Origin of the sequence: Micromonospora sp. WMMD723 (genome assembly GCF_049863385.1) — a bacterium.
GTDB lineage: Bacteria > Actinomycetota > Actinomycetes > Mycobacteriales > Micromonosporaceae > Micromonospora > Micromonospora wenchangensis.
This window is the reverse complement of sequence record NZ_JBMKNR010000001.1, coordinates 2352625-2409503: the sequence shown is the minus strand read 5'-3', so window position 1 is coordinate 2409503 and position 56879 is coordinate 2352625. Positions and strand designations below refer to the sequence as shown.

At 73.2% G+C, this 56879-nt stretch carries 52 protein-coding genes and 1 pseudogene (2 of these 53 only partly in view); 21 read left to right on the top strand and 32 right to left on the bottom strand.

Features of this window, described 5'->3' with window-relative positions:
- From ACN261_RS10955 to ACN261_RS10930, 6 genes are all read left to right on the top strand, one after another.
- On the top strand, nt 1-552 hold the end of the coding sequence (locus tag ACN261_RS10955) for a HelD family protein (protein ID WP_425849837.1). Its footprint begins 1596 nt before the window's first position; the window shows 552 of its 2148 coding nt (coding positions 1597-2148); its start codon lies off the left edge, out of view; it ends in the stop codon at nt 550-552.
- Between the two features lie 147 nt (nt 553-699).
- Entirely contained in the window at nt 700-1326 is a 627-nt protein-coding gene (locus tag ACN261_RS10950; protein ID WP_425849834.1) for a transporter, read from the top strand.
- A complete protein-coding gene (locus ACN261_RS10945; protein WP_088646174.1) occupies nt 1323-1634 on the top strand; it encodes a winged helix-turn-helix domain-containing protein in 312 nt (103 codons plus the stop codon). The genes ACN261_RS10950 and ACN261_RS10945 overlap by 4 nt, the downstream gene beginning before the upstream one ends.
- The gene (locus tag ACN261_RS10940) at nt 1631-2554 is read left to right on the top strand and encodes an ABC transporter ATP-binding protein (protein ID WP_425849832.1); all 924 of its coding nucleotides are present in this window, start codon (nt 1631-1633) and stop codon (nt 2552-2554) included. The genes ACN261_RS10945 and ACN261_RS10940 overlap by 4 nt, the downstream gene beginning before the upstream one ends.
- Before the next feature lie 12 nt (nt 2555-2566).
- Complete coding sequence (locus ACN261_RS10935; protein ID WP_421485081.1) at nt 2567-3304, top strand: ABC transporter permease; 738 nt, start codon at nt 2567-2569, stop codon at nt 3302-3304.
- A 92-nt stretch (nt 3305-3396) separates the two neighbouring features.
- On the top strand, nt 3397-4158 hold the full coding sequence (locus ACN261_RS10930; RefSeq protein ID WP_425849828.1) for a VOC family protein: 762 nt from the start codon (nt 3397-3399) through the stop codon (nt 4156-4158).
- Between the two features lie 18 nt (nt 4159-4176).
- Here the strand turns inward: ACN261_RS10930 and ACN261_RS10925 are convergent, their stop codons facing one another.
- The 4 genes and pseudogenes from ACN261_RS10925 to ACN261_RS10910 form a co-directional block, all read right to left on the bottom strand.
- The gene (locus ACN261_RS10925; RefSeq protein WP_425853586.1) at nt 4177-4968 is read right to left on the bottom strand and encodes an ABC transporter ATP-binding protein; all 792 of its coding nucleotides are present in this window, start codon (nt 4966-4968) and stop codon (nt 4177-4179) included.
- A gap of 244 nt (nt 4969-5212) precedes the next feature.
- Complete coding sequence (locus ACN261_RS10920; protein WP_421486978.1) at nt 5213-6247, bottom strand: FecCD family ABC transporter permease; 1035 nt, start codon at nt 6245-6247, stop codon at nt 5213-5215.
- Nucleotides 6248-6344: 97 nt separating this feature from the next.
- A complete protein-coding gene (locus tag ACN261_RS10915; protein ID WP_421485078.1) occupies nt 6345-7283 on the bottom strand; it encodes an ABC transporter substrate-binding protein in 939 nt (312 codons plus the stop codon).
- A gap of 359 nt (nt 7284-7642) precedes the next feature.
- Nucleotides 7643-8950: pseudogene (locus tag ACN261_RS10910) on the bottom strand (M14 family zinc carboxypeptidase); the annotation flags it as partial.
- A 204-nt stretch (nt 8951-9154) separates the two neighbouring features.
- Between ACN261_RS10910 and ACN261_RS10905 the strand changes: the two are divergent.
- Nucleotides 9155-10549: a C39 family peptidase gene (locus ACN261_RS10905; RefSeq protein WP_425849825.1), complete on the top strand. Its 1395-nt coding sequence runs from the start codon at nt 9155-9157 to the stop codon at nt 10547-10549.
- Nucleotides 10550-11302: 753 nt separating this feature from the next.
- Here ACN261_RS10905 and ACN261_RS10900 read toward each other — a convergent pair.
- From ACN261_RS10900 to mqnE, 3 genes are all read right to left on the bottom strand, one after another.
- Nucleotides 11303-11575: a DUF4229 domain-containing protein gene (locus ACN261_RS10900; protein WP_204925744.1), complete on the bottom strand. Its 273-nt coding sequence runs from the start codon at nt 11573-11575 to the stop codon at nt 11303-11305.
- 224 nt (nt 11576-11799) lie between these two features.
- Nucleotides 11800-12240 carry a hypothetical protein gene (locus ACN261_RS10895; protein WP_425849821.1) on the bottom strand — a complete coding sequence of 147 codons (441 nt, stop codon included), beginning with the start codon at nt 12238-12240 and terminating at the stop codon, nt 11800-11802.
- A 23-nt stretch (nt 12241-12263) separates the two neighbouring features.
- On the bottom strand, nt 12264-13433 hold the full coding sequence (gene mqnE / locus ACN261_RS10890; protein WP_421485076.1) for an aminofutalosine synthase MqnE: 1170 nt from the start codon (nt 13431-13433) through the stop codon (nt 12264-12266).
- Between the two features lie 247 nt (nt 13434-13680).
- Here mqnE and ACN261_RS10885 point away from each other — a divergent pair, with 247 nt between their 5' ends.
- From ACN261_RS10885 to ACN261_RS10870, 4 genes are all read left to right on the top strand, one after another.
- A complete protein-coding gene (locus tag ACN261_RS10885; RefSeq protein WP_425849818.1) occupies nt 13681-15252 on the top strand; it encodes an NlpC/P60 family protein in 1572 nt (523 codons plus the stop codon).
- 132 nt (nt 15253-15384) lie between these two features.
- Complete coding sequence (locus ACN261_RS10880) at nt 15385-17244, top strand: hypothetical protein (RefSeq protein ID WP_425849816.1); 1860 nt, start codon at nt 15385-15387, stop codon at nt 17242-17244.
- A 242-nt stretch (nt 17245-17486) separates the two neighbouring features.
- Complete coding sequence (locus ACN261_RS10875) at nt 17487-19514, top strand: DEAD/DEAH box helicase (RefSeq protein WP_425849814.1); 2028 nt, start codon at nt 17487-17489, stop codon at nt 19512-19514.
- Between the two features lie 130 nt (nt 19515-19644).
- Entirely contained in the window at nt 19645-20265 is a 621-nt protein-coding gene (locus ACN261_RS10870; RefSeq protein WP_425849812.1) for a putative glycolipid-binding domain-containing protein, read from the top strand.
- A 55-nt stretch (nt 20266-20320) separates the two neighbouring features.
- Here ACN261_RS10870 and ACN261_RS10865 read toward each other — a convergent pair whose 3' ends face one another.
- From ACN261_RS10865 to ACN261_RS10855, 3 genes are all read right to left on the bottom strand, one after another.
- A complete protein-coding gene (locus tag ACN261_RS10865) occupies nt 20321-21412 on the bottom strand; it encodes a PLP-dependent cysteine synthase family protein (RefSeq protein WP_302739960.1) in 1092 nt (363 codons plus the stop codon).
- A gap of 22 nt (nt 21413-21434) precedes the next feature.
- Entirely contained in the window at nt 21435-22253 is an 819-nt protein-coding gene (locus ACN261_RS10860) for an SDR family NAD(P)-dependent oxidoreductase (RefSeq protein ID WP_425849810.1), read from the bottom strand.
- Between the two features lie 65 nt (nt 22254-22318).
- Nucleotides 22319-22777: an Lrp/AsnC family transcriptional regulator gene (locus ACN261_RS10855; RefSeq protein WP_088642067.1), complete on the bottom strand. Its 459-nt coding sequence runs from the start codon at nt 22775-22777 to the stop codon at nt 22319-22321.
- Between the two features lie 268 nt (nt 22778-23045).
- Here ACN261_RS10855 and ACN261_RS10850 point away from each other — a divergent pair, with 268 nt between their 5' ends.
- Nucleotides 23046-23312: a BldC family transcriptional regulator gene (locus tag ACN261_RS10850; RefSeq protein ID WP_334452084.1), complete on the top strand. Its 267-nt coding sequence runs from the start codon at nt 23046-23048 to the stop codon at nt 23310-23312.
- Nucleotides 23313-23517: 205 nt separating this feature from the next.
- Here the strand turns inward: ACN261_RS10850 and ACN261_RS10845 are convergent, their stop codons facing one another.
- Nucleotides 23518-24144, bottom strand: coding sequence for a UbiX family flavin prenyltransferase (locus ACN261_RS10845; RefSeq protein ID WP_421485070.1), 627 nt, complete (start codon nt 24142-24144; stop codon nt 23518-23520).
- A 203-nt stretch (nt 24145-24347) separates the two neighbouring features.
- Between ACN261_RS10845 and ACN261_RS10840 the strand changes: the two genes are divergently transcribed.
- Nucleotides 24348-25313 carry a terpene synthase family protein gene (locus ACN261_RS10840; protein WP_421485069.1) on the top strand — a complete coding sequence of 322 codons (966 nt, stop codon included), beginning with the start codon at nt 24348-24350 and terminating at the stop codon, nt 25311-25313.
- 329 nt (nt 25314-25642) lie between these two features.
- On the opposite strand, the gene mqnP is transcribed toward ACN261_RS10840, so the two are convergent.
- Entirely contained in the window at nt 25643-26554 is a 912-nt protein-coding gene (gene mqnP, locus ACN261_RS10835; protein ID WP_425849806.1) for a menaquinone biosynthesis prenyltransferase MqnP, read from the bottom strand.
- On the bottom strand, nt 26554-28014 hold the full coding sequence (locus tag ACN261_RS10830) for a menaquinone biosynthesis decarboxylase (protein ID WP_363650080.1): 1461 nt from the start codon (nt 28012-28014) through the stop codon (nt 26554-26556). The genes mqnP and ACN261_RS10830 overlap by 1 nt, the downstream gene beginning before the upstream one ends.
- A 242-nt stretch (nt 28015-28256) precedes the next feature.
- Here ACN261_RS10830 and ACN261_RS10825 point away from each other — a divergent pair, with 242 nt between their 5' ends.
- Nucleotides 28257-28808, top strand: coding sequence for an alpha/beta fold hydrolase (locus tag ACN261_RS10825; RefSeq protein ID WP_363650078.1), 552 nt, complete (start codon nt 28257-28259; stop codon nt 28806-28808).
- 71 nt (nt 28809-28879) lie between these two features.
- On the opposite strand, the gene ACN261_RS10820 is transcribed toward ACN261_RS10825, so the two are convergent.
- Both ACN261_RS10820 and ACN261_RS10815 read right to left on the bottom strand, forming a co-directional pair.
- Nucleotides 28880-29236 carry a ribbon-helix-helix protein, CopG family gene (locus tag ACN261_RS10820; protein ID WP_363650076.1) on the bottom strand — a complete coding sequence of 119 codons (357 nt, stop codon included), beginning with the start codon at nt 29234-29236 and terminating at the stop codon, nt 28880-28882.
- A gap of 235 nt (nt 29237-29471) precedes the next feature.
- A complete protein-coding gene (locus tag ACN261_RS10815; RefSeq protein ID WP_363650074.1) occupies nt 29472-30047 on the bottom strand; it encodes a carboxymuconolactone decarboxylase family protein in 576 nt (191 codons plus the stop codon).
- A 48-nt stretch (nt 30048-30095) separates the two neighbouring features.
- Between ACN261_RS10815 and ACN261_RS10810 the strand changes: the two genes are divergently transcribed.
- The gene (locus ACN261_RS10810) at nt 30096-30572 is read left to right on the top strand and encodes a MarR family winged helix-turn-helix transcriptional regulator (RefSeq protein ID WP_363650072.1); all 477 of its coding nucleotides are present in this window, start codon (nt 30096-30098) and stop codon (nt 30570-30572) included.
- A 124-nt stretch (nt 30573-30696) separates the two neighbouring features.
- On the opposite strand, the gene ACN261_RS10805 is transcribed toward ACN261_RS10810, so the two are convergent.
- Both ACN261_RS10805 and ACN261_RS10800 read right to left on the bottom strand, forming a co-directional pair.
- Nucleotides 30697-30885: a DUF397 domain-containing protein gene (locus ACN261_RS10805; RefSeq protein WP_363650070.1), complete on the bottom strand. Its 189-nt coding sequence runs from the start codon at nt 30883-30885 to the stop codon at nt 30697-30699.
- Complete coding sequence (locus ACN261_RS10800; RefSeq protein ID WP_363650068.1) at nt 30876-31682, bottom strand: helix-turn-helix domain-containing protein; 807 nt, start codon at nt 31680-31682, stop codon at nt 30876-30878. Before ACN261_RS10800 ends, ACN261_RS10805 begins: the two co-directional genes overlap by 10 nt.
- 298 nt (nt 31683-31980) lie before the next feature.
- On the opposite strand from ACN261_RS10800, the gene ACN261_RS10795 reads away from it, so the two are divergent.
- The gene (locus ACN261_RS10795) at nt 31981-32202 is read left to right on the top strand and encodes a hypothetical protein (RefSeq protein WP_088642055.1); all 222 of its coding nucleotides are present in this window, start codon (nt 31981-31983) and stop codon (nt 32200-32202) included.
- On the opposite strand, the gene ccsB is transcribed toward ACN261_RS10795, so the two are convergent.
- The 6 genes from ccsB to hemL are packed head-to-tail and all read right to left on the bottom strand — an operon-like array spanning nt 32168 to nt 38214.
- Nucleotides 32168-33169 (bottom strand): c-type cytochrome biogenesis protein CcsB, encoded by a 1002-nt coding sequence (ccsB, locus tag ACN261_RS10790; protein WP_421485066.1) that lies wholly within the window; start codon nt 33167-33169, stop codon nt 32168-32170. The genes ACN261_RS10795 and ccsB overlap by 35 nt on opposite strands.
- Nucleotides 33169-34785, bottom strand: a complete 1617-nt coding sequence (resB, locus tag ACN261_RS10785; protein ID WP_425849802.1) for a cytochrome c biogenesis protein ResB — start codon at nt 34783-34785, stop codon at nt 33169-33171. The genes ccsB and resB overlap by 1 nt, the downstream gene beginning before the upstream one ends.
- Nucleotides 34785-35645: a cytochrome c biogenesis CcdA family protein gene (locus tag ACN261_RS10780; RefSeq protein ID WP_425849799.1), complete on the bottom strand. Its 861-nt coding sequence runs from the start codon at nt 35643-35645 to the stop codon at nt 34785-34787. The genes resB and ACN261_RS10780 overlap by 1 nt, the downstream gene beginning before the upstream one ends.
- On the bottom strand, nt 35645-36220 hold the full coding sequence (locus ACN261_RS10775) for a TlpA family protein disulfide reductase (RefSeq protein WP_357925353.1): 576 nt from the start codon (nt 36218-36220) through the stop codon (nt 35645-35647). Before ACN261_RS10775 ends, ACN261_RS10780 begins: the two co-directional genes overlap by 1 nt.
- Before the next feature lies 1 nt (nt 36221).
- Nucleotides 36222-36869: a histidine phosphatase family protein gene (locus ACN261_RS10770; protein ID WP_088642050.1), complete on the bottom strand. Its 648-nt coding sequence runs from the start codon at nt 36867-36869 to the stop codon at nt 36222-36224.
- 7 nt (nt 36870-36876) lie between these two features.
- Nucleotides 36877-38214: a glutamate-1-semialdehyde 2,1-aminomutase gene (gene hemL, locus ACN261_RS10765; RefSeq protein WP_421485063.1), complete on the bottom strand. Its 1338-nt coding sequence runs from the start codon at nt 38212-38214 to the stop codon at nt 36877-36879.
- Between the two features lie 170 nt (nt 38215-38384).
- Here hemL and ACN261_RS10760 point away from each other — a divergent pair, with 170 nt between their 5' ends.
- Nucleotides 38385-38720, top strand: coding sequence for an STAS domain-containing protein (locus ACN261_RS10760; RefSeq protein WP_421485062.1), 336 nt, complete (start codon nt 38385-38387; stop codon nt 38718-38720).
- Nucleotides 38721-38724: 4 nt separating this feature from the next.
- Here the strand turns inward: ACN261_RS10760 and ACN261_RS10755 are convergent, their stop codons facing one another.
- Together ACN261_RS10755 and ACN261_RS10750 are read right to left on the bottom strand one after the other, a co-directional pair.
- Nucleotides 38725-40317, bottom strand: a complete 1593-nt coding sequence (locus ACN261_RS10755; protein WP_421485061.1) for an ABC transporter permease — start codon at nt 40315-40317, stop codon at nt 38725-38727.
- Nucleotides 40314-41243, bottom strand: a complete 930-nt coding sequence (locus ACN261_RS10750; protein ID WP_425849795.1) for an ATP-binding cassette domain-containing protein — start codon at nt 41241-41243, stop codon at nt 40314-40316. The genes ACN261_RS10755 and ACN261_RS10750 overlap by 4 nt, the downstream gene beginning before the upstream one ends.
- A gap of 96 nt (nt 41244-41339) precedes the next feature.
- Between ACN261_RS10750 and ACN261_RS10745 the strand changes: the two genes are divergently transcribed.
- Nucleotides 41340-41846, top strand: coding sequence for a GbsR/MarR family transcriptional regulator (locus ACN261_RS10745; RefSeq protein ID WP_421485059.1), 507 nt, complete (start codon nt 41340-41342; stop codon nt 41844-41846).
- Nucleotides 41847-41849: 3 nt separating this feature from the next.
- On the opposite strand, the gene ACN261_RS10740 is transcribed toward ACN261_RS10745, so the two are convergent.
- Nucleotides 41850-42407, bottom strand: coding sequence for a response regulator (locus tag ACN261_RS10740; protein WP_421485058.1), 558 nt, complete (start codon nt 42405-42407; stop codon nt 41850-41852).
- The gene (locus ACN261_RS10735; protein WP_421485057.1) at nt 42404-46771 is read right to left on the bottom strand and encodes a HAMP domain-containing protein; all 4368 of its coding nucleotides are present in this window, start codon (nt 46769-46771) and stop codon (nt 42404-42406) included. The genes ACN261_RS10740 and ACN261_RS10735 overlap by 4 nt, the downstream gene beginning before the upstream one ends.
- 292 nt (nt 46772-47063) lie before the next feature.
- Between ACN261_RS10735 and ACN261_RS10730 the strand changes: the two genes are divergently transcribed.
- Nucleotides 47064-49127 (top strand): SpoIIE family protein phosphatase, encoded by a 2064-nt coding sequence (locus ACN261_RS10730; protein ID WP_421485056.1) that lies wholly within the window; start codon nt 47064-47066, stop codon nt 49125-49127.
- Between the two features lie 156 nt (nt 49128-49283).
- Here the strand turns inward: ACN261_RS10730 and ACN261_RS10725 are convergent, their stop codons facing one another.
- Nucleotides 49284-50720 (bottom strand): FAD-binding oxidoreductase, encoded by a 1437-nt coding sequence (locus ACN261_RS10725; protein WP_425849792.1) that lies wholly within the window; start codon nt 50718-50720, stop codon nt 49284-49286.
- Nucleotides 50721-50794: 74 nt separating this feature from the next.
- On the opposite strand from ACN261_RS10725, the gene ACN261_RS10720 reads away from it, so the two are divergent.
- Nucleotides 50795-52891, top strand: coding sequence for a S9 family peptidase (locus ACN261_RS10720; protein ID WP_425849790.1), 2097 nt, complete (start codon nt 50795-50797; stop codon nt 52889-52891).
- A gap of 110 nt (nt 52892-53001) precedes the next feature.
- Here ACN261_RS10720 and ACN261_RS10715 read toward each other — a convergent pair whose 3' ends face one another.
- From ACN261_RS10715 to ACN261_RS10700, 4 genes are all read right to left on the bottom strand, one after another.
- Nucleotides 53002-54513 carry an FtsX-like permease family protein gene (locus ACN261_RS10715; protein WP_425849787.1) on the bottom strand — a complete coding sequence of 504 codons (1512 nt, stop codon included), beginning with the start codon at nt 54511-54513 and terminating at the stop codon, nt 53002-53004.
- Nucleotides 54510-55229 carry an ABC transporter ATP-binding protein gene (locus tag ACN261_RS10710; protein WP_425849784.1) on the bottom strand — a complete coding sequence of 240 codons (720 nt, stop codon included), beginning with the start codon at nt 55227-55229 and terminating at the stop codon, nt 54510-54512. The genes ACN261_RS10715 and ACN261_RS10710 overlap by 4 nt, the downstream gene beginning before the upstream one ends.
- Nucleotides 55226-55762 carry a PadR family transcriptional regulator gene (locus ACN261_RS10705; protein WP_421485051.1) on the bottom strand — a complete coding sequence of 179 codons (537 nt, stop codon included), beginning with the start codon at nt 55760-55762 and terminating at the stop codon, nt 55226-55228. The genes ACN261_RS10710 and ACN261_RS10705 overlap by 4 nt, the downstream gene beginning before the upstream one ends.
- Before the next feature lie 136 nt (nt 55763-55898).
- Entirely contained in the window at nt 55899-56468 is a 570-nt protein-coding gene (locus ACN261_RS10700; RefSeq protein ID WP_421485050.1) for a TIGR03086 family metal-binding protein, read from the bottom strand.
- A 31-nt stretch (nt 56469-56499) separates the two neighbouring features.
- On the opposite strand from ACN261_RS10700, the gene ACN261_RS10695 reads away from it, so the two are divergent.
- Nucleotides 56500-56879 carry the beginning of a DUF6597 domain-containing transcriptional factor gene (locus tag ACN261_RS10695; protein ID WP_425849780.1) on the top strand. It continues 433 nt past the right edge of the window, so only the first 380 of its 813 coding nucleotides appear in the window; the start codon lies at nt 56500-56502; its stop codon lies off the right edge, out of view.

The window sequence follows — 56879 nt, the reverse complement described above, 5'->3', positions numbered from 1 at the left end:
CGGGAGTCCCTGGCCCACCTGGGCAAGCCGGACGCGGTGGTGGTGCCGCTGAGCGTCGGGTTCCGGGTGCCCGCCGTGGTGGTCGCGTTCGCCAACCGGCTGCTGCCGGCGCTGGCGGTCGACGTGCCACCGGCGGTGTCGCTGCGCCGCGACGGTGCGCTCGACGTGCGTACCGTGACCGACCTGGTGGCGGCGACGGTGGCCGAGGTGCGCGCGGCGCTCGGGCACGACGGTTCGGTCGGGGTGATCGCCGCCGACGACGCGGTGGACGGGCTGCGGGCGGCGCTCGCCGACGCCGGGGTGCCGACCGCGACCGCCGACGACGTGGCGGCCTCGGCCCGGGTCACCGTCGTCCCCGCGACCCTGGTCAAGGGCCTGGAGTACGACCAGGTGGTGGTGGTCGAGCCGGCCGCGATCGTGGCCGCCGAGCCGCGTGGCCTGCACCGCCTCTATGTGGCGTTGACCCGGGCGGTGTCCCGGTTGTCGGTGCTGCACACCGCACCGCTGCCCGGCCCGCTGGCCGATCCCCCGGACGGCCCGACGCCGGCCTGACCGCACCTGCACGTCGGCCTGACCGCATCTGCCCCGGACGGCCCACCGGACGCCGTCGGGTCGGGCCCTGCCGTCGGGTCGGGCCCTGCTGTCCGGTGGCCGACCCGGCCGGCCGACGACTCGACTTTGTGTTTTAAAGTAGTTTGCATGACCCCCGAAGACGACGCCCCCATCGACGCCGCCGCCGCGATGCGGCTGATCCGCGAGCAACGGGCCAGCACCGTCCGCCGGCTGGAACCCGACCCCCGGGTGCACTACTGGCCGTGGGGGTTCGCCTGGCTGATCGGCTTCGGGGTCTACTTCCTGCGGTTCTCCCCCGACGGCCGCACCATCGTCCCGATGCCCGCCTGGCTGCCGCTGAGCGTGCTCTTCGTGCTGCTCGTCGCCGCCGCAGTGGTCTTCGGGGTGGGCAGCGCCCGCGCCTACCGGCACGTCGCCGGCGAGTCGGCCCTGCGCGGCAGGTGGTACGGCACGGCCTGGGGCCTCGGGTTCTTCGGCCTGTCCGTGGTGATCGGCCGGGTCACCGACAGCCTGCCGTCCGACCTCGCCGGGCTGCTCTGGTCGGCGCTGTCGGTGGGGTTGACCGGTGCCCTGCACATGGCCGGCGGCGCGATCTGGCTCGACCGCACCCTGTACCGCCTCGGCGTCTGGCTCACCGCCGTCAACATCGTCGGTGTCGTCGCCGGCCCCGGCTGGCACGCCCTGGTCGTGTCGGTCGCCGGCGGCGGCGGACTGCTGGTGGCCGGCGCACTCGCCCGGCGGCGGCACGGATGAGCGAACTCGACCCGGTCATCCACGCCCAGGCCCGGCTGCGGGTGGTGGTCACCCTGGCCACCCTCGCCGACGGCGACCGGATCACCTTCCCCCGCCTGCAGGAACTGCTCGCGATGACCGCCGGCAACCTCTCCGTCCACCTGCGCAAGCTGGAGGACGCCGGCTACGTCGAGATCGACAAGACCCACCGCGGACGCACCCCGACCACCCTGGTCCGGCTCAGCCGGCGCGGACGGCGGGCGTTCGAGGAATACACCGAGAACATCCGCGCCCTGCTCGACCCCGCCGACCCCCGGGAGCCCCGATGATCCTCGCCCATGCCGACCAGGCCACCCGCCGGTACGGCGACGTCCTCGCCCTCGACCGGGCCGACCTGACCGTCTCCACCGGCGAACTCGTCGGCCTGCTCGGGCCGAACGGCGCCGGCAAGAGCACCCTGATCAACCTGCTGGTCGGGCTGCGCCGCCCCAGCGCCGGGCGGGTCGAACTCTTCGGCGGCGACCCACGCCGGCCGGCGTCCCGACAGCAACTCGGGGTCACCCCGCAGGAGACCGGCCTGCCCGGCACCCTCCGGGTCGGCGAGGTGGTCGACTTCGTCTCCGCGCACTACCCCGACCCGGTCCCCCGGGGTGAACTGCTCGACCGGTTCGGCCTCACCGACCAGGCACGACGACAGACCGGCGGGCTCTCCGGCGGGCAGCGGCGTCGGCTCGCCGTCGCGCTGGCGTTCGTCGGCCGGCCCCGGCTGGTCGTCCTCGACGAGCCGACCACCGGGCTGGACGTCGAGGCCCGGCACACCCTGTGGGAGGCCATCCGCTCGTTCCACGCCGACGGCGGGACGGTGCTGCTGAGCAGCCACTATCTCGAAGAGGTCGAAGCGTTGGCGCAGCGGGTCGTGGTGCTCGGGCAGGGCCGGGTGCTCGCCGACGACACCACCGACGCGATCAGGGGCATCGTCGGCGTCCGCCGGGTCAGCCTCGTCGCCGACGACCTGCCCGCGCTGCCCGGCGTGGTCGCCACCGAACGCACCGAGGGGCGAACCCACCTGCTCACCACCGACGCCGACCAACTGGTCCGCGACCTGGTCACCGCCGGGGTGACGTTCCGCGAGCTGGAGGTCCGCCCCACCTCGCTGGAGGAGGCGTTCCTCGCCATCACCGCCGACCCGACCACCGCCGACCCGGCCACCACCACGAGCGCCGCCGTCGGCGCCCGACCCACCGCCTGAGGAGTCGACGCCGTGCCGCTCACCCTGGTCCACGCCCGCTACCAGCTCCTGGAGACCATCCGCATCCCCGTCGCCGTGGTCGGCAGCGCGTTCTTCCCCGCCGCCGCGATGCTCTTCTTCGTCGTCCCGTTCGCCGGCGACGACCCGACCGGCGCGACCTACGCCACCGCCGCGATGGTCACCTTCGCGGTGATGAGCGCCAACATCTTCCAGTACGGCGTCGGCGTCGCCGAGGACCGCGACCAGCCGTGGAACCCGTACACCCGGACCCTGCCGGCCGGGCCGGGACCCCGGCTGGCCGGGCGGATCCTCGCCGGGCTGGTGCTGACCTACCTGTCGATGCTGCCCGTCGTGGTCATCGCGGCGGTCGCCACCGCCGCCCGGGTCACCCCGGTCGGGCTGCTGCTCGGCGCGGCCACCGTGGCCGTGGTGTCGGTGCCGTTCACCCTGCTGGGGCTCGCCATCGGCTACTCGCTGCCGAGCAAGGCGGCGATCGTCGTCGCGCAGGTCATCTTCTTCCCGCTGGCCTTCGGCGGCGGCCTGCTCTCCGCGCCGGGCGACGCGCCCGGCTTCATCCAGGCGGTCGCCCCCTTCCTGCCCACCCGGGGCGCGGTCGAGCTGATGTGGGCGGCGGTCGGCGACTGGCGGCCCGACCCGCTCGCCCTGGCCATGCTCGGGGTCTGGATCGTGCTGCTCGCCACGGTCTCCGGCTGGGCGTACCGCCGGGACGAGGGTCGCCGGTTCAGTTGACCTGTACGCCGGTTCGGCCCGGTGGCCGCCGCCCGGTGCCACGATGCCGGCAGGGCGGCCACCGGCCCGCCCCACAGCCGAGAGGGGTCGACGTGCGCACCGTCGCCGCGGGCACGCCCTGCTGGACCGACCTGGCGACCCCCGACCTGGACGCCGCCCGGCGGTTCTACCCGGAGCTGTTCGGCTGGACCGGCCGGATCGCACCCGAACCCGAGCGGGCCGGCTACACCACCTTCCACCGGGACGGCCGGGCGGTGGCGGGTGCCGGCCCACCGGCCGACCCGGGCCGGGAGCCGGTCTGGTCGACGTACGTGGCGACCGACGACGCCGACCTGGTCACCACCCGGGTCGAGGCGGCCGGCGGGCAGGTGCTGGTCGCCCCGTTCGACGTCCTGCACGCCGGCCGGATGGCGGTCTTCGCCGACCCGGCCGGCGCGGTGTTCAGCGTCTGGCAGCCGATGCGGACCCCCGGCGCCGAACTGCTCGACGCCCCCGGGGCGATGTGCTGGAACGAGCTGGTCAGCCCCGACCCGGAGGGCGCGAAGGTCTTCTACGAGCTGGTCTTCGGCTGGCACCCGGAGGAGCAGCCCGCCGGAGGACCCGGCTACACCGGCTGGCGGTGCGGGGCCCGGATCGTGGCCGGGATGCTGCCCACCCCCGGCCCCGCGCGGCCGGCGTACTGGTCGGTGTTCTTCGCGGTGGCCGACGTGGACGCGACCGCCGCCCGCGCCACCACCCTCGGCGGCACGATCCTCACCCCGCCTCGGGACACCCTGCTCGGCCGCCGGAGCACCCTACGCGACCCCACAGGTGCCCGGTTCTCGCTGCTCCGCCCCGCCGCCGACCCCACCTGACGACGGGGACGCCGCAGCTCAGGGGCGCGGCGGGCCGGGGCGGCTCGGCACCACCAGCGGACCGTGGTCGCCGGGGACGACCCGGACCCGGGCCCGGTAGTGGCGGGACAGCAACTCCTCGGTGAGCACCTCATCGGGCGGGCCCGCCGCGACGACCCGGCCGTCGGCGAGCAGCACCATCCGGTCGGCGTACTCGCCGGCGACGGAGAGGTCGTGCATGGTGGCGAGCACGGTGAGGCCGTGCGTCCGGCGGAGCTGGTCGACCAACTCCAGCACCTCCTGCTGGTGGCCGATGTCCAGCGCGCTGGTCGGCTCGTCCAGCAGCAGCAGGGTGGCCCCCTGGGCGAGGGCACGGGCCAGGAACACCCGCTGCCGTTCCCCGCCGGAGAGGGTGGCCAACTCCCGCCCGTGGAACCCGGTCAGGTCCAGCCGGTCGAGGACGTCGTGGACGACGGCCAGGTCGGCCGCCGACTCCCGGCCCAGCGGCGCGATGTACGGGGTACGCCCCAGCAGGACGTAGTCGAACACCGACATCCCCGCCGGCACCACCGGGGACTGCGCCACCGTCGCCACCACCCGGGCCCGCTCCCGGCGACGCAGCGCGCCGGACGGCGTACCGAAGAGGGAGACCGCGTCCGGGGCGGGCAGCAGGCCGCCGACGGCGCGCAGCAGGGTCGACTTGCCGGCGCCGTTCGGCCCGATCACGGTGACCCACTCGCCCGCGGCGACCGTCAGGTCGACGCCGGCCAGGATCACCTCCCCGCCGAGCCGCACGTGCAGCCCCCGCACCTGCACCGCCGGCACACTCACGGGACTGCTCACGGGGCTGTCTCTGTTCGCGACTGCGGGGCTCGCAACACCGGCTCACTCCTCGCGCTCACGGGGCTGTCTCTGTTCGCGACTGCGGGGCTCGCAACACCGGCTCACTCCTCGCGCTCACGGGGCTGTCTCTGTTCGCGACTGCGGGGCTCGCAACACCGGCTCACTCCTCGCGCTCACGGGGCTGTCTCTGTTCGCGACTGCGGGGCTCGCAACACCGGCTCACTCCTCGCGCTCACGGGAACACCCGGCGGGCGGTGCGCAGGACCAGGACGAAGAACGGGCCGCCGAGCAGGGCGGTGACCACGCCGATCGGGATCTCGGCGGGGGCGGCGGCGGTCCGGGCGACCACGTCGGTCAGCGCCAGGAACGCCGCCCCGAAGAGCAGCGACAGCGGCAGGATCACCCGGTGGCTCGACCCGGCCAGCAGCCGTACGGTGTGCGGCACGATGATCCCGACGAAGCCGATCAGCCCGGAGGCGGAAACCGCGGCGGCGGTGCCCAGCGAGGCGGCGGCGATCAGCAGGTAGCGGGAGCGTTGCGGGTGCAGCCCGAGGCCGCTCGCCTCGTCGTCGCCGACGGAGAGCACGTCGAGTTCGCGCCGGTGCAGCAGCACCACCACGGTGGTCAGCACGAAGTACGGCAGGATCAGCCGCACGTCACCCCAACCGGCGGTGCCCAGCCGGCCGAGCAGCCAGGAGTAGACCTGCTGGATGCTTTCGGAGTGCCGTTGCAGCAGGTACGTCTGCCCGGCGGCGAGGAACGCGGACACCGCGACCCCGGCCAGGATCAGGGTGGCCGGGGAGCGGTCCCGCCCACCGGCCGCCCCGAGCAGGTAGGTCAGGGCGACCGCGCCGAGCGAGCCGACGAACGCGGCGAGCGGAATGGTGACCGGCATCCCGGTCAGCGCCCCGCCGGCCCCGACGCCGCCCAGCGTGATCACCGCGGTCACCGCGAACCCCGCGCCGGCCGCCACCCCCAGCAGGTACGGGTCGGCCAGCGGGTTACGGAACACCCCCTGGTAGCAGCCGCCGGCCAGGGCGAGCAGACCGCCGACGAGCAGGCCGAGCACCACCCGGGGCAGCCGCAGCTCGGTGACGATCGCGATCTCGCGTTCGGTGAGCCCGCTGTCCAGGCGTACCCCGGGCAGCAGGTTGAGCAGCTCGGCGGCGACGCTGCCGGGCGGCAGGCTGACCGGGCCGAGGGACACCCCGGCGACCAGGGCCACCAGCACGGCGAGCACCCCGGCGGCGAGCCAGCGCTTGCGCAGGCCGGCCGGCCGGGGCGTACCGGTGACGCGGGCCGGCCGGGACGCGTCGCGCGTCCCGGCCGGTGCGGGTGTGGTGGACCGCACGGTCACCGGACCGTCACGCCGGTACCTTGGCGGTGGCGTCGACGATCGACCGGAGCAGGTCGACCACGCGCGGGCCCCAGCGCGAGGCGATGTCGTCGTCGAGCGCGACGACCTGGTTGTTCTTGACGGCGGTGACGCCGGCCCAGCCGCTGCGGGCCTTGACCGTGTCGGCGCTCTGCTGGCAGCACTTGACGTCGGCGAGGAAGACGAAGTCGGGGTTCGCCTTGACGATGACCTCCTGGGAGAGCTGCGGGTATCCGCCGTTCTTGCCGTCGGCGTCGGAGGCGTCGGCGATGTTCTCCAGGCCGGCCAGCGCGTAGATCGAGCCGATGAAGGTCTTGCTGGTCGCGCTGTACAGCTCCGGCCCCAGCTCGTGGTAGTAGGTCAGCTTCGTCGACCGCTGCGGCAGGTCCTTGGTGAGCTTGCCGATCTCGTCCTTCATCCGGGCGGTGACGTCCGCCGCCTCGGTCGGGTGGCCGGTGAGGGTGCCCAGGTCGGTGAGCTGCCGGTAGGTGTCGTCGAGGGTGGCGGCGGCCGGGGTGAGCAGCACCGGGACCTTCAGCGCGGTGAGCTGAGCGATGATCTTGTTGGTGTCGTTGGCGAGGACCACCAGGTCGGGGTTCTTGCCGGCGATCGCCTCGGCGTTCGGCTGGAAGCCGGACAGCTCGCTCTTGGGCGCGTCGGCCGGGTGGTTCGACTGGTCGTCGACGGCGGTGACCTGCGAGCCTGCCCCGATGGCGAAGAGCATCTCGGTCGCGGTCGGCGACAGCGAGACGATCTTCTCGGGCCGCTTGTCGAGGGTGAGGTTGCCCACCGTGGCCGGGAAGGCCGCCGCGCCGGAGCTGCCGCCGGCGGCGGGGGTGTCGTCGGAGGTCTTCTCGGCGCACGCGCCGAGGGCGAGGGCGGCCACCGCGAGGGTCGCGGCGAACAACCGGGGGGTACGTCGGGACATCTGGCCTCCTGTCGGTCGAGGAGCGTGGTGCTTCGCCGACAGGGAGCGTGGTGCGCGCCCGTCCGCGAGGCGCCCTTCCTCGAGAGCGCGTGTCGCGACCGACCGCAGGCGACCTGGCTCGTCCCCACACACGGCGAGGCCGGCCACTCGGGCCGGGCGTCGCGGCGGCTCCGGCGCGGGGCGGGGAGCCTGGTGGGTCATCACAGTTGCGGGACAGCGCCGGTTTCGCACCGGCTTCGCTGCGGTCGATCGGGTGCCACGGTAGCGCACCACCAGCGAAGATCGTCCGGACGGGAGGGGTGGGTGGGGCCCCGCCGGGGGCTTACGGGACCCCACCCGGAATCACGTCCGGTAACTCAGCAGTACGTGCTCTGCTTGTTGATCACGCGGTAGGGGCAGTCGGCGTACTCGGACAGGAGCAGCACCGCCTCCTTGTTGCGGGAGGTCTGCGCGGGGATCACCTCGTCGGGCGGGTAGAAGCCGCCGCCGGCCCCGGACGACCCGGGGTACATCTCGAAGGTGTACGCCCAGATCTTGTGGGTCGCCCACATCCAGTCGAGGCTGTCGCCGTCGGTGATGTAGAGGTCGCTGGACTGCTCGGGGGTGTAGCCGTTGGTGGCCGCCATCCGCTGCCCGAGCGTGGCGAAGGTGTTGTACTGGTCGGCGGTCATCCCGCTGGGGGTGTTCGCCGTGGTGTAGCCGAACGGCCAGAGCACCAGCTGCGAGTAGGTGTGCCAGTCGATGTTGGCCTTGATCTGCTGCACCCCGCCGACGACCCGGCTGTTGACGAAGTCCCGCAGCGCCTTGGTCTCCGGGGCGGAGAACGCGGACGGCCCCCGGTAGGTGCTCGACGACGGCGTGCCGGACGAGCCGCCGCAACAGCCCCAGTTGTAGCCCCAGTTGCGGTTCAGGTCGGTGCCGACCGCCGCCGCACCGCTGTTGGGCTGCCGGTTCTTGCGCCAGGACCGGTAGGAGCCGGTGGCGATGTCGTACTCGCTGCCGTCCGGGTTGACCGTGGGGACGATCCAGATCTCCCGGGAGTTGACGATGCTGGTGATCCGCGAGTCACTGCCGTAGCTGTCGGTGAACAGGTTCAGCAGGTAGATCGCCATCTCGACGGTCAGGTGCTCGCGGGCGTGCTGCTGGGAGTTGAACAGGATCTCCGGTTCGGCCTCGTCGGTGCCGACGTTGTCCGAGATCTTCACCGCCATCAGGTCGCGGCCCTCGTACGACCGACCGATGCTGATCTTGCGGGCGATCGCCGGGTGGTCGGCGACCACCTGGTTGACCACGGTGGTCAGCTCGGCGTAGTCGTGGTAGTTCGAGTCGGCCGGCGGGAAGGCGTTGGCGCGGGCACCCTCGGCGGGGGACGGCTCGACCTCCCGTTCCAGCCGGAAGCCGAGCCGGGTGATGGCGGCGGCCTCGGACCGGTTGGCCGAGACGTACAGCACGCCGTGCTCGGCGGAGTCGATGGCCGCGCCGGTGCGGGCGACCGCGTTGCGGTCGGCGAGGGTACGCGGACCCAGCACGCGGTAGCTGACGGCGGTGGGCTCGGGCTCCGGGGCCGGGCGGGCGGAGACCGGCCCGGTGGCGACGGCGGTGAGGCCGAGGCCGGCGACGACGGCGAGCGCCAGGCGACGCCGGAAGGGGGAGGTGCGGAAGGCCATGGACATCCTCCTCGGGGTACGGGGTATCCCGTTGTGCGCCCACTCCACCAGCAGTCACATGGTCATATCAATATCTGTGACTATCTCCAACCATCCCGACCGGATCGTCATGTCGGCAATGGTTTTCCTGATGCAACCCCCTGGCGAAACTTCCTGCCAGGCGGGACAGTGAACGGCAACGATTCCCCACCCTGCGGAGTTGCCATGTCCAGCAGAGTCCTGCGCACGGTCGCCCTCGTCGGCGTCGCCACCCTCACCCTGCTCGCCAGCACCGCACCCGTCCGGGCCGGCGGTCCGTCACCCACCGGAACGCACCCACCTGCCGGGGACCGTCCGCCCACCGGGGACCGTCCGCCCGCCGGTGGGCACGACGAGCAGATCACCTTCCAGGAGTGGTCCCGGTACCCCGACTGGCGGGCCGGCACCCACCGGGGCACCCACGCCGCACCCGGCCGCCACGCCGGTCTCACCATCGGCCGCCCCGCCGGCACCACCGAGTTCACCGACGAACACACCGGCACCACCCGCACCTGGGAATACGCCACCTGGACCTCGCCGCCCACCCCGATCGGCTTCGACGCCACCGAACTGGTCGCCTCCTGGAACGCCGACACCCCCGCCGGCACCTGGCTCCAGGTCGAACTCCAGGGCACCTACTCCACAGGCGACCACACCCCCTGGTACGTCATGGCCCGCTGGGCCTCCGGCGACCGCGACATCGCCCGGGCCACCCTGGACGGTCAGGGCGACCCCTGGTCCAGCGTGTGGACCGACACGTTCGCCATCGACGACGCGGACGCCGGGGTGCTGCTGCGGTCGTACCAGCTCCGGTTGACCCTCTACCGCGCACCCGGCCAGGCCGCCGCGCCCCGCGTGCGGATGCTCGGCGCGATGAGTTCACACGTGCCCGACCGGTTCACCGTCCCGCCGAGCCGGGGCGGCATCGCCTGGGGCACCGAACTGCCGGTGCCGGCCCGCTCCCAGATGATCCACCGGGGCAGCTACCCCGAGTGGGGCGGCGGTGGCCAGGTCTGGTGCAGCCCGACGTCCACCACGATGGTGCTGGAGTACTACGGCAAGCTCCCGTCGGCGGCCGACCTGTCCTGGATCGACCCCGACCACCCGGACCCGCAGGTCGTCCACGCCGCCCGGATGACCTGGGACAACGAGTACGAGGGCGCGGGCAACTGGCCGTTCAACACCGCGTACGCCGCCAGTTTCCCCGGCATCGAAGCCCGGGTCACCCGGCTGCACTCCCTCGACGAGGCGGAACGCTTCATCCGCGCCGGCATCCCCGTGGTCACCTCGCAGTCCTTCCTCGACACCGAGCTGGACGGGTCGAACTACGGCACCTCCGGGCACCTGTTCGTGATCGTCGGCTTCACCGCCGAGGGCGACGTGATCGTCAACGACCCGGCGTCCGCGTCCAACGCCGAGGTGCGCAACGTCTACCGACGCGACCAGTTCGAGCAGATCTGGCTACGGACCAAGCGGCACCGGGCCGACGGCACGGTGGCCGGCGGCTCGGGCGGCATCGCCTACCTGATCAAGCCGACCGACCGCCCCTGGCCGGTGGTCCCCGGCTCGACCAACTGGTGACCCCCATCCGCCCGCCCGAGATCCCCACGGCCGGGCGGACACGGTCGGCGGACACGGCCGGGCGGACACGGCCGGCGGGCCCGGTCGGGCGGACACGGTCGGCGGGCACGGCCGGGCGGACACGGCCGGGCGGACACGGCCGGGCGGACACGGCCGGGCGGACACGGCCGGGCGGACACGGCCGGGCGGACACGGCCGGGCGGACACGGCCGGGCGGACACGGCCGGGCGGACACGGCCGGGCGGGCCCGGTCGGGCGGGATGATCGACTCCCGTGGGCCGAAGTAGGGGCATAACCGCCCGACGACACCCCTGATTCGCCACCACAGGGTGAATCTTGGTCGCCAGAACCCCGATCCACCCAGGTCAGCCTGGAGGCGATCCGCCCAGGGGGCCGAAACAGCGGCATCGCCACTCGGCGATACCGCCACCGGCCCGCCCCTGAGTGGTTCTCTCGCCCGACCAGGCCCAGACCCCCCTCCACCTGGTCGGCCGAGAGATCCACTCAGGTGAGCCGAAGTAGCGGCATTACTGCTGAGTGATACCGCTACTTCGCCGCACTGGAGTAGATCTCAGGCTCGTCCGGCCGGGCAGCGGGGCGCGCGACCGATACGGGCGGGCAGGGCGCGAACGCGCAGGGTGCGAACGAGTGCGCGGGTCGGGCGGGGGTCAGGGGTCAGGGGCGGGGGTCAGGGGCGGGGGTCAGGGGCGGGGGTCAGGGGCGGGGGTCAGGGGCGGGGGTCAGGGGCGGGGGTCAGGGGCGGGGGTCACCCTCGACGGGGTGGTCGTCGCCCGCCAGGGCGGAGCGCAGCCGCTCCTTCTCCGCCCGACGTCGCTCGGCGGCGGCGGCCACCTCCTCGGCCATCTGGTCCCGCCAGCCCCGGAGCAGGAAGAACGACGCGGCGGCCGAGAAGATCAACGCCACCATAAGCTTGAGGAACAGGTTCATCCCGACCGGCCACAGTGCCACCACGACCAGCAGGAACAGCCCGATCCGGGCCAATGTGTACTTGACCGCCGCGCTCACCGGACCGCCTCGATCCGCGACTGCGGGGCTCGCACAACCCGCTCACTCCTCGCGCTCACCGGGCCACCTCGACTCGCGACTGCGGGGCTCGCACAACCCGCTCACTCCTCACGCTCACCAGAGCACCCCAGCTCGCGACTGCGGGGCTCGCACAACCCGCTCACTCCTCGCGCTCATGCCTTTCCCCATTCCTGCTTCTGCGTCGGGGCTCCGACACCGGTGGCTCAGCCCGTGCGTCGGGCCAGCCAGTGCACGCCCTGGAACCAGAGGACCGCGTACCCGACGGTGAACGCGAGTGCGGCCAGCCCGCCGGTGAGCAGCGGCGCGAGCCCGGACGCCAGGCCCGCCACCAGCAGCCCGGCGAGCACCGCGACCACCGCGGCGGACAGGGCCGCCATCACCCGGGCCGCCCCGAAGTCCCAGGCCCGGAAGTCGTCCCAGAACAGCCAGGCCGGCAGGATCACCGCCAGCCAGCCGTTGGTACGGCCGAAGTCACCCGCGCCGGCCACGGCGAACGCCCAGTCGAAGAGCACCAGTGCCAGCACGCCGATCACCCAACCGGCCAGGCTCACCCCGAGCAGGTCACCCAGGGTCAGGATGCGTCCCTCGGCGTCCCGGCGGGGAAACCCGCTGCGCTGCTGCGCGGTCGGCTGCTGTCCGGTCATGGTGTGACGAGCATACGGCCGGGTCAGGCCCAGACCTGCTGCGGCTCGGCACGCCGGGACGCCAGTGACGGCGCCCGGTCGTACTCGCGGACCACGTTGTAGCGGGTGTCCCGCTCCACCGGCTGGAAACCGGCGTCCCAGATCAGGTTGAGCAGGTCGTCGCGGTGCATGGTGTTCGGGGTGCCGTACGAGTCGGCGTCGTGCGTGATCTTGTATTCGACGACCGAGCCGTCCAGGTCGTCCACGCCGAAGTTGAGCGAGAGCTGGGCGACCGACAGGCCGTGCATCACCCAGAAGTTCTTCAGGTGCGGGACGTTGTCGAACAGCAGCCGGGAGACCGCGAACGTCTTGAGCGACTCGGCCGGCGACGCCATCGTGGTGCGCGCCTGGATCCGGTTACGGATCTTGCCGTCCGCCGAGTCGACGAAGTCGTGCTGGTAGCGCAGCGGGATGAAGACCGCGAACCCGCCGGTCTCGTCCTGCAACTCGCGCAGCCGCAGCACGTGGTCGACCCGGTGCCGGGGCTCCTCGATGTGGCCGTAGAGCATCGTCGCCGGCGTCTTCATGCCCTTGGCGTGGGCCAACGCGTGGATCCGCGACCAGTCCTCCCAGTGGCAGTTGTGGTCGACGATGTGCTGGCGGACCTCCCAGTCGAAGATCTCCGCGCCACCACCGGTCAACGACTCCAGGCCGGCGTCCATCAGCTCGTCGAGGATCTCGTCGGCCGACAGGCCGCTGATCTTCTCGAACCACTGCACCTCGGTCGCGGTGAAGCACTTGAGCTTGACGTTGGGCAGCGCCGCCTTCAGCTCGCGCAGCACCTTGGGGTAGTAGCGCCAGGGCAGGGTGGGGTGCAGGCCGTTGACGATGTGCAACTCGGTGAGCTGCTCGTCCTCCATCTCCTTGGCCTTGCGGACCGCTTCCTCGATCCGCATCGTGTACGCGTCCTTCTCGCCCGGCTTGCGCTGGAACGAGCAGTACGCACACGAGGCGGAACAGACGTTCGTCAGGTTGAGGTGCCGGTTGACGTTGAACATCACCCGTTCGCCGTTCAACTCGGTACGCCGGTGGTGGGCCAGCCGGCCCAGCCAGGTCAGGTCGTCGCTCTCGTAGAGGGCGATCCCGTCCGAGCGGGTCAGTCGCTCCCCCGCGTACACCTTCTCTTCGAGCTCACGCTTGAGTCCGGCGTCCATCGAAAAGCCACGTCCCTTCCACCTGCGGTCCCGATCGAGCCTACGTCGGACGACCGACAGGTCGGCAGGACGGGCACCGCCAGCGACCTACCTCACCCGTACTCCCAGGGTTCTCCAAGCCGCTACCGCATCGACATCGTTGTCCCGGTGCGGTAAGACAGGATGGGACGCGGCGCACACCGGCGGCGTTCCGGGTCGCCGCGCCCCACCTCACGCGGTGGCACCATCACGCGGCACAGGGAGCGGAATGGTCGACAGCGGGCACAGGCGACGGCAGCGACGACGGGTTCCGGTGATCTCCCCGGTGCTGCGTCCGGCGCTCTGGTCGGCCCTGCTCGGCGCGGTCGCCGCGATGGCCCTGGCCACCCCGGTCTACGCCGACCCGGCCCTGCCCGACACCGTCCCGGACACCGGTTCCCGGCCGGTGGCGACCGGCTCGCTGCAACTGCCCGGCGCGGCGGCCCCCGGCTACCCGACCGCCGGCCAGCCCGGCTACCCGACCACGCTGCCCGTCGGCGGCCTGCCGACCAGCCCGCTGCTGTCCCAGATCGACACGCTGACCGCGCAGAACGGCCAGCTCGCCGACCAGCTCCTCCAGCTCGAGAAGCAACGCGACGACGCCCGGGTGCAGCTCACCGGCGTGCAGAGCGAGCTGACCCGGGCCCGGGGCGCGCTGACCGTGGCCGAGCAGCAGGCCAACGCCGTCGCCGCGAACGCCTTCAAGGCCGCCGCCGCCCTGCCGCCCGGCGAGTTCGCCCGCGACCTGCACGGGCTGAGCGTCCTGCAACGGGTCTCCCGGGGTGAGCAGGCCGACGGCGAGACCACGGCGGCGTCCGGCGAACTCTCCCGCGCCCGTACGGCCGAGCAGGTCGCCGCCCAGGCGGTCACCGCGGCCACCGACCGGGTCCGGCGCGCCGAGGAACAGTTCGCCGCGGTGCAGAAGGCGCTGCGCGACAACGATGCCAAGATCGCCAAGCTGCGGGCCGACAACCAGGCCCAGCTCATCGCCCTGGAGAAGCAGCAGGAGGCCGCCGAGCAGAAGCTCGGGTCGGCGTACGTCGAGGGGCAGAGCAGCAGCGGCCTGAACGCCAGCCCGCAGGCGCTCGCCGCCGTGCGGTACGCGCTGGCGCAGCTCGGCGACCCGTACCTGTGGGCGGCCGAGGGCCCGGACCGGTTCGACTGCTCCGGTCTGATGTGGGCGGCCTACCGGTCGGCCGGCTACTACGACCTGCCCCGGGTCGCCCGCGACCAGTACTACGCCACCCGCGGCCGGACGGTCTCGCAGAGCGCCCTGCTCCCCGGCGACCTGCTCTTCTTCGCCTCGGGTAGCAGCTGGACGACCATCCACCACGTCGCGATGTACATCGGCAACGGGCGGATGGTGCAGGCACCCCGCAGCGGAGACGTGGTCAAGATCTCCCAGGTGCGGTGGTCCAGCCTCTACGCCTCCACCCGCGTCGTCGGCGCGGTGACCAGCCCCGGGGCCCCGGTCACCCCGCCGCCCACCCCGAAGCCCACCACGGCGTCGCCGAAGCCCACCACCCCCACGCCGAAGCCCACCACGGCGTCGCCGAAGCCGACCACACCCACGCCCCGGCCGACCGGAGGGTCGACCACCGGGCCGACGAAGCCGCCGACCACTCCGAGGCCGCCGGTCACCTCCGCGCCGCCGACCCCCACGCCGACCAGGACCGCCGACCCGACACCGAGCCTCACCGGTTCCGGCACCCCGAGCCCGGAGGACAGCGGCGCGGTGGAGAGCAGCCGGTCGGCGTCCGCCCCGGCGTCGGCGGGTGCCTCGGCGAGCACCGGGAGCTGACCGGCCGGCACCGTCGCGACCGTCCCGTCGGCACTCCGGCTGTGCCGACGGGACGAGATGTGGCACGGTGACACGAGGCACATCCGGTCACCGTTCGCGGGACGCGGGTGCGAGGGTGCGCGGAGGGCGAGCATGGGCGAGCAAGAGGTTCCGGTGGGGCACGTCGACCAGGGACCGGTGCCCGACCCGGCCGAACCCGCCGTCCGCACCGACGCCGGGCGGGCCACCCCGGAACCCGTCGACGCCCCGCCTGGCCCCGACCGGGTCACCAGCATCCCGGCCCGGCCCGGCCCGCCCGCCGACGGCACGGCCCGCGCCACGGCCAGCGTACGTACCGTGACCGCCCCGCTCGAGGGCGGCGACCTGCCGGCGGGGCCGGCGACCGCGACCACCTACCGGGCCGGCACCCCGGCCACCGAGCCGGCCGTTCCGGCCTCCCGAACACCCGAGCCGGACGGCTCCGCCAGCGGCGACCCGACCCCGGGCGGCTCCACCCCGGGCGGCTCCACCCCGGGCGACCCGACCCCGGGCAAGTCGACCCCGGGTGGCCCGATCACCGCCCCGACCTCCCGGGCATCCGACCCGGACGACCCCGCCGACGGCAGCCCGGCCCCGGTCGGGCCGGCGACCGTTCCCGGACAACGCGACAGCTCGGACGGCCGCCCGGCACGGGCCAGCGTCTCCGTCCCCGGGCTCAGCCGGGTCTCCGCCGCCGAGGCGGAGGGTGCGGCGGCCGACGCGGGCACCCGGCCCGGGGATGCCGCCCCCGGGGTGTACCGGTCGACGCCTGTCAACCCGGAGCCACCCGAGCCCGCGCGGCCCCCGGAGCCGGTCCAGCCCCCCACCCCGCCGACGCCGGAGCCGGAGCCCGCCCCCGAACCGCTGCCGGCCCCCACCCCCGAGCCGGCCCCGGGCCCGGTCACTCCCGAGCCGCCCGCCCCCGGCCCGTTCCCCTCGCCGGTCCCGCCGCTGCCCGGTCCCGTTCCGGTCCCGCCCGGCCCGGTCCCGCCCGTACCGGGGCCGCCGCTGCCGCCCCCGGGCCCGGCGGTGCCCCCACCCCCACCGCCGCCCGGCCCGATGCCGGCGCCCCCGTTCCCCCCGCCCCCGGCCGTGCCGGCCACCCCGACGACCTTCCGGGCCAGCGCGTCCGTCACCGTGCCCGCGGCCGGCGGCACCGTCGCCCCACCCGCCTCGGCACCCCCGGCCGGCAGCAGCCCGGCCTCGGCACCCCCGGCTTCCGCGCCCTCCCCCGTCTTCCGGCCGCCCACCTCCGCACCCCCGGCCGCGACGCCCTCCGCACCGGCCAGCCCCACCCCGTCGGCCTCCGCGCCCCCGGCACCCGCCAGCTTCACCCCGCCGGCCTTCGAGACGCCCTCCGCGTTCACCCCACCGGCCGCTGCATCCCCGGCACCTTCCGCCTTCGCCCCGCCGACGTCGGCGCCCCCGGCGCCCTCCGCCTCCACCCCGCCCCCCGCCCCGGTGGGTACCGGCCGAACGGATGCCGGCAACGTGGGGGCAGGCAGCACGGCAGCCGGTTCGGCGATGCCGACGTTCCGGGCCCCGGTCGTGCCCGACCCGGTGGGCGACGGCGCGACCTCGGCGCTGCCGGTGGTGCCGGCTCCCGCACTGCCCACCTGGCCGACGTCCGGGTCCGCACCACGTCGCACGGCCGGCGGCACGCCCCGCCCCTCCTCCGGCACGCCCTACCAGGGCGGCCCGGACCTGGCCAGCGTCGGCTACGGCGGCACCGACGGCCCTGCGCACGCCACGGTCGCCTTCCCGGCCGGCAACCCGGTGGAGAACTCCGGCTCGCTGACCGGGCACATCCTGGCCCAGGGCTGGTCCGACACGCCGGCCCCGAGGTCCAGGACCACCAGGGTGGTGATCGTGCTGGCCGCCTCGCTGGGGCTGCTGGTGGCGATCAGTGTGCTCGTCGTCCTGCTCGCCAACGACGTGATGGACGGGCTGGTCGGCGGCATGCTGTCCCAGTGAGGCCGGCCGTCGGCCACGCCGGTGCAGGGGACGGCCGGGCAGGTGGGGGATGCCCGGAACGGGTGAGTCCGCCCACTACCGGCTCGGGGCACACTGGCGACGTCGCCGGAGCGCCGTACACTTGTCGGGATCACTGACCCGGCACGCGTGGCGTGCCCCTGGGCGATCTTGCGGGCGATTCGGCGGCGTATCCATGCTGCGGCGGGCCATCGCGAAGATGCGCCCCGCTCGAAAGGCATTTCTTGACCACCTCCGTTGACCCCGGCACCAGTCCGTCCGTCCACGACCTCCCGACCGACGACGTCACCCCGGCCACCCCCGTCGGCTTCGCCGACCTGGGTCTGCCCCGGCAGCTCGTCGACGCTCTCGCCCGGCAGGGCATCACCACCCCGTTCGAGATCCAGCGGGCCACCCTGCCCGACGCGCTCGCCGGCCGGGACGTCCTCGGCCGGGGCCAGACCGGCTCCGGCAAGACCCTCGCCTTCGGCCTGCCGATCGTCGCCCGGCTGGCCGAGCTCAACCGGGCCCGGCCGCTGCACCCGCGCGCCCTGGTCCTCGTCCCCACCCGCGAACTGGCGATGCAGGTCAACGACGCGCTGCTGCCGCTGGGCAAGGCCGTCGGGATCTTCCTCAAGACCGCCGTCGGCGGCGTGCCGTACGACCGGCAGATCGACGCGCTGCGGCGGGGCGTCGAGATCGTCGTGGCCACTCCGGGCCGGCTCGGTGACCTGATCAACCGGGGTGTCTGCGTCCTGGACGACGTCGAGGTGACCGTCCTCGACGAGGCCGACCAGATGGCCGACATGGGCTTCCTTCCCGAGGTCACCGAGCTGCTCGCCAAGACCCCGGCGGGCGCCCAGCGGCTGCTGTTCTCGGCCACGTTGGACGGTGACGTCGACGCCCTGGTCAAGCGGTTCATGACCGACCCGGTGACGCACTCCACCGCGCCGTCGACCGCCTCGGTGTCCACGATGGACCACCACCTGCTGCTGATCCCGCCGCACGACAAGTTCGCCGTGGCGGCGTCGATCGCGGCCCGGTCCGGCCGGACGATGCTCTTCGCCCGTACCCAGCTCGGTGTCGACCGGCTGGTGGAACAGCTCGGCGCGGTGGGCGTACGGGCCGGTGGGCTGCACGGCGGCAAGACCCAGCGGATGCGTACCAAGACCCTCGCCGAGTTCCGCGAGGGACGGATGGACGTGCTGGTCGCCACCGACGTGGCGGCCCGGGGCATCCACGTCGACGGGGTGTCCCTGGTGCTGCACATCGACCCGCCGAAGGACCCGAAGGACTACCTGCACCGGGCGGGGCGCACCGCGCGGGCCGGCGAGTCCGGCGCGGTGGCCACGCTGGTGCTGCCCAAGCAGCGGCGGACCACGCTGGCGATGCTGGAGAAGGCCGGCGTGGAGCCGGCCGAGACCCGGGTGCGGGCCGGCGACGCGGTGCTCACCGAGCTGACCGGTGCCCGCGAGCCCAGCGGTGTCCCGGTCCGCGAGGAGCCCGAGCCGCGCCGGCACGGCGACCGCCCGCGCCGCTTCGGCGACCGGGACGCCCGGGGCTACGGCGGCGACCGGGGCCACGGCGGCAGCCGGGACGGCCGCGGCGGCTACGGCGGGGAACGGCCGAGCGGCAGCTACGGCGGGGAACGCCCGGCCCGGGAGCGGAGCTACGGCGGCGACCGGCCGAGCGGGGACCGCCGCTACGGCGACCGGCCGTACGGTGACCGCGCCGCCCGGGACGACCGCCCCACCGGCGACCGGGGCTACGGCGACCGGACCGGGAGCGGCGACCGGGGCTACCGCGACCGCACCGGCGGCTACCGCGATCACGGTGACCGGACCGGTGGCGACCGGGGCTACCGCGACCGCCCCACCGGCGGGCCCGGCTACGGCGAGCGGACCGGCGGCGGGCAGGGCTTCGGTGGGCAGGGCTTCGGTGGGCAGGGCTTCGGCGAGCGGACCGGCGGCGGTCACCGCGAGCGGCCGAGCGGCGAGCGCGGCTACGCGGAGCGTCCCCGGACCGACCGGAGCTACGGCGACCGCGGCGACCGGGGTTACGGCGACCGGCGCTTCGGCGAGCGCAGTGAGCCACGCTTCGGCGACCGGGACGCCCGGGGCGAGCAGCGGTCCGGTGAGCACCGGTTCGGCGGCGGCGACCCGCGTGGCACCGACCGTCGGGGCGGGTTCCGCACCGAGGGACGGGTCCGGGACGACCGGCCGCGCGACGACCGGCGGGGTTTCGGCGGCCGCCCGCCGGCGCGTACCCACTGATCGGATCGGGGAGCGGGCCGTCCCGGCCACGATCCCCCGAGGTTTTCCGACGCCGCCCCGGAGCACCGGTTCCGGGGCGGCGTTCGCGCATGCGCTGCCGTCGACGCCCTGCTGGCGTAACGTCCGGACCATGCCGAGGTCACTTTTCTGGAGCCGGACCGACACCGCCGGGGCCGAGCACGCCGTCCTCGACGACGGGGCCGGGTTCGCCGCGCACGGCACCCAACTGGCCGTCGACCCGGTCCCCTACACCTGCCGCTACCGGTTGGAGACCGGCTCGGACGGGGCCACCACCTCGCTCGCCGTGGAGGTGGAGGGGGCCGGCTGGTCGCGGAGCGTACGGCTGGAACGTGGCGCGGACGGGTGGCGGGTGCGCACCGGCGAGCAGGGTGACCTGGACGCGGCGCTGCGGGCGGCCGGCCAGCCACCGGCCGGGTTGCCCGGCATCGAGGACACCGACCGGCTGCACGCGGCGCTCGACGTCGACCTGGGCGGCTCGGCCCTGTTCAACAGCCTGCCGATCCGTCGGCTGGGGCTGGCGGGGGCCACGTCCAGCACCGAGCACCGGATCACCGTGGCGTGGGTGCTGGTGCCCAGCCTGGAGGTGGTAACCGGCGAGCAGGTCTACACCGCGCTCGGTCCGGGGCGGGTGGGGTTCACCAGCGACACCTTCCGCACCGAGCTGGAGGTGGACGGCGAGGGGCTGGTCCGGCACTACCCCGGGCTGGCCGACCGGGCCGACCTGGGCTGACGGCGGAACCGGGCGGGCACGGCCGCGCCGGGGTCAGCCGGCCCGGCTCCGGGGGTCAGCCGGGCCAGCTCCCGGTGCTGAGGAACCGGTCGATGGTGGCCAGGTGCGGGGCGAGGTCGAGGCCCTGCGCGGCCACCCAGTCGTCGTCGTAGTAGGTGTCGGCGTACCGGTCCCCGGCGTCGCAGATCAGCGTCACCACCGAGCCGGGCCGCCCCTGCGCGAGCAGTTCGGCGATCAGCCCGAACGCCCCCCACAGGTTGGTGCCGGTGGAGCCACCGACCCGCCGGCCGAGCACCGCCGAGCCGGCCCGCATGGCGGCCAGCGAGGCGGCGTCGGGCACCTGGGTCATCCGGTCGACCACCGAGGGCAGGAAGGACGCCTCGACGGTGGGCCGGCCGATCCCCTCGATTCGCGAGCCCCGGCCGGTGCGTACCGACCAGTCGGCGGCCTGCCACGCCGGGTAGAACGCCGAGTTCTCCGGGTCGACCACGCAGAGTTTGGTGGGCAGCCGCTGGTAGCGGGCGTACCGGCCGATGGTGGCGCTGGTGCCGCCGGTGCCGGCGCCGACCACGATCCAGGCGGGCACGGGGTGCCGTTCCAGGGAGAGCTGGGCGTAGATCGACTCGGCGATGTTGTTGTTGCCCCGCCAGTCGGTGGCCCGTTCGGCGTAGGTGAACTGGTCCATGAAGTGCCCGCCGCTGTCCTCGGCGAGCCACCGCGCCTCGACCACCACCTTGGCCGGGTCGTCGACCAGGTGGCAGCGCCCGCCGTGGAACTCGATCTGGGCGATCTTCTCGGGTGAGGTGGAGGCGGGCATCACGGCGACGAACGGCAGCCCGAGCATCCGGGCGAAGTACGCCTCGGAGACCGCCGTCGAGCCGGACGACGCCTCGATCACCGTGGTCGCCGGCCCGATCCAGCCGTTGCAGAGCCCGTAGAGGAACAGCGAGCGGGCCAGCCGGTGCTTGAGCGAGCCGGTGGGGTGCACCGACTCGTCCTTGAGATAGAGGTCGATCCCCCACTGCCGGGGCAGCGGGAACGGCAGCAGGTGGGTGTCGGCGGACCGGTTGGCGTCGGCCTCCACGGCGGCGATCGCCTCGGTCACCCACACCCGGCTGGCCTCGTCGCACCGGTCGAGATGAGTCACGTCGGCAACGGTACAAGCGAGGTCAGCTCGGGTTCGGGCCGGCCCGGCGTCGTTGCCGGCGCTGCCCTGCCCGGCCCGCCACCCGGATCACCGGGAGCAGCGCCAGCGCCAGCCGGGGGAAGGCGTCCAGCAGGCGTACCTGGGCACCCCGCCAGCGGGGCAGGCTGACCACCGGCCGGGGGCGGCGGGCGAGCCGGGCGACCCGGGCCGCGACCCGTTCCGGGCGCAGCAGGGTGCCGGTGAAGGAGGCCACCGCGCCGTCGTCGTCCAGCCGGTCGTGCAGCATCGGCGTCCAGATGCCGTCCGGGCAGAGGCAGGAGACGTGTACGTCACGCAGCCCGGCCGTCCGCAGGTCGGCGAGGGTGCCGATGCTGAACGCGAGCAGCGCGTGCTTGCTGGCCGCGTAGACGGTTTCGCCGGGGGCGGCGACCAGCCCGGCCAGGGAGACGACGTTGAGCACGTGCCCGTGCCGCTGGGCGCGCATCACGTCGAGGGCGGCGAGGGTGCCGTTCATCGCGCCGAGCGCGTTGACCTCGACCACCTGCCGTCGGGTGGCCGGGTCCTGCGTCCAGGACGGGCCGGTGACCAGGATGCCGGCGTTGTTCACCCACAGCCCGAGCCCGCCGCGACCGGCCGCCTCGGTGGCCACGGCGGCGCAGGCGGCCGGGTCGCGGACGTCCAGCGCCCGGGACCATCCGCCGAGCGGCGCGGCGGCGCGCGCGACCGCGTCGGGGTCCAGGTCGGTCAGGAGTACGGTCCAGCCGTCGGCGTGCAATGCGGCGGCGACGGCCCGGCCGAGCCCACCCGCCGCCCCGGTCACCACGGCGGTGGTGGGCGTCATCGGCGCAAGGTATCGCCGTCGCCCCGCCCGCACCAGCCCTGCCCGCACCAGCGTCGGTCGGCCGGTCAGGAGGCCGGCGGCTCGATCGGCTGGGGCCGGTTCTCCCACTTGGTCGACAGGGCGATGCCGGTGCGGGTGGAGGCCACCCCGGGGGTACGGCTCAGCCGCACGATCAGCTGTTCCAGCTCGGCGATGGTGCCCACCCGAGCCTTGAGCAGGAAGGATTCGACGCCGGCCATGAAGTAGCAGGACTCGATCTCGGGCATCTGCCGGAACGTCTCCAGCACGTCGTCGGTGTCCCCGCCGGAGTCCTCGACGATGCCGATGAGCGCGGTCACGCCGAGGCCGATCGCCTCCGGCTCGACCTCGGCCCGGTAGGCCCGGATGACGCCGCTGGACTCCAGCTTGCCGACCCGTTCGTGCACGGCCGGCGCGGAGAGGCCGACCTGCCGGGCCAGCTCGGCGTACGACAGGCGGGCGTTACCGCGCAGTAGTTCGACGAGGCTCCGGTCGATCGCGTCCACGGAGGGTGAGCCTATCCGTTGGGGCGTAACGTCCGGCGACCGGCATCCGTTGGATCTGACAGCAGGTGACAGTTCGCAGACCGACGGTCAAGGGAGTCCCGCGCCGGTACCATTTACTAACTTCCCACTCCGTGCGTTTTTCGCGTTTGGCGGACAGGCCAGTTCGCTGGTGCTGTAATTGCCATACGTCCCTCATGACGGCTCTGGGCTCGCACCGGCCGGGGGCAGTGTGTTCAGCCGAGGGCTTCGTCGACGCGAGGAGGGGGCTGTGGACACTGGAGATCGCCTGCTGACACCGGGTGAGGTCGCCGCACTGTTTCGGGTGGACCCGAAGACTGTGACGCGGTGGGCGGCGGCCGGCCGGATAGGCAGCATCCGGACTCCAGGCGGGCATCGCCGGTTTCGGGAATCCGAGGTGCGGGCCCTGCTGGAAGGGGAGGGCATGTTGGACGAGGCGGAAGACATGGGCAAGCCACGTAACGTGGGCCCGGCCGCCTCGACCGGGCCGGGTCCGGCCAATGCCGGGATGTACTGAATGGTGCGAGACGGACGCGCGGGCCGGCCGAAAGGTCCGGCCCGCCGCCGACTGAACGGGCGGCGGACCCGCCGGGACTGACCGTTGCGGCCCGGCTGACCCGTTGTGGCCCGGCTGACCCGTTGTGGCCCGGCCGGGCACTCGCCCCGATTGGCGACGGCGGTCGGGCACACACGTCCGGACACAACGGCGGTGGCCGTGGTGGTCAGCGGTCGGCGGCCAACTCGCCCGACCAGCGGCGGAACAGGGTGTGCGGCACGCCCAGGGCGTCCAGCACCTTGCCGGCGACGAAGTCGACCAGTTGCTGCGCGGTGGCGGACGCGCCCGCGCCGTAGAAGCCGGGGCTGGCCGGCAGCACCACCGCGCCGGCGTCGTGCAACGCGATCAGGTGCTCCAGGTGGCTGCGGGTCACCGGGGTCTCCCGGGGCACCAGCACCACCGGGCGTCGTTCCTTGAGGTTGACCTCGGCGGCGCGTTGCAGCAGGTCCTTCGACAGGCCGATGGCGATGCCGGCGCAGGCCGCCGTGCTGGCCGGCACGACCGCCATGCCGCGTACCCGGTAGGAGCCGCTACTCGGGCCGGCGGCGATGTCGCCGGCCGGCCAGTGCCGCACGTCGTCGTCGGTGAGGTCCCGGCCCAGCCAGCCGGCGAGGTCCTCGGCCCAGTGACCGTCCCGGAACGGCCGGCCGGTCTCGTCGAGGACGGTCAACCGGGCGGCCCGGGACACGATCAGGTCCACCGGATGCCCGGCGTCGAGCAGGCCCCGGACGACGGCCGCCGCGTAGGGGGTGCCGGACGCCCCGGAAACCCCCACCACCCATGGTTCGCGCATAAGCCCAGCCTGCCTGGTGTACGCCGACCGCCGACGCCCACCCCCGCAATCGCCCCTGCCGGCACGGTGCGGTACCGGCCGGTCGACCCACCGTCGCCGTACCGGTGGTCCGGGCCTCCCACCGCAGGCCCGGACGGCACGTCGACGCTGGACCTGCGATGCTGCGGACGAATGATCCACACGGTACGGGGGAGACATCGGTAATGGTCGACGAGATCCTCTGGTCGTTACGGTCGGCGTGCCCGATCCCACCCCGGCTCTCCCCGTACGCCGACGGGGTGCAGGAGTGGTTGCTGGAGCTGCTGCCCCGGCTGGGTCTGCCGTTGGGTGCCGAGGCGTTGCACCGGCTCGACCGGGCCGGCTTCGCCAGGTACGCGGGCCGCCTCTACCCCGACGCCAGCGAGCCGGATCTGCGTACCGTGTCGGCCCTGTTCACCTGGTTCTTCCTGGTCGACGACGCCTGCGACGGGCCGGACCGGCTGCCGTCGGAGCAGATCCGGGCGCTGCGCCGCGGGACGCTGACCCTGCTGCACGACGGTCCCCGCCGGCGGCACCCGGGGTTCGGGGGGCCGCTGCGCCGGCTGCTGGTCGAGGCGTGGCGGATGCCCCGGCGCCGGATGCCGGCCCGCTGGCGGCTGCGGTTCGCCGACGCGGTCGGTGACCACCTGGACGGCAACTGGCGGGAGGCGGTGGCGAAGGAGAGCGGCCGGACACCCGGCGTGGCCGAGTACGTCGCGTTGCGCCGGGCCACCTCGGCGGCGTACGTGTCGTATCCCCTGATCGAGTTCGTCGGCGGCCGGGCGCTGCCGGACGCGGTCTACCACCATCCGCTGCTGCGCGGGATCGGTGAACTCGGCAACGACCTGCTCTCCTGGTACAACGACCTCGCCTCGATGGAACGGGACCGGACCACCTCCGGCGGGCACAATCTGGTGCTGGCACTCGCCGACGAGCGGGACGTGCCGGTGGAGCGGGCTGCCGAGCTGGTCGCCGACCGCTGGCGGGACACGATGACCCGGTTCCAGGCGCAGTGCGCCGCCGTCCCGTCGTTCGGCCCGGCGCTGGACGGCTCCGTCGCCGCCCACCTCGACGGCATCGCGAACGCCGTCCGGGGCACCATCGACTGGACCCTGGAAAGCGCCCGCTACCCCGTCCACCCCCACCCCTGACACCCGACGCCCCCCGCCCCTGCCCTGCCCCGGCCTGCCCCGGTGATCAAGAGGTTTGCGTCAACTTGAAGATCAAAATTGACGCTAACCTCTTGATCACCTGACGCAAACCTCTTGATCACCGAGGGCAGCAGGCAGGACAGAGGCGGAGCAAGGGGCGCAGGGCAGGGGCGGGCGGGACGCAGAGCAGGACAACGCCGGCGGCGGGGTGCAGGACACCGCGTGGTGCAGCGCCGCGCGGGTGCAGGACACTGCGGGGTGCAGTGCCGGGCGCGGGTGCAGGACATTGCGGGGTGCAGTGCCGGGCGCAGGGTGAGCTAGGAGCGGGGTCAGGCGGCGAGGTCGAGGCGGATCACCAGGTCGAGCAGGGCGAAGACGAACAGGGCGATGCCGACGAAACCGTTGGCGGTGAAGAAGGCCCGGTTGACCCGGCTCAGGTCGGTCGGGGTGACCACCACGTGCTGGTAGCCGAAGGCGACCGCGGTGAGCGTCAGCCCGATCCACCACGGCCAGCCGAAGCCGACCAGCGCACCGAACCAGATGAACAGCACGAACGTCACCACGTGCGCCACGGTGGAGGCGTGCAGGGCGAAGCGCCGGCCGTAGCGGGCGGGGACGCTGCGTACGCCGATCTGACGGTCGACCTCGTCGTCCTGACAGGCGTAGATCAGGTCGAAGCCGCCGATCCACAGGCCGACGGCTGCGCCGAGCAGCCAGGCCGGCCCCGAGCCGGCGAAGGTACCGGTGACGGCGAGCCAGGCGCCGACCGGGCCGACCGCCTGGGCGACCGCCAGGATGGCGTGTGGCCAGTCGGTGAACCGCTTGCCGTAGGGGTAGACGACCAGCGGGATGACGGCGAGCGGGGCGAGCACCAGGCAGAGCGGGTTGAGCAGGGCGGCGGCGGCGAGGAAGACCACCAGGGCGACGGCCGCGCCGGTCCAGGCCGTCCGCACGCTCACCGCCCCGGTGACCAGTTCCCGCCCGGCGGTACGCGGGTTACGCGCGTCGATCCGCCGGTCGAGGATGCGGTTGGCGGCCATGGCGAACGTCCGTGCGCCGACCATCGCCACGGTGATCAGCAACAGGTCGAGCCAACGCACCCGACCGCCGTTGACCTGCATCGCGGTCAGCGCCGACAGGTACGCGAACGGCAGCGCGAAGACGGAGTGCTCGATCGCGACGAGCTTGAGGAAGGACTTGACCCGGCCGGGGCGGGCGGCCGGGTGGACGGCGGTGGCCATCAGAGCCCGTACTCCTTCCAGCGCTTGTCGACCAGCGAGGTGACCTCCGGCGACATGGTCATCTCCTCCGGCCAGCCCCGGGTGTAGCCCTCGGCGGGCAGCTTGCGGGTGGCGTCGACGCCGACCTTGCCGCCCCAGAACTGCTGGTAGGAGGCGTGGTCGAGGTGGTCCACGGGGCCCTCGGTGAGCAGCAGGTCGCGGGCGTAGTCGACGTTGCCGAAGGCGCGGAACGCGACCTCGTTGTAGTCGTGCACGTCGCAGTCGGCGTCGACGATCACGATCAGCTTGGTCAGCGACATCAGGTGCGCGCCCCAGATGGCGTTCATGACCTTCTGCGCGTGCTTGGGGTAGCGCTTGTTGATCGACACGATCGCGCAGTTGTGGAACACCCCGGCGGCCGGCAGGTCGTAGTCGACGATGTCCGGGATCAGCAGCTTGAGCAGCGGCTGGAAGATCCGCTCGGTGGCCTTGCCGAGGCCGTGGTCCTCCTGGGGCGGCTTGGACGTGACGATCGAGTGGTAGACCGGGTTGCGCTGCATGGTCATCGTCTCGACGTGCAGCACCGGGAACGGCTCGACCGGCGTGTAGAAGCCGGTGTGGTCGCCGAACGGCCCCTCGGGTAGCCGCTCACCGGGTTCCAGGTAGCCCTCCAGCACGATCTGCGCGTGCGCCGGCACCTGCAACGGGACGGTCAGGCAGTCGACCATCTCGACCCGTTCGCCGCGCAGGAACCCGGCGAACAGGTATTCGTCGATGTCACCGGGGAGCGGCGCGGACGCGGCGTAGCTGACCACCGGGTCGCAGCCGATGGCGATGGCGACCGGCAGGCGTTGGCCGAGCCGTTCGGCGACCGCGTGGTGGGCGGTGGAGTCCTTGTGGATCTGCCAGTGCATGCCGAGCGTGCTGCGGGAGTGCTGCTGGAGGCGGTAGAGCCCCAGGTTGCGCTTGCCCGTTTCCGGATGCTTGGTGTGGGTCAGCCCGTAGTTGTGGAAGATCCCGCCGTCGCCGGGCCAGACCTGGAGGCCGGGCAACCGGTCGAGGTCGACGTCGTCGCCGGAGTAGACCACCTCCTGGCAGGGGGCGGTCTTGACCTTGCGCGGCGGCACCGACTTGAGCTGCATGACCTTGCCCAGCCCCTCGCGGATGCCGGACCAGCCGACCGGCAGCTCCGGCTTGATCAACGCGCCGATCCGGTCGCCGATCTCGTCGAGCGATCCGACGCCGAGCGCCATCGCCATCCGCTTCTCGGTCCCGAACAGGTTGATCGCCACCGGCATCTCGCCCCGGGTGGGCCGCTCGAACAGCAGCGCCGGCCCGCCGGCCCGGACCGTCCGGGTGACCACCTCGCTGATCTCCAGCGTGGGGTCCACCGGGACGGTCACCCGCCGCAGCTCGCCCGCGCGCTCCAGCGCCGCGAGGAAGTCCTTGAGATCGGTGTACGGGAAGCCACGAGCCGCCATACGGCCAGTCTCCCGCACCCCGACCGGCAGCGCCCACGCCGGGTACGCCCCAGCGGTGTGCGCCTCCCCACCCGGACCGGTACGCCTCCCCGCGCCGGCGGACGGCCGCCACGCTCAGAGACACGCGGAGGGACGGCCCTCATGGCGGCCACCGTCCACCGGCGTCTCTCCCGCCGACAGTTGCTCGTTGCACGGGTGACGGTGGGGCGGGTGCCAGCCGTCGGCGTCGGGACGGGGCGGGGATGGGCGACGGACGGGTTCCGGCGGGGTTCACCGAGCAGCGGGCGCAGGTCGGTGACGTGACGGTCAACTACGTCCGGGGGCGGTCGCGGGCCGACCCTGGTGCTGCTGCACAGGCCGGGCCGGCGGTGTGGAACTACGGCTTCTTCAGCCTCACCAAGGGCCTGCCGGAGGAGCTGGTCGCCGGCCGGGAGGCACGCTGGGTGGACCGCTTCACCGACTCGATCATGGTGAACAAGGGCAGCATCGGCGCGGACGACATCGAGGAGTACGCCCGGCACCTGACCGACCCGGCGCACCTGCGGGCCAGCTTCGACTATTTCCGGGCCTTCGCGCAGGACGTCAAGGACAACACCACGTACCGGAAGAATCCGCTGCCGATGCCGGTGCTGGCCGTCGGCGCGGCGGCCAGCCTCGGCGGCCAGGTCGCCGACCAGGTGCGCCGCTACGCCCGCACGGTCGACGGCCGGGTGGTCAACGACAGCGGCCACTGGCTATTCGAGGAGCGCCCCGCCGAGCTGACCGCCCTCCTGCTCCCCTTCCTGCACGACTGACAGCCCTCGGTCTGGCGAGATCAGGTCGACCCAGAGATGTCGGCGATGGGGCGGAGGCGTTCGTCGAAGGGTTATGCCGTCTCCGTCCGGCCTTCGGCGGTGCGGGCGGTGACGATACGGCGCAGCACGTCGAGGGCGTGTTCGGCTTCTGCGTGGCTCACCGGCTCGGTGCGGGTGGTGACGTACCTGGTCAGAGTGTCGCGGATGATGTCAGAGCGACGGACTGCGGTCTGCTCGGCGAGGCGGTCGAGTTGCTTCACCAGCGCCACCGGCAGCCGGGTGCTGACCAGCGCCATCGGTGTCTCAGGTGCGGTGCCGGAGGCTGGCGTCGCCGTCATGGACCTGATGACCGGCGCCAGGCTGTCGGTGTGCTGGAACCATGCCACGACCTCGTCTTTGGTCATCCGCTCAAAGTCCGGCTCGGTCAAAGGACTCGCCTCCTCCATTCGTCGAGGTCTGCGCCACGCAGGGCCCGAGCCCCGATGATCTTGTATGTGCTCGTCGCACCGATGCGGTCACACAGTGCGGCGATCACTCGACCACTGTCGGCGCCGAAACCGTTGCGGCTGGCGTTGTCCAGACCTTCGTCGGTCCAGACATACTCGCCATCCGATACCTCTCACGCGTAACACGTTGTAATACGACCGCTCAGGATCACTGCGGTCAGGCCACCGGCTCCCAGGCGTACGCGGCCAGGGGCGGGTCGAGCGGGGCCCGGGAGAGCCGGTTGGCGAGGGTCGAGATGGTGTACGTCCCGACCCCGAGCACCACGTCCAGGGCGTGCCGGGGCCGGTAGCCGGCGTCGAGGAAGGCGGTCAACTCGTCGTCCGGCACGTCGCCGGCGTGGTCGAGGACGGCGAGGGTGAACCGGCGCAGCGCCGCCAGCCGGGGTTCGGGCAGGTCGGTGCCGTCGCGCAGCGCGGTGACCAGTTCAGCGGCGGCACCGAGTCGGGTCAGGGTGGCGGTGTGCATCGCCACGCAGAGGTGGCACCGGTTGCGGGTGGCGACCGTCAGCACCACCACCTCCCGTTCGACTGGTGCGAGGTCGGTGGCCTCGAAGGTCGCGGAGGCGGTCAGGAACCCCCTGAGCAGCTCGGGCGATTCGGCCATCAGCCCGACCGCGCCGGGCAGGTGGCCGAGTTTCCGCTGCACGCCGGCCATGGTCGGCCGGGCGGCGTCGGGCGCGGTGTCGAGGGTGTGCGTGGTGAAGCCGGGTCGGGACATGACGGTACCCCTCACGTACGATAGTCAACGTGGTTGTCGAAACAGTAAACCAGGTTGTCGAACATGTCGACGGGTGACCCCGAGCGCCCCGGTTTCGTGCTGCCGCTGCTGCTGCTCGCCGGATTCCGCAGCCTCGTCGACGACCTGCACGCCGAGCTGGCCCGACAGGGGCACCCCGAGCTGCGGCCGGCGCACGGCTTCGTGCTCCAGGCCGTCGGCGTCGCCGGCACCACGGCGTCCGACCTGGGCCACCGCCTCGGCGTGTCGAAGCAGGCCGCCGGCAAGACCGTCGACCGGCTGGTGGCCCTCGGCTACCTGGAACGCGCCGACGACCCGGCCGACGCCCGCCGGAAGCTGATCCGGATGACCGAAAAAGGCGTCGACGGGCTGCGCCGCTCGGCGACGATCTTCGACGCGCTACGGGAGCAGTGGGTGGGCCGGCTCGGCGCGGAGCGGGTGGCCGCCCTGGAGGACGACCTGCGGGCGGTCACCCCGCCGGATTCCTTCCGACTCGACGTCCCCGGCTGGTTCGGTAGCTGAAACGCCCTCCGGGCACACCCTGCCCGACGACCGAAGCGGGAGTCGGAAACGCACCCGACGACCGACCCGGGAGTCACGGGTGGGCCGGCCTGTGCGACGGGAGCGCCCGCCAGTCGGCGGGCGGTCAGCGGCGGCGGGTCTGCGCGACGAAGGCCCGCCAGGCGGCCGGGGCGAAGGTCAGCACCCCGCCGTCGCGGTCCTTGGAGTCCCGGACGTGCACCCGACCGGGCAGGTTGTCGGCGACCTCGACGCACGAGCCGGAGTCGTTGCCGCTGCGGGTGGCCTTGCGCCACCGGGCGTCGGTCAGATCCATGGCTTCACGATCTCCTCAAGCAGGTCGATCGACTGCTGCCGGGGCAGCGCCTCACTGCGCAGAGTTTCCCATTTGCCCAGCAGGGTCGCCACCCCGTCGATGTCGTCCACCACCGTGCCACCGGTCTGCGTGTCGAGAAAGCCCACCCAGTCGCCGTCGGCCGAGCGCCCCAGGATGAACGGGCCGGCAACACCGGGATGCAGGCCGACGGCAGCCGGCAGGACGTGCACGTTGACGTGTGGCCGGCGGGCGCACTCGATCAGGTGCCGGAGCTGACCGGCCATCACCTCGGCGCAGCCCTCGGCGAACCGGCGGAGCGCAGTCTCGTCGATCACTGCGGTGAGCTGCGGCGGATGCTCCCGGTCGAGGATCTCCTGCCGGGCGAGTCGGGCCGCCACCAGCTCCTCGACCCGCTCGGCGGTGTGTCCGAGGTCCAGCCGGAACACCGCCCGCGCGTAGTCGGCGGTCTGCAACAGGCCCGGCACCACCGACACCGCGAAGCAGCGCAGCTGGGTGGCCGTCCGCTCGGCCTCCAGCCACGGGCGGAACCAGACCGGCTCACCGTCGCGCCGCCCCAGCTCGCGCAGGGCGACGAAGAGGCCGCCGCTGTCGAACACGTCGTCGGCGCGCTTCAGGTAGGCGTGGTTCGGCACGACCTGCCCCAACTCCACTGCCGACACCGTCGACGGGGAGTAGTGCACCCGGCGGCCGAACTCCTCCTGGGTCAGGCCGGCGGTCGCCCGCGACCGGCGCAACTGGGCCCGGATCAGCTCCGCCGTCGACACCTGCTCGCTCATCCGGCACTCCTATCGGGACGGCGACCGTCCACCCGGCAGCGGACGGGATCACCGTGTCGCAGAGTAGTCATCAGGAAGCTCCCTGTCAGACCCCGCCGCTCCACAGTCCCGCCAGTGTTCCCCGGCCCCGCTCCGGCACCGCTCCCGAATCCCCGGCATCCAGGGGAGGTCCGGCGGCGCCCGCTCACCGATTCCGGGCTCTGCAATTCGTATAACTACACTTCTAAGAACTGTAGTTATACGTTCCGCAGGCCGTGGGGCGTCGACACAGCCCGCTTCTCCGGCGGAGGATGGGCGCATGGACGACGCGTACACGGTGGGCGATCCGGACGGCCTCTCCCCGCTACAGCGGGAGATCCGCGACGCGGTGGCCCGGGAGCTGCACGCCCAGCTCGCCCTGCGGGCCGAGCGCCTCGACCTGGCCGACGTGCCGGAGGTCGCCTACCAGGTGACCCTGGGTGTCGACCGGGTGCTCACCGGCCGGCTCACTCCACCCCGGCGTACGAGTGCAGGCCGGTGAAGAAGAAGTTCACCCCGAACAGGTTCATCAGCACGGTCAGGAAGCCGAGCACCGCGATCCAGGTCGCCACGTTGCGCCGGACGCTGGGCGTGGCGCGGGCGTGCAGGTAGCCGGCGTAGACCACCCAGGAGATGAACGCCCAGGTCTCCTTCGGGTCCCAACCCCACGCCCGGCCCCAGGCCGCCTCGGCCCAGATCGCGCCCGCGATCACCGCGAACGTGAAGATCGGGAACGAGAAGGCGTGCAGTGCGAAGGTCAGCCGCTCCAGGTCGGCCGCCCCGGGCAGCCGCCGGGCCAGCGTGTACGGGAAGCTGCGCCGCCCCTGCTCGTAGCCGTTGCGCAGCAGGAACGACACCGCCGGCACCACGCCCAGCAGGAAGATGCCGGAGGAGAAGACGATCGTCGACACGTGGATGATGAACCAGTACGACTGGAGCGCCGGCATCAGCGGCACCACCGGGACGTAGAGCTTCAGCTCGGCGAAGGCCAGCAGCAGCACCATGACCAGGGTGAGGAACAGCCCGAGCCGGCGCAGTGACGGCCGCTTCCAGAGCACCACGAGCCAGGCGGCGGTTCCGATCCAGGTGACCGTCAGCACGAACTCGTACATGTTGCCCCAGGGCATCCGGTCGGCCGCGATGCCCCGGGTGACCAGCGCGCCGAGGTGCAGCGCGGCGGCGAGCACGGTCAGCCCGGCGGCGATCCGCCCGGCGAGCCTGGCCCGCCCCGCCGACCGGCTCGGCCGGGTCGAGGACGGCGTGCCGGTGCCGGTGTCGCTCGGCACAGGCCCGTCGACCTTGTCGACACCCGCGCCGCCGACGCCCGCGCCGACCAGTTCCCGCGCCGGGGCGACCCGGGCCGACACCGCGCGGACGTTGCCCAGGGCGTACTCGACGGCGTGGCTGATCATCGCGACCAGGTACACCAGGATCGCGAACGTCACCAACTGGTCGGAGACTGCGGACATCACTCGACTCCCTCTCGCGCCCGCCGCTCGGGCCGCCCGTCGTCGCGTACCGCGGCGACGAGGGACGCGAACTCCTCGGCGAACCCCGGATGCTCGGTGCGCGGCAGCCCACCGGCCGACACCAAACTACTACCGCCCGTCGGAGATCCACTGTCGGGGGGCGTCACCCGGAACCAGACCCGCCGCCGACGGCCGAACAGCGAACCCATCAGCCCGACCAGCAGCACCACGCAGGCACCCAGCATCAGCTTCTCGCCCGGGTCGTGCCGGACGGAGAGAGTGACGTACCGCTTGGTGCCGAGGAACTCCAGCTTGCTGCCGTCGTCCAGGGTCCACGTCTCACCCGGGGCGAGCTTCTTGTCGCCGACCTGCTTGAGCTTGCCGTTGGTCACCTGGCGCTGGTCGAGCTGGTAGACCGAGCCGGGGATGCCGGCGTCCAACCCCAGGTTGCCCCGGTAGGCGGCCAGCACCACGGCCGGGTTGCGCTCCTCGGGGAACCGCGACGAGACGAACGGCGCGGTGGCCGGGGCGGTCGGCAGGTAGAGCCCCTCGAAGGCGACCTGCTGGTCGGCGTCCCGGCGGCCGGTCGCCGGGTCGACGTTGGCGTCCGGGAAGGCGGCCACCCCCTCGCTGGTGAGGTTGGCGTCGCCGCTGGTCAGGAACGGCACCGTGCTGGTCTGGCTGCGGCCGTACCGGTCGGTGTATTTCAGGATCGGGGCGTAGCCGTGGCCCAGCAGGTAGACGTTCGCCGAGCCGAGCCGCAGCGGCGAGTTGACCGAGAAGTCGGCGGTCCGCCGGTCCGAGCCGTCAGGCCGGTCCACGGTCACCGTCGCGCGGTAGCTCTCCGGCTGACCGGACGGCAGGAACCGGGCGTCGAAGTTGTCCAGGGTGAGGCAGAACGGCGGCAGGTCGGCGCTGTCGACGCGCGGGCCGAGCTTCGCCTCGGCGTACTGCTGGCGGGTGTTGCAGAAGGCCTCGTCGGCGACGAGCAGGCGGTTGCCGTGCCAGCCGTACCACGAGCCGAGTGCGACGCCGATCAGCACGGCGACCAGCGAGGTATGGAACAGCAGGTTGCCGGTCTCCTTGAGGTAGCCCTTCTCGGCGGAGACCTCGTTGCCGCGCACCTGCACCCGCCACCGGCGGCGACGCAGCACCGCGGCGATGGCCTGCGGGTCGGCGGCCCCGGGCGACTCCAGCACGGTGTGCTGCGGCAGCCGGTCCAACCGCTTCGGCGCGGCCGGCGGCCGGGCCCGCAACGCCCGCACGTGGTCGCGCATCCGGGGCAGGATGCAGCCCACCAGCGAGGTGAACAGCAGCAGGTAGATGGCGGAGAACCAGACCGAGCCGAACACCTCGAACGCGCCGATCCGGTCGAGCCGCGGGGCCAGCTCGGGGTGCTCGACGAAGTACCTGTCGACGTTCTCCGGGTTGACCCCGCGCTGCGGCAGCACCGAGCCGGGGATCGCCGCGACCGCGAGCAGGAACAGCAGGATCAACGCGGTACGCATGCTGGTGAGCTGCCGCCACGAGTTGCGCAGCAGGGCCAGCAGCGGGTTCGGCCGGCGGCGGGGGGCCTCGGCGGGTGGGCTGGCCGGACGGTCCTCGACGGTCGTCATCAGATGCTCACCTCGCCGGGGCCCACTGTCGTCTGCAACCAGATCACGAAGTTCTGCCAGCCGCCGGTGACCAGCGCCAGGCCGATCAGGATCAGCAGCACCCCGCCGATCCGGGTGACCCAGCGGCTGTTGCGCCGGACCGCGCGGAACACCCCGAGCAGCCGGTGGAAACCCAACCCGAAGACCACGAACGGCAACCCCAACCCCAGGCAGTACGCCACCGCAAGCACCACGGCCCGGTCGGTCTGCCCACCGGTGGCGGCCATCCCCAGCACCGCGCCCAGCGTCGGGCCGGTGCACGGCATCCAGCTCAGCGCGAACACCGCGCCGAGCACCGGCGCACCGAGCAGCCCGGCGGCGGGCAGCCGCCGGATCCGCAGTTCCCGCTGCATCCCGGGGAGCACCCCCAGGTAGCTCAGCCCGAGCAGGACGATCAGCGCGCCGATGACGACCTGGAAGGTGCGCTCGTAGTCGAAGAAGATCCGGCCGAACCCGGCGAAGAGGATCGCGGTGGCGGTGAAGACGACGGTGAACCCGGCGATGAACAGCAGCGTCCCGGCCAGCACCCGGCCCTTGACCGCCGCCACCGGCCGGGCCGCCGTCCGGGTCGCCGTCGCCACCGGGCCGTCCGCCGGTGCCGAGCCGCCGTCGTCCGGGTCGGGTCCGCCGCCGGCCGGGGTGGTCGGTCGGGCGCGGCCCTCCAGGTCGGTGCCGGCCAGTCCGGTCACGTACGACAGGTAGCCGGGCATCAGCGGCAGCACGCACGGGGACAGGAAGCTGACCAGCCCGGCGAGCGCCGCCGCGCCGATGGCCAGCAGCAGCGGGCCGGACTGGGCGAGTTCGCGGAACGTCTCGCCCATCAGCGGGAACCGGTCGACGCCGGCTCTTCGGCGGCGATCCGCTCGACGATCGGCCGCAGCCCGTCGGTGGTGACGGCGGCCCGGATCACGGTGGCGATCCGGCCCTGCCGGTCCAGCACGACGGTGGCCGGGATCGTGTTCGGGGGGATGTCCAGGGCCAGCGCCAGCCGGCTGGCCGGGTCGAACAGGCTCGGGTAGGTGACCCGGCCCTCCTCGAAGGCGATCGCCTTGTCCCGGCTGTCCTGCACGTTGATGCCGAGGAAGGTCACCCCGGACGCCCTGGTGGCCTGGTAGGTGGCCTCCAGGTCGTCGGCCTCGGCGCGGCAGGGCGCGCACCAGGAACCCCAGAAGTTGACCACCACCACCTGGCCCCGGGCCTGGGAGGTGTCGTACCGGCCGCCGGTGAGCAGGTCACCGGCGATCGTCGGGGCGGCGGAGCGTTGGTCGGGGGCGCACTCGACGATGCCGCCGTTGTTGGCGCAGCGGCTCTCCTCGGTGCCGGAGGAGCAGCCGACCAGCGCCGCCCCGGCGGTGACGGCGGCGAGCAGGACGGCCAGCGGCCTCCGGGAACGCATCTCAGGCCCCCTTGGCCGTCCGGGCTGTCGCGGACATGGCGATCAGGTGGGCGGCCGGTTCGGAGTACCCGATACCGACCACCTTCGCCCCGTCGAAGTGGAAGGAGGTGAGGCTGGCCAGTCCGCACTGCCGGCGACGCGGGTCGTGCCAGAGCCGCTTGCGCTCGACGTAGCGGCGCAGCGTCCAGATGGGGAGCTGGTGGGAGACGATGACCGCCTCGCGTCCCTCGGCGGCCACCCGGGCGGCGTGCAGCCCGGCGAACATCCGCTCGGCGATGGCCCGGTACGCCTCGCCCCAGCTCGGGGTCACCGGGTCGCGCAGCACCCACCAGTTGCGCGGGTCGCGGAACGAGCCGTCGCCGGGCGAGACCTTCTTGCCCTCGAACCAGTTGGCGCTCTCGATCAGCCGCTCGTCCACCCCGACCGGAAGCCCGAACTGGCCGGCGATCGGCTCGGCGGTCTGCTGGGCGCGTTCCAGCGGGCTGGCCACCACGTGCACGATCTCCCGCTCGGCGACCGCCTGGGCGGCGGCCTTGGCCATCTGCACGCCCAGCTCCGACAGCCGGAAGCCGGGCAGCCGGCCATAGAGGATCTGGTCCGGGTTGTGCACCTCGCCGTGCCGCAGCACGTGGACGACGGTCTTACTCACTGGCGTTCTACCCCCCGTGGCCTGCCGCTGCCGCTGCTGTCGCCGCACCGGGCAGGGCGGCGGCGATGTGCTCCAGGGCGGCGTCGTCGAGCGCCGCCGACACGAACCACGACTCGAACGCGCTCGGCGGCAGGTAGACGCCGGCGGCGAGCATCGCGTGGAAGAACGCCTTGAACGCGGGCACCTGCTGGGTGCGGGCGCTGTCGTAGTCGACCACGTCGGCGTCGGTGAAGAAGATCGAGAACATGCTGCCCGCGTACGACAGGCGGTGCGGGACCCCGGCGGCGGCCAGCGCGTCGGCGGCGAGCTTGCCCACGACGGCGGCCGTGTCGTCGAGCCTGCGGTAGAGGGCGTCGTCGGCGAGCCGCAGGGTGGCCAGGCCGGCGGCGCAGGCCAGCGGGTTACCGGAGAGGGTGCCGGCCTGGTAGACCGGGCCGGCCGGGGCGAGCCGGGACATGATCTCCGTGCGTCCGCCGAAGGCCGCGGCGGGCAGCCCGCCCCCCATCACCTTCCCGTACGTCCACAGGTCGGCATCCGACGGGTCGAGGCCGTGCCAGCCGGCGCGGGAGACCCGGAACCCGGTCATCACCTCGTCGACGATGAGCAGCGCGCCGTGGGCGTGGGCGATCGCGGCGAGCCGGGAGTTGAAGCCGTCGCGGGGGGCGACCACGCCCATGTTGCCGGCGGCGGCCTCGGTGATGACCGCCGCGATGTGCGGGCCCTGCGCGGCGAACGCCGCCTCGACGGCGGTGAGGTCGTTGTAGGGCAGCACGATGGTGTCGCCGGCCGCCGCGCCGGTGACCCCGGGCGAGTCGGGCAGCCCGAGGGTGGCGACGCCGGAGCCGGCGGCGGCGAGCAGCCCGTCGGAGTGGCCGTGGTAGCAGCCGGCGAACTTGATGATCTTGGCCCGGCCGGTGAAGCCGCGGGCCAGCCGGATCGCCGACATGGTCGCCTCGGTGCCGGAGTTGACCAGCCGGACCTGCTCGACCGGGGTGCGGTCGACGATCTCGGCGGCCAGCTCCACCTCACCGGGGGTGGGGGTGCCGAAGCTGGTGCCGAGGGTGGCGGCCTCCCGCACCGCCTCGACCACCTCGGGGTGGGCGTGGCCCAGGATCAGCGGCCCCCAGGAACAGACCAGGTCGACGTAGCGTCGCCCGTCGGCGTCGTACAGCCAGGGACCCTCCCCCCGGACCATGAAGCGCGGGGTGCCGCCGACGGCACGGAACGCGCGCACGGGGGAGTTGACCCCGCCCGGCACGATGGCGCGGGCGCGGTCGAACAGGGCCTCGGAGGCCGGCGCGTCGGCGGGGTAACGGCCGGTGCCGGCGGAAAAGGTATCGGTCACGATGCGGCCCATTGTGTCAGCGCCGGCCGGGGAATCCGCAGCCACCCCGGGGCCGGGTTACCCGGCTCACCTCACCCGACGACGGTGGGCGGAGCTGCCGCCCGCACGGTGATCGGCACGGCGGATCGTCTCACCGGGCCAGGTTGGCGGGATCGCGATAGGCTGACCGGGTGGATCGTGCCGAACTGTCCATCACGGTACACCGGACGGGCGACGAAGTGGTGCTGCGCCTGGCCGGTGAGATCGACATGCTCACCGCCGCCCAGCTGTCGACCGTCGTGAACGAGGTGCTCACCGATCCTCCGCCGCGTATCGTGCTCGACCTGGCCGGGGTGACCTTCTGCGACTCGCAGGGGCTGGGCACGCTGGTGGTGCTCAGTCGCAAGGCCAGCCACTCCCAGTGCCTGTTGATCCTCAGCAACGTGGGCGATTTCCTGCTCCGCGTCCTCGACATCACCGGCCTCCGTTCCGCCCTGATGATCCGTAACGAGACCCCCTCCGGCTGACCGGTCAGCCCACCGGAGTGTCGCGGCGGCGGAAGGACACGACGCCGGCCGCGCAGAGCACCCCGGCGAGCGCGGTCAGCGCCAGCAGCGGAGTGACACTCCAGCCCGCCCGCAACACCTGCGGGGTGTGCGTGAACGGCGACAGGTCCAGCAGCCACTGGCTCAACTCCAGCACCGCGCCGAGCTGACCGAGCAGCACCGCCAGCGCGAGCACCGCCCAGGCCGTCGCGGTGAACCGGGGCAGCAGCCCGTACAGCAGCACCGCCAGGCCGGCCAGCACCCAGGCCGCCGGCACCTGCGCCAGGGCGGCACCGAGCATCCGGGGCAGCTCGCCCGGCACGTCACCCACACCGAGCCCGTAGGTCAGGCCGGCCGCCAGACCGGTCAGCGCCAGCGCCACCACCGGCCCCAGCAGGGCGAACACCAGGTGCGCGGCGAGCCAGGCCGACCGGTGCACCCCGGTGGCCAGCACCGGCTCGACCCGCCCGGCGACCTCCTCCGACCGCATCCGCAGCGCCGCCTGGACGCCGTAGCCGGCGGCGGCCAGCCCGGCCACCCCCAGCGACGCCGCCAGGTACGTCTCGGCCAGCCCCGACGCGCCCCCCAGCCGGGCCATCACCTGCTCCAGCGCGGCGTTGCCGGCAACCGACCGGCCGGCCGACTCGGCGGCACCGCCGACGACCAGCCCGAGCAGGCCGAAGCCCACCGACCAGCCCAGCAGTTGCCCCCGGTGCAGCCGCCAGGCCAGCCCGAACGGCCCGGACAGCACCCGCCCGGCCCGCGCCGGGCCCGGCCGCGACGGCAGCACGCCGGCACCGAGATCCCGCCGCGCCGACACCGGGTACGTCACCACGGCCAGCAGCACGGTCAGCGCGACCGGCAGCGCCAGCACCCACCAGCGCTCCCCCGCGTAGGCGCGGATGCGCGGGGCCCAGCCCAGCGGGGAGAGCCAGCTCGGCCACCCCTGGTCGGAGGTGTCCCCGACCAGGCGCAGCGCGAACGCCACCCCGAGCACCCCGACGGCGATCCCGCGTGCCCCGGCGGCGGTCTGGGTGAGCTGGGCGGCCAACCCGCCCACCGAGGCGAAGACCACCCCCACCAGCGCCACCGACAGCCCGTACGCCAGCGAGCCGGCCACCGGCAGCCCGGTGGCGGCCAGCCCGGCGGCGGTGAGCAGGCCGAGCACCAGGCTGGCCGCGTACGTCACCAGCAGGGCGGCGGTGAGCCCGGCGTGCCGGCCGAGCACTGTCGCGCCGAGCAGTTCCCGTCGGCCGGCCTCCTCCTCGGTACGGGTGTGCCGGATGACGGTGAGCAGGGCGGCCAGTCCGACGACCACCTGGAGGAAGCCGCCCCGCTGGGCGGTCAACGCGCCGATGCTGTCGCCGTAGACCGGGCCGAGCAGGGCCACCACCGACGGGCTGCGGGCGGTGCCGTCGGCGTACGCGGCCCGCTCGGCGGCGGTCGGGAACAGCGCGAGGAAGCTGCCCGCGTACGACACCGGCAGGACGGTCAGCAGCAGCACCCAGAGCGGCAGGACGATCCGGTCCCGGCGCAGGATCAACCGGGCCAGGTGACCGGTGCCGGTGAGGGTGCTCATCGCCGTACCCCCGTCGGCTGGTCGGCGGCCGGGGTGTCGGCGGCCGGCGTCTCGTAGTGGCGCAGGAACAGCTCCTCCAACGTCGGCGGCTGGCTGACCAGGCTGCGCACGCCGATCTCGGTGAGCCGGCGCAGCGCGGTGTCCAGCGCGACGGTGTCGACGGCGAACCGGACCCGCCCGCCGTCGATCCGCAGGTCGTGCACGCCGGGCAGGTCGGCCAGGCCGTCGACCGGGCCGGCGAGTTCGGCGTCGATCGCGGTGCGGTGCAGGTGGCGCAGCTCGGCCAGGGTGCCGGTCTCGACGTTCCGGCCGTTGCGGATGATCGTCACCCGGTCGCAGAGCGCCTCCACCTCGGCGAGGATGTGGCTGGACAGCAGCACCGTGCGGCCGTCGCGCCGGGCCCGGTCGATCCAGTGCTGGAACACCTCCTCCATCAGCGGGTCCAGCCCGGAGGTGGGCTCGTCGAGGATGAGCAGTTCGACGTCGGAGGCGAGCGCGGCGACCAGGCCGACCTTCTGCCGGTTGCCCTTGGAGTAGGTGCGCCCCTTCTTGCGGGGGTCCAGCTCGAACGACTCCAGCAGCTCGGCGCGGCGCTTCGGGTCGAGCCCGCCGCGCATCCGCCCGAGCAGGTCGATCACCTCGCCGCCGGAGAGCTGTGGCCAGAGGGTGACGTCACCCGGCACGTACGCCAGGCGGCGGTGCAGCGTGACGGCGTCGCGCCACGGGTCACCACCGAGCAGTCGGACGGCCCCCGCGTCGGCCCGCAGCAGCCCGAGCAGGACCCGGATGGCTGTCGACTTGCCGGCGCCGTTCGGGCCGAGGAAGCCGTGCACCTCGCCGGCCCGCACGGTCAGGTCGAGCCCGTCGAGGGCCCGGGTGCGGCCGAAGGTCTTCACCAGGCCGGTCACCGCTATCGGGGTTTCCATAGTTCGGAAGCTACACTCGTTTCACAAAGTTGTGAAGCATGTGTCCGGTACGGCACCATCGCCTGCACCACCCCGACCCGGAGGAGCACCGAGCCGATGCCTGACGACCGTCGCCCCGGCCACGACGACGAGGTCCACCTCTTCGTCGAACGGATGGCGATGGCCTGGGCCGACGTCGGCTTCCCCCGGATGGCCGGCCGGGTCCTGTTCACCGTGATGAGCGCCGACGGCCCGCTGACCGCCGCCCAGATCGGCGAGCGGCTCGGCGTCAGCGCGGCGGCCGTCTCCGGCGCGGTACGCCACCTCACCCAGTTCGGCATGCTGGTGCGCGAGCCGGTCCCCCGCTCCCGCCGGGACCACTACCGGCTGCCGGACAACCCCTGGTACGAGGGGACCATCACCAAGACCGGCCTCTACAAGAACTTCATCGACATCGCCGACGCGGGCGTCGACGCGCTGGGCGGCGCGGCCACCCCCGGGGGCGAGCGGGTCAGCGAGATGCGGGACTTCTTCTGCTTCGTCCAGGAGGAACTGGACTCGCTCGGCGAACGGTGGCGGGCCCGTCGGGCCGCCACCGGCCACGCCGAGCCACCCGCCGCCTGACCGTCAGGGGGTGTTGCCCCAGCGGCCCTGCTCCAGGACGTCCAGGGCACGCTGCCGGGCTTCCGGGTCGTCCTCGTCCCGGAGCAGGGCGCTCGCCTCGTCGACCGCGTCGGTGAGCACCCGCCACTGGGCGTCGCGCTCGCGCACCACGTCGGACTGCGCCGCCAACTGCCGGGTCTTCACCCACAGTTCCACGAAGACCGACACCTTGGCCCGCAGCACCCACGGGTCGAACGGCTTGGTGAGGTAGTCGACCGCCCCGACCGCGTAGCCGCGCAACGCCAACTGGGCGTCCCGGTCGGCGGCGGTGAGGAAGATGATCGGCACGTGCCGGGTCCGTTCCCGGCGCTTGATGTGACTGGCCGTCTCGAAACCATCCATGTCGGGCATCTGGGCGTCCAGCAGGATGACCGCGAAGTCGTCCACCAGCAGTTGCTTCAGCGCCGCCTCACCGCTCTCCACGGCCACCGACTGGACCGGGAGCCCCTGGAGGATCGCCTCCAGCGCCATCAGGTTCTCCCGACGGTCGTCGACCAGCAGCGCCTTGGCCGTCTGCGTCACGAATTCTCCCTGTCTCGGCGGCCGCTGATCCAGGACGCCATCCGCTCGATCAGCCCGTCCAGGTCCACCGGCTTGGTGATGTAGTCGCTACCCCCGGCCGCCAGCGCCGACTCCCGGTCACCGGGCATCGCCTTCGCGGTGAGGAAGACGATCGGCAGATCGGCGAAGCGGTGGTTGCGGCGGATCTGCCGGGTCGTCTCGTAACCGTCCTGGTCGGGCATCATGGCGTCCATCAGTACGATGTCCACCTCCGGATGCTCGGCCAGCACGCGGACCCCGTCCGCGCCGTTGTCCGAGTACAGCACGGTCATCCCGTGCAGTTCCAACGCGCTGGTCAACGCGAACACGTTGCGTACGTCGTCGTCGACGATGAGTACGGTGGCGCCGTCCAACTGCCTGGTGGCCGGGGCCTCCGGCGTGGCCAGCAGCTCCACCGGCGGCATCAGCAGCGACGACGGCAGGCCCGCCCGCTCCGGCGACGGCGACTGCGGGGCCACCACCGCGTCCGGCGCCAGCACGTCCGGTACGAACAGGGTGAACGTCGAACCCTGCCCCGGCGCGGAGGTCACCGTGATCGTTCCGCCGATCAACCGCGCCAGGTCCCGGCTGATCGACAGGCCCAGCCCGGTGCCGCCGTACCGCCGGCTGGTGGTGCCGTCGGCCTGCTGGAACGCCTCGAAGATGATGCTCAGCTTGTCGTCGGAGATGCCGATGCCGGTGTCGATCACGGTGAAGGCGATCACCTGCCGGGCGTTGGTCAGCGCCGGCACGTCGAAGACCGCGTTCTCCGCCGCCGGGGCGATCCGCAGGGTGACCGCGCCGTTGTCGGTGAACTTCACCGCGTTGGAGAGCATGTTGCGCAGGATCTGCTGCAACCGCTGGGCGTCGGTCACCAGGGCCGGCGGCAGTTCCTTGGCCACCCGCACCTGGAAGTCGAGGTTCTTGTCCTCCGCCTGCGGGGCGAACGCCTGCTCCACGTAACTGCGGATCTCGGCGAACCGGATCTCCGTCGGCTCGACGTCCATCCGACCGGCTTCGATCTTGGACAGGTCCAGGATGTCGTCGATCAGGCGCAGCAGGTCCGAGCCGGAGCCGTGGATCGTCCGCGCGAACTCGATCTGCTTCGGGGTGAGGTTGCGCTCCGAGTTCTCCACCAGCAGCCGGGCCAGCAGCAGCAGCGAGTTCAGCGGCGTACGCAGCTCGTGGCTCATGTTCGCCAGGAACTCCGACTTGTACGCCGACGCCCGGGTGAGCTGCTGGGCCTTCTCCTCCAGCCCCAGCCGGGCCAGCTCGATCTCCCGGTTCTTGGTCTCGATGTTGCCCTTCTGCTCGCTGAGCAGCTTCGCCTTGTCCTCCAGCTCGGCGTTGGTGCGCTGCAACTCCGCCGACTGGTCCTGCAACTCCAGCGCCAGCCGCTGCGACTGGGCCAGCAGCTCCTCCGTACGCCGGTTGGCCTGGATGGTGTTGACCGCGATGCCGATGGTGAGCACCAGCCGCTCCAGGAACCCCAGGTGCAGCTCCGAGAAACGGGCCACGCTGGCGAACTCGATCACCCCGAGCAGTTCGCCCTCGAACAGGATCGGCAGCACCACCAGGTCGGACGGGAGCGTCTCGGCCAGCCCGGAGCGCAGGGTGATCCGGCCGTCGGGCAGCGCGTTGAGCCGGATCGTCCGGCGGGAGAGCGCGGCCTGACCGACCAGCCCCTCACCGGGCCCGAAGGTCACGTCGTGCCCCCGCGCCACGTAGCCGTACGACGCGGTCAGCCGCAGCCGCATCACCCCCTCGGAGGTGTCCGCCAGGAAGAACGCGCCGAGCTGCGCGTCGACCAGCGGGGTCACCTCCATCATGATCATGCGACAGACCTCGCCCAGGTCCCGCTGGCCCTGGAGCAGGCCACCGATGCGGGCCAGGTTGGAGTCGAGCCAGCCCTGCTCGGCGTTCTTCTTGGTCGTCTCCCGCAGGGTGACGATCATCTGGTTGATGTTGTCCTTCAGCTCGGCGACCTCGCCCTGCGCCTTGACCGCGATCCGCTGGGTCAGGTCGCCCCGGGTCACCGACGTGGAGACCTGGGAGATCGCCCGGAGCTGGGTGGTCAGGGTCGAGGCGAGCTGGTTCACGTTCTCGGTGAGGTCCCGCCAGGTGCCACTCACACCCTTGACCTGGGCCTGACCGCCCAGTTTGCCCTCGATGCCGACCTCGCGTCCCACCCGGGTCACCTCGTCCGCGAACGACGAGAGCTGGTCCACCATCGTGTTCACGGTGTTCTTCAGCTCCAGGATCTCGCCCTGCGCGTCGACGGTGATCTTCTGGCCGAGGTCACCCTTGGCCACCGCCGTGGTGACCGAGGCGATGTTGCGCACCTGGGACGTCAGGTTCGACGCCATCGAGTTCACGTTGTCGGTCAGGTCCCGCCAGGTGCCGCTCACGCCCTTCACCTGCGCCTGACCACCGAGCTTGCCCTCGGTGCCCACCTCACGGGCCACCCGGGTCACCTCGTCGGCGAACGACGAGAGCTGGTCGACCATCGTGTTGACCGTGTTCTTCAGCTCCAGGATCTCGCCCTGCGCGTCCACGGTGATCTTCTGCGACAGGTCACCCTTCGCCACCGCCGTGGAGACCTGCGCGATGTTACGCACCTGACTGGTCAGGTTCGACGCCATCGAGTTCACGTTGTCCGTCAGGTCCCGCCAGGTGCCGGCGACCCCGCGTACCTGGGCCTGCCCGCCGAGCTTGCCCTCGGTGCCCACCTCGCGGGCCACCCGGGTCACCTCGTCGGCGAACGACGACAACTGGTCCACCATCGTGTTGACAGTCGACTTCAGCTCCAGGATCTCGCCCCGGGCGTCGACGGTGATCTTCTGGCTGAGATCGCCCTTGGCCACCGCCGTGGTCACCGAGGCGATGTTGCGCACCTGGGACGTCAGGTTGGACGCCATCGAGTTCACGTTGTCGGTGAGATCCCGCCAGGTGCCGGAGACGCCCTTCACCTGCGCCTGACCGCCCAACTTGCCCTCGGTGCCCACCTCACGGGCCACCCGGGTCACCTCGTCGGCGAACGACGAGAGCTGGTCCACCATCGTGTTGACCGTGTTCTTCAGCTCCAGGATCTCGCCCTGCGCGTCGACCGTGATCTTCTGCGACAGGTCACCCTTCGCCACCGCCGTGGAGACCTGGGAGATGTTGCGGACCTGGCTGGTCAGGTTGCCGGCGAGCTGGTTGACGTTCTCCGTCAGGTCCCGCCAGGTGCCGGAGACGCCGCGTACCTGGGCCTGCCCGCCGAGCTTGCCCTCGATGCCGACCTCGCGGGCCACCCGGGTCACCTCGTCGGCGAACGACGAGAGCTGGTCCACCATCGTGTTCACGGTGTCCTTCAGCTCCAGGATCTCGCCCTGCGCCGCCACCGTGATCTTCTGACTCAGGTCACCCCGGGCCACCGCCGTGGAGACCTGCGCGATGTTGCGCACCTGAGAGGTCAGGTTCGACGCCATCGAGTTGACGCTGTCGGTGAGGTCCTTCCAGGTGCCCGCGACGTTCGGCACGTCGGCCTGCCCACCGAGCTTGCCCTCGGTGCCCACCTCGCGCGCCACCCGGGTCACCTGCTCGGCGAACAGGCGCAGCGTGTCGGTGAGCGAGTTCATCGTGTCGGCCAGCTCGGCGACCTCGCCCCGCGCCCCGACCGTGATCTTCTGCGACAGGTCGCCCCGGGCCACCGCCGTCGCCACCTGGGAGATCGACCGCACCTGGCCGGTCAGGTTCGACGCCATGGTGTTCACCGAGTCGGTGAGGTCCTTCCAGGTGCCGGCGACGCCCCGCACGTCCGCCTGACCACCCAACTTGCCCTCGGTGCCCACCTCCCGGGCCACCCGGGTCACCTCGTTGGAGAACGACGAGAGCTGCCCGACCATCGTGTTGACCGTCCGGCCGATCCGCAGGTACTCACCGCGCAGCGGGCGGCCGTCGATCTCCAGCTCCATGTGCTGGGAGAGGTCGCCGTCGGCCACCGCCATGATCACCCGGGCGATCTCGGTGGTCGGCCGGCCCAGGTCGTCGATCAGCGAGTTGACCGCCCGCTGGCCCTCCGCCCAGGAGCCGTCCAGGCCCTCCTCGTCCAGGCGTTCGGTCAGCCGGCCGTCCCGACCCACCACCCGGCTGATCCGGCGCAGGTCCAGGTGCTGCCGCTCCTGGAGCGACACCACCTCGTTGAAGGCGTCCGCCACCTCACCGGCCACGCCCGCCCGCCGGGGCAGCCGCACCTTGAAGTCGCCCCGGCCGACCCGTCGCAGCGCCTCCGACAACTCACCGAGGAGCGCGTCATGCTCGGAAGCGGACCCGTCCGCCGTCACCGACTGTTTCGCGGTCATCATTCCTCGCTCGACTCGGAGGGCTCCCGACGTGCCGACACGCCGACTTCCCCTCATTGTGCCCGGGTCGCCGCCGGACCCCCGGATACGACGTGCCCCCGGGATAGCGTGCCCCCGGGATAGGACGTGCCCAGCGACGGCGGGGCGTCCGCCCCGCCGCACACCGGCGTGTTCCCACCACACCGCCCGCAGACGGGCCCGGCGGAGGGTGATCGGCACCGACGGACCCGTGCGGCGGGTGTGACGGTACGTGGTGCGGCTTGGCACCCGGCCGGTGGCGGTAGAGGATACGGGGGTGTCAACGGAGCCGGGGGCCGGGACAGACGCGGGACGGGACGAGCACGTCCGGCGCGTCCGGCTGCCCGCCGACAACCGCACCCCGGCCGCCGCCCGCGCCGTGGTCCGCTCCGTGCTCGCCGAAGCCGACCTCGACGAACTGCTCAACGAGGCGCTGCTGCTGACCACCGAACTGTCCACCAACGCCGTCGAACACGCCCGCACCGAACTGGACATCGAGGTCGTCGCCGACCAGGTCGGCCTGACCGTCACGGTCTCCGACTTCGCCGCCGGGCCGGTCGACGAGCTGGTCGTCGGCATCCGCAACGACACCGACCAGATCGGCGAGGTCTCCGCGCGGGGGCGGGGACTGCTCCTGGTCGACCACTTCGCCAGCCGCTGGGGCACCACCTACCTGCCCACCGGCAAGGGGGTGTGGTTCCGGCTCGACCGGCACGGCGACCACGGCGACGCGCCGCCCTCCCCGTACCCGCCACCCGGGCGGACCGACAGCGAACCGTCGACCAGCGCGCCGAGCGCCGCCGCGATGAGCGAACTCACCCAGACCCGCCCCGACCCGTACGCCGACGAACCGCTCACCGAGTTCGCCACCGACCTGCTCACCCGGGTCGCCGAGATGGTGGGCGCGGCCGGCGGGGTGATCCGGCTGGACCGGGGCGAGGGCGAGGGCCCGCAGGTGCTGGCCCGCTACGGCCGTCAACCCCGCCCCGGCAACGAGCTGCTCCGGGTGCCGCTGGCCGTGCACCGGCCGTACGTCGGGGAGCTGGAGCTGGACGCCGCACCGTCGGCGTACGCCAGGCCGTTGGCCGTCCTCGCCGCCGAACGGCTCGCGCTGCACCTGGAGAACGACCGGCTGCGCCGGGCCGACGTCCGCCGCTCGGCCTGGCTGACCTTCCTCGCCGAGGCCAGCGAACTGCTCGCCCAGTCACTCGACGTCGATCTGACCATGGCGCTGATCCCGCAGCTGGTGGTGCCCCGCCTCGGCCAGTGGTGCGCGGTGCACACCACCGACGAGTGGGGGCGGCTCAGGCTCGCCGCGGCCAGTCACGCCGACGAGTCGGTCCTGCCCCAGCTGCACAAGGTGCTGGAGGAGTCCGGGCCGGACTCGGTCCAGGCCCGGCTGCGGGAGGCGTCGCGGACCGGCTCCCAGGTGCCGCTCGGCGGGCCGATGGAGGGTTTCGCCGTGCCGCTGACCGCCCGTAGCCAGCGCCTCGGCACCCTGGCCGTGGGACGGCACCAGCGGCACCGGCACGACCCGGACGAGGTCGCGGTGCTGGAGGACGTCGCCCGGCGGGCCGGGCTCGCCATCGAGAACGCCCGCATCCACGCCGAACGGCGTCGGGTGGCGCAGACCCTCCAGCAGTCGCTGCTGCCGCCCGTGCTCCCGGTCGACGAGCGCATCGGCTTCGCCGCCGAGTACGTCCCGACCAGTGACGAGGCCGAGGTCGGCGGCGACTTCTACGACGTGGTGCCGCTGCCGGACGGACGCTGGCTGGTGGTGGTCGGCGACGTGTCCGGCAAGGGCGTGCAGGCGGCGGCGGTGACCGGGCTGGTCCGGGACGTGATCCGGGTGCTGGTCGGGGACGGCAAGCCGCTGCCCGAGGCGCTGGCCCGGCTCAACGACACGCTTGTCGAGCGGGGCGGGGGGCGGTACTGCACGCTGGCCCTGGCGGCGGTCGGGCCGGGCGACGGCGACCGGCTCGACGTCTCGTTGCACCTGGCCGGGCACGACCGGCCGGTCCTGCTGCACGGGGCCGGTGGGGCCAACTTCGTCGGCATCGGCGGCACGGCGCTCGGCCTGCTCGACGCGATCACCTCCCCGGCGGCGGAGATCGTGCTCGCGCCGGGCGATGCGCTGATCTTCTATACCGACGGGGTGACCGAGCGGCGGCGCGGCCGGGAACTCTTCGGCACCGAACGGCTCCGGGAGGCCGCCGCACCGCTGGCCGGCTACTCCGCCGACGTGGTCGCGGCCCGGCTGCGAGCCACCGCGATCAACTTCTCGGTCGAGTCGCCCCGCGACGACATCGCCATCCTGGTGCTGCGCAACGACGCCCTCTGAGCACGCCCCCGCCCCGGTCCTTCCCGCCCCCCGCTCTCCCTCGCCCGGCCTCTTGATTCACTCCACTTCGCCTCACCAGCGGTGTCGAGCGCGCCGGATACCGCAACGGGGCTGACAACGAGCCATCACCCATCCCGCTCCCGGGCGGGGAGCCGGTCAGAGGCCGCCGGGAAGGCGTCCGGGGGCGAGCCGGCGGTGCGGGTCGAGGTGTTCCTTCGCCTCGCGCAGCCGGGGGATCACCGCTGCCTCACCCCACACGTCGATCTCACGACGCACCGCCGGGGGCGCGGCGACCACCACGCACCGGCCCCGGCGGGTCAACAGCACCCCACGGACGGCGGCGAGGATGCCGGCCACCCGGTCGACCGGGAGCGACCCGGGCAGCGCGGCGTGCACCACGCCCAGCCCGGCGGAACCACGCACCGACAGCGGGGCGCCGGCGGCGTCGCGCAGCGCGTAGACGGCGGCGTGCAGGTCGGCGGCCGGTGCCTCGACCCGCAGCGCGGTGTCACCCGGGGCGAACGGGTAGCGCCGCCACCAGGCCGGGGCGTCCGGAGCGAGGCTTGCCGTGCCGCCGAGCAGGGCGAGCAGGCGCTCGGCCCGCTCGGCCACCTCGGACCGGCCGCCCTCCAGCAGGACGGCCAGCTCACCGGCGCTGCCCCGGGGAGGCGGCGGGGCGGCCCGGCGGCCGGCCATCGCGGGATGGTTGGCGCGGGCCGACGCCTCGGCGGCCGACATCGGGCGACCGCCCGGCCCCGACGTCGCGCCCGCCGCCGGGGCGGCGGGCGGGCGAGGCGGCGACCCGGCGGCCGGCAGGTCCAGCTCGACGGCCGCCGGGTCGAGGTCGGCGGCGAGCACCGCCCGGATCAGGTCGTGCACCTCCAACGGGCTCCACACCGGCCGGGTCACCCACACCCGGCTCGGCGGCAGGGTGTGTGCGCGCAGCGTCGCCGAGACGAGCACGCCCAACCCGCCCTGCGAACCGCAGAGCAACCGGCCCAGGTCGAGGCCGACCGGTGGGGCCGCACCGGCCAGCTCGGCCGCGCTGCGCCCGGCGCTGACCAGCTCACCGTCGGCGTCCAGCCAGCGCAGGCCGACGAGCTGCTCGCAGGCGGTGCCGTGCCGGTGCCGCAGCGGACCGGACTCGTCGGCGGCGAGCACCCCGCCGAGGGTGGCCCCGGGCGACGGCGGGTCGAGGGCCAGCCGACGGCCGGTGCGCTCCAGGGTGGCCTGCACGGCCCGCAGCGGGGTGCCGGCACCCACCTCGACGACCGGGGAGGCCGCCGGCCGGTGGCCGACCCCGGCGAGCCGGCCGGTGTCGAGCATGATGTCGACCCGGGCCGGTGCCGCACCCCAGTCGATCTTCGTGCCGGCGCCCCGGGGGACCACCGACAGATCGTGCCGGGCGGCGAGCCGCAGCACCTCGGCCGCCGCCCGTGGCCCACCGGGGACGGCCACCCACCGGGCGAGCCGGCCGGCGACCTCGTCGGCCGCGCCCGCGAACCGGGCGAAGGAGGGACCGCAGATCGCGGCCAACCGCTGGGTGATCTCCGTTGCACCGATCGAACCCGCTCCCGTCGACATGGCAGTCATCGTACACATGTTCTAAAGCGGCGCGTGGTGGTTCGACCGCGCGGCGGAGCGCGACGGGCCGGTAACGTGACGCCGTGACCACCGAGACCACCCCGCCCGTCGCCCGACAGGTCCGCGCGGAGCGCACCCACCACGGCGACACCGTCGTCGACGAGTACGCCTGGCTGGCCGCCAAGGACGACCCGGCGACCATCGCCCACCTCACCGCCGAGAACACCTACACGGAGCAGCGCACCGCGCACCTGGAAGCGTTACGCGGCACGCTGTTCGCCGAGACGAAGCAGCGCACCCAGGAGACCGACCTGTCGGTGCCCACCCGCAAGGGCGGCCACTGGTACTACACCCGCACCGTCGAGGGCCAGCAGTACGGCGTGCACTGCCGCCGCCCCGTCCGCGACGGCGAGACCGACCCGCCGGTCAGCGTGGACGGCGCCCCGCTCGACGGCGAGGAGGTGCTGCTCGACGGCAACCAGCTCGCCGAAGGGCACGACTTCTTCTCCCTCGGCGCGTTCGACGTCAGCCCCGACGGGCGCTGGCTGGCCTACTCGACGGACTTCTCCGGCGACGAGCGCTTCACCCTGCGGATCAAGGATCTGAGCACCGGTGAACTGCTCGGCGACGAGGTGCCCGACACCTTCTACGGCACCGCCTGGTCGGCCGACGCCAGCGTCCTGTTCTACATCACCGTCGACGAGGCGTGGCGGCCCAACCGGGTGTGGCGGCACACCGTCGGCACCCCGTCGGGCGAGGACGTGGTGGTGCACCTGGAGGAGGACGAGCGGTTCTGGGTAGGTGTCGAGCTGACCCGTTCCGAGCGGTTCGTGCTGATCGACAGCACCAGCAAGGTCACCAGCGAGGTGCGGGTCATCCCGGCCGACAACCCGACAGGTGAGCCGGCGGTGATCGCCCCGCGCCGGCAGGGTGTCGAGTACAGCGTCGAGCACCACGGGCACCGCTTCCTGATCCTGCACAACGACGGCGCGGAGGACTTCGCGCTGGCGTACACCTCGGCGGACGCGCCCGGCGACTGGGTGCCGCTGATCCCGCACAGCCCCGGCACCCGGCTGGAGTCGGTCGACGCGTTCGCCGACCACCTGGTCGTCTCGCTGCGCAGCAACGGCCTGACCGGGCTGCGGGTGCTCCCCGTCGGCGGCGGCGACGCCCACGACATCGAGTTCCCCGAGCCGATCCACAGCGTCGGGCTGGACGCCAACCCGGAATACCGCACCCGGCAGCTCCGGTTCCGCTACACCTCGCTGGTCACCCCCGACTCGGTCTACGACTACGACCTGGTCACCCGGGAGCTGACGCTGCGCCGCCGCAAGCCGGTGCTCCCCGGCCCGGACGGCCGCGCGTACGACCCGGACGACTACGAGCAGCACCGCGAATGGGCGCTCGCCGACGACGGCACCCGGGTGCCGATCTCGCTGGTCTGCCGCCGGGACACCCAGCGCGACGGCTCCGCCCCCGCCGTGATCTACGGGTACGGCTCGTACGAGGCCAGCATGGACCCGTGGTTCTCCGTCGCCCGGCTCAGCCTGCTCGACCGGGGCGTGGTGTTCGCCGTCGCGCACATCCGGGGCGGCGGTGAACTGGGCCGCCGGTGGTACGACGAGGGCAAGCTGCTGGCCAAGAAGAACACCTTCACCGACTTCGTGGCCTGTGCCCGGCACCTGGTCAAGTCCGGCTGGACGGCGGCCGACCGGCTGGTCGCCCGGGGCGCCTCGGCCGGGGGCCTGCTGATGGGCGCGGTGGCCAACCTCGCCCCGGACGCGTTCACCGGGATCGTCGCGCAGGTGCCCTTCGTCGACGCGCTCACCTCGATCCTCGACCCGTCGCTGCCGTTGACGGTCACCGAGTGGGAGGAGTGGGGCAACCCGCTCGCCGACCCGGAGGTGTACGCGTACATGAAGTCGTACACCCCGTATGAGAACGTCGCCCCCGTCGACTATCCGGCGATCCTGGCGGTGACCAGCCTCAACGACACCCGGGTGCTCTACCACGAGCCGGCCAAGTGGATCGCCCGGCTACGGGCGGTGGCCCCGCAGGGCGACTACCTGCTCAAGACCGAGATGGGTGCCGGTCACGGCGGCCCCAGCGGCCGGTACGACGCCTGGCGCGAGGAGGCGTTCATCAACGCCTGGATCCTCGACCGGCTGGGCCGGGCCTGAGCGCCGCCCCCGGTCCCCCGCCGGGCCGGGGCCGGTCCCCGGGCCGGCGGGGGACCGGCGGGCCGGCAGGGCTCGGCGGGCGGTTGCCGCTGCGCACCGGCTGATCGCGGTCAGCCGGTGCGGAGTTCCTCGACGGCGGTGCTCGTCCGCAGGAAGAGCAGGCCGACACCGACCGTGACCAGCACGGCGGCCAGGGCACCCGCACCGACCCCGGCGAGTTGCGCCCACGGCAGCTCGGGTGTCACCACGACCTCGGGCACCCACACCTCACGCAGGGCCGACGGGTCGGCGCACCGGACGGCGTCACCCGTGCACACCTGGACGGAGTGCGCCCCGTAGCTGCGTGGGCGGCCCGCGACGCCCCAGATGAGCAGCAGACCGACGGCGAGCGCCAGCACGATGGCCGGCACCGCCGGGGCCAGCGCCTGCCAGACCACCGACCGGCCGATGACGCCCCGGGGAACCCCGGAGGCGACCAGTGCCGCGTACGTGCGGCGGCGGGCGACGATCCCCTCGACCAGGGCGACGACCAGGCCACCGGCGGCCAGCGCCACGGCGACCTGGGCGGCCCGGTCGACCAGGTCCATCGTGTTCAGGTAGAAGTCGTCGCTGCCGGCCAGGCCCTGGCCGGTGGCCTCGTTCGCCGTCATGTCGGCGATCATCGAGGCGCGGAGCCCGGCCGCGCCCGCCCCCACGATCACCGCCGCCAGCAGGGCGGCCAGGGTCCGGCTGCCGGCCCACGGGTCGGCGGTCAACCTTCGGGCGGCCAGCAACACGGCCGCCCCGCGACCCCACCGGTGCAGCAGCCGCCCGGCCGTGTACGACAGCCAGCCGGTGCCGACCACCACCCCGACCAGCGCGGCCAGCCCACCACCGAACATCAGCGCCGGCTCCAGCAGTGCCGGCGGGTCCTGAGCACGCTCGGCGTACCACCTGTTGATCGGGGCGAGCAGGCCGAACGCGGTCGGCCCGGCCAGGATCAGCAGGCCGGCCCACGGCCTCGGGGCACGTTCCCGGCGGGTCCGCCGGACCACGCCGAGCGGGGTCGCGGTGACCCGGCGCAGCAGGACGACACCGACCAGCCCGGCCAGCACCGGCAGGCCGAGCACCACCGCCGCGATCGTCGACGGCGACGGCAGCACGTCGGTCGGCAGCGGCAGGAGCCCCCGGGCGTCGGGCCGGTGCAGCAGCACCCGGCCCACCAGGTACGTCCCCAGCCCGACCAGGGTGCCGAGCAGGCTGGCCAGCCCCGTCTCCACCGCGACCAGCACGGTCACCTGCCCGGGGGTGGCCCCGGCCAGCCGGAACGCGGCCAGTCGCCGGTCCCGGGCCGGCGCGCCGAGCCGGACGCACTGCCCGGCCAGGGCGAGCACCGGGACGGCGAGCAGCAGCAACGCGACCGCCGTCCCGCCGCGCAGGCCGGGCTCGCGCAGCAGCGCATTGGTGTACTGCTCGGCGTTGTTCGCGCCCCGCCCGCCGGGTGGGGTGGGGATGGCCAGCACGGTGAGGGCGGCCAACGCGGCGAGCGCGGCCAGGGCGGCGCTGAGCGCGGTGAGGACGACCCGGGCGGTGTCGGTGCGGTTGCCGGCCAGGGCGAGCCGCAGCGCGACGACCGGTGTCACCTGGCGACCGCGCCGGGACCGGCCACCGGGGCGAGGGGTTCGTCCAGGCCGAGGCCGCTCGGGTCGACCACGCCGTCGCGGAGCATCACCTCGCGGTCGGCGTACGCGGCGATCCGGGGTTCGTGGGTGACCAGGACGATGGTGGTGCCCTGTTCCCGGGCGAGCTGGACGAGCCGGGTGAGGACCTCCTCGCCGCCGAGCGTGTCGAGCGCGCCGGTCGGCTCGTCGGCGAAGAGCACCCGGGGCCCGGTGACCAGGGCGCGGGCGGTGGCGCAGCGCTGCTGCTGCCCGCCGGACATCGCGCCGGGGCGTACGTCGGCGAGGTGGGCGACGCCGAGCCGGTCCAGCCATTCGCGCGCCACCCGCCCTGCTCCTCGCCGCCCCGTGCCGGCGAGGAGCAGGGGCAGGGCGACGTTCTCCGCCGCGGTCAGCTCGGGGACGAGCTGACCGAACTGGAACAACACCCCGAACTCGGTACGGCGCAGCCGGGACCGCGCCGCCTCGGGCCAGGTGTCGATCCGCTCCCCCCGCCAGTGCACCTCACCCTCGTCGGGGCGACGGATCCCGGCGAGGCAGTGCAGCAGGGTGGACTTGCCGCAGCCGCTGGGCCCGGTCACCGCGACGATCTCCCCCTCGGCGACGTCGAGGCTGACGCCGCGCAGGGCCGGGGTCGGACCGTACGACCGGACCACGCCGCGTGCCTGGAGTCCGCTCACGGGTGCACCTCCCGGTGCCAGTCGACGACGCGGTTCAGGGTGGTGCGCAGCCACCGCAGGTCGGCGTCGAGGTGGGCGATGACGTAGTCGACGGCGACGACGTCGGCGAGGGTGGACGCGGGCGCCGTCTTGACGGCGGTGAGTTCGCGCAGCCGCTCGGTGTGCGCCCGCGCCTGGGCGATCAGGTAGGACCGGGCCGCGTTGAGATCGGCGACCAGCAACGCCACCGCCACCTTGGTGAAGAGCGCGCTCGTCACGTACGGCATGGGTGGCTCGACGGCGGCGAGCCAGCCGGTGAGCGCGGCCCGGCCCTGGTCGGTGAGGGTGTAGGCGGTCCGGTCGGGGCCGGCCTCGCGTTCCTGGCCGGCGCTGACCACCAGGCCGTCGCGTTGCAGGCGGCCCAGGGTGGCGTAGACCTGCCCGAAGGCGAGCGGCTTGGCCCGGGGCAGCCGGGTGTCGTGGGCCCGCTTCAGCTCGTAGCCGTGCCGGCTGCCGGCAGCCAGCAACCCGAGCAGCACGTGCGACGTGGACACCGGGCTAACTATTCATTCGGCGAATAGCCGCTGTCAAGCAGCTCCGTCGATCCGGCTGGGGGTGGCCCGGCGGGCGGTGGACGGTCCGGCGGGCGGCCCGGCCCACCGGGTGCGGCGACCCGGTGGACGGGAGCGGTCAGCTCGTCCAGGCCGGGTCGCGACCGGTGCGGCCGAGCAGCCGGTCCAGTTCGCTCCCGTCCGCCTCGACCGGCACCTCCGCACCGAAGGCGCCCATCTGCCGGCCCATCGGGCCCATCTCGTCCATGAAGCCGTGCAGCGCCGCGATGCTCTCCCGCGCCGGCTGGAACGGCTGGCCGGTCGCCCGCGCCAGGTCCCAGCCGTGCACCACCATGTCTGCCACTCCCATCAGGCCGAGCGTCGACCGGGGCAGCCCCATCGCCGGCGCGACACCCTCCTCGCTGGCCGGGTCGTCCCAGGCCACGACGAGCTGCTCCACCTCGGCGGCGAACCGGTCCCGCCAGCCCGGCTCCGCCACGTGATCGGTCTTGACCGACCAGTCCGTCTCCTGCCCGACGGCCAGGCGTTGGAAGTTGACCGCCACGTCGTACACGTGGTTGATCAGCCCGCGGACGGTGTACTCCGCGCACGGGGTGGGCAGGTCGAGCTGGTCGTCGCCGACCGCCCGGACCAACTCCACGGTCCTCGGGGCGGCGGCGGCCAGCAGCTCACTAGTCTTCGTTGGCATACGGCCAGCGTATGAAGGTGGTCTTGAACGAATGCGACAGCCACGCGGGGACCACCGGGGCATCCTCGATCCGGCCCGGCTCCGCCGGGAGCTGCGGTTCCGGCGGTACCTGCCGGACCCCGCGCTGCGCCCGTGGGTGGAGCACTACTGGCTGGTCGACTGGGCACTGACCGCGCCGTTCACCCAGCAGGTGGTGCCGCACCCGGTTGTCAACGTGGTGTTCCGCCGCGACGCCGCCGGCCCGGAGACCGCCGAGGTGGCCGGGGTCGGCCGCACCCTGTTCACCGTCACCCTGACCGGCACCGGAACGGTCAGCGGCATCCAGTTCCGCCCCGGGGGTTTCCGCCCGTTCTGGCGTCGCCCGGTCTCCGGTCTCACCGACCGGCACGTCCCGCTCGACACCGACCCGGC

Coding starts and splice junctions, on each gene's coding strand:
- ACN261_RS10915 (WP_421485078.1), bottom strand. CDS start 7,283: ATGTCCCGACGTACCCCCCGGTTGTTCGCCGCGACCCTCGCGGTGGCC.
- ACN261_RS10780 (WP_425849799.1), bottom strand. CDS start 35,645: ATGGGCGAGACGTTCCGCGAACTCGCCCAGTCCGGCCCGCTGCTGCTG.
- ACN261_RS10725 (WP_425849792.1), bottom strand. CDS start 50,720: ATGACTGCCATGTCGACGGGAGCGGGTTCGATCGGTGCAACGGAGATC.
- ACN261_RS10945 (WP_088646174.1), top strand. CDS start 1,323: ATGAGCGAACTCGACCCGGTCATCCACGCCCAGGCCCGGCTGCGGGTG.
- ACN261_RS10750 (WP_425849795.1), bottom strand. CDS start 41,243: ATGGAAACCCCGATAGCGGTGACCGGCCTGGTGAAGACCTTCGGCCGC.
- ACN261_RS10940 (WP_425849832.1), top strand. CDS start 1,631: ATGATCCTCGCCCATGCCGACCAGGCCACCCGCCGGTACGGCGACGTC.
- ACN261_RS10950 (WP_425849834.1), top strand. CDS start 700: ATGACCCCCGAAGACGACGCCCCCATCGACGCCGCCGCCGCGATGCGG.
- ccsB (WP_421485066.1), bottom strand. CDS start 33,169: ATGTCCGCAGTCTCCGACCAGTTGGTGACGTTCGCGATCCTGGTGTAC.
- ACN261_RS10825 (WP_363650078.1), top strand. CDS start 28,257: ATGGGCGACGGACGGGTTCCGGCGGGGTTCACCGAGCAGCGGGCGCAG.
- ACN261_RS10775 (WP_357925353.1), bottom strand. CDS start 36,220: ATGCGTTCCCGGAGGCCGCTGGCCGTCCTGCTCGCCGCCGTCACCGCC.
- ACN261_RS10755 (WP_421485061.1), bottom strand. CDS start 40,317: ATGAGCACCCTCACCGGCACCGGTCACCTGGCCCGGTTGATCCTGCGC.
- mqnE (WP_421485076.1), bottom strand. CDS start 13,433: ATGGACGCCGGACTCAAGCGTGAGCTCGAAGAGAAGGTGTACGCGGGG.
- ACN261_RS10880 (WP_425849816.1), top strand. CDS start 15,385: ATGGGCGAGCAAGAGGTTCCGGTGGGGCACGTCGACCAGGGACCGGTG.
- ACN261_RS10860 (WP_425849810.1), bottom strand. CDS start 22,253: ATGACGCCCACCACCGCCGTGGTGACCGGGGCGGCGGGTGGGCTCGGC.
- ACN261_RS10840 (WP_421485069.1), top strand. CDS start 24,348: ATGGTCGACGAGATCCTCTGGTCGTTACGGTCGGCGTGCCCGATCCCA.
- mqnP (WP_425849806.1), bottom strand. CDS start 26,554: ATGGCCACCGCCGTCCACCCGGCCGCCCGCCCCGGCCGGGTCAAGTCC.
- ACN261_RS10805 (WP_363650070.1), bottom strand. CDS start 30,885: ATGGATCTGACCGACGCCCGGTGGCGCAAGGCCACCCGCAGCGGCAAC.
- ACN261_RS10795 (WP_088642055.1), top strand. CDS start 31,981: ATGGACGACGCGTACACGGTGGGCGATCCGGACGGCCTCTCCCCGCTA.
- resB (WP_425849802.1), bottom strand. CDS start 34,785: ATGACGACCGTCGAGGACCGTCCGGCCAGCCCACCCGCCGAGGCCCCC.
- ACN261_RS10735 (WP_421485057.1), bottom strand. CDS start 46,771: ATGATGACCGCGAAACAGTCGGTGACGGCGGACGGGTCCGCTTCCGAG.
- ACN261_RS10810 (WP_363650072.1), top strand. CDS start 30,096: ATGTCGACGGGTGACCCCGAGCGCCCCGGTTTCGTGCTGCCGCTGCTG.
- ACN261_RS10895 (WP_425849821.1), bottom strand. CDS start 12,240: ATGACCGGACAGCAGCCGACCGCGCAGCAGCGCAGCGGGTTTCCCCGC.
- ACN261_RS10700 (WP_421485050.1), bottom strand. CDS start 56,468: ATGCCAACGAAGACTAGTGAGCTGCTGGCCGCCGCCGCCCCGAGGACC.
- ACN261_RS10830 (WP_363650080.1), bottom strand. CDS start 28,014: ATGGCGGCTCGTGGCTTCCCGTACACCGATCTCAAGGACTTCCTCGCG.
- ACN261_RS10800 (WP_363650068.1), bottom strand. CDS start 31,682: ATGAGCGAGCAGGTGTCGACGGCGGAGCTGATCCGGGCCCAGTTGCGC.
- ACN261_RS10885 (WP_425849818.1), top strand. CDS start 13,681: ATGGTCGACAGCGGGCACAGGCGACGGCAGCGACGACGGGTTCCGGTG.
- ACN261_RS10870 (WP_425849812.1), top strand. CDS start 19,645: ATGCCGAGGTCACTTTTCTGGAGCCGGACCGACACCGCCGGGGCCGAG.
- ACN261_RS10845 (WP_421485070.1), bottom strand. CDS start 24,144: ATGCGCGAACCATGGGTGGTGGGGGTTTCCGGGGCGTCCGGCACCCCC.
- ACN261_RS10745 (WP_421485059.1), top strand. CDS start 41,340: ATGCCTGACGACCGTCGCCCCGGCCACGACGACGAGGTCCACCTCTTC.
- ACN261_RS10905 (WP_425849825.1), top strand. CDS start 9,155: ATGTCCAGCAGAGTCCTGCGCACGGTCGCCCTCGTCGGCGTCGCCACC.